This is a genomic window from Bradyrhizobium sp. LB14.3, assembly GCF_040547985.1.
Classification (GTDB): domain Bacteria; phylum Pseudomonadota; class Alphaproteobacteria; order Rhizobiales; family Xanthobacteraceae; genus Bradyrhizobium.
On record NZ_JBEPQT010000002.1, the window covers coordinates 446652 to 504322 of the forward strand.

Annotated in this window: 52 protein-coding genes and 1 pseudogene (2 of these 53 cut by a window edge); 17 read left to right on the forward strand and 36 right to left on the reverse strand. The window is 63.6% G+C overall.

Features of this window, described 5'->3' with window-relative positions:
• The 6 genes and pseudogenes from ABIB00_RS05885 to ABIB00_RS05910 form a co-directional block, all read right to left on the reverse strand.
• Positions 1-326 carry the 5' portion of a MaoC family dehydratase gene (locus tag ABIB00_RS05885; protein WP_354103689.1) on the reverse strand. Its footprint begins 154 nt before the window's first position, so the window shows 326 of its 480 coding nt (coding positions 1-326); it begins with the start codon at positions 324-326; the stop codon falls past the left edge of the window.
• Entirely contained in the window at positions 327-2045 is a 1719-nt protein-coding gene (locus ABIB00_RS05890) for an AMP-binding protein (protein WP_354046797.1), read from the reverse strand.
• Positions 2045-2944 (reverse strand): annotated as a pseudogene (mmsB, locus tag ABIB00_RS05895) (3-hydroxyisobutyrate dehydrogenase); the annotation flags it as partial. The pseudogene mmsB and the gene ABIB00_RS05890, both read right to left, overlap by 1 nt.
• A 21-nt stretch (positions 2945-2965) precedes the next feature.
• On the reverse strand, positions 2966-4033 hold the full coding sequence (locus ABIB00_RS05900; protein ID WP_354103690.1) for an enoyl-CoA hydratase/isomerase family protein: 1068 nt from the start codon (positions 4031-4033) through the stop codon (positions 2966-2968).
• Positions 4030-5175 (reverse strand): isobutyryl-CoA dehydrogenase, encoded by a 1146-nt coding sequence (locus tag ABIB00_RS05905; RefSeq protein ID WP_354103691.1) that lies wholly within the window; start codon positions 5173-5175, stop codon positions 4030-4032. Before ABIB00_RS05905 ends, ABIB00_RS05900 begins: the two co-directional genes overlap by 4 nt.
• Before the next feature lie 119 nt (positions 5176-5294).
• Complete coding sequence (locus ABIB00_RS05910; protein WP_247345963.1) at positions 5295-6791, reverse strand: CoA-acylating methylmalonate-semialdehyde dehydrogenase; 1497 nt, start codon at positions 6789-6791, stop codon at positions 5295-5297.
• 103 nt (positions 6792-6894) lie between these two features.
• Here ABIB00_RS05910 and ABIB00_RS05915 point away from each other — a divergent pair, with 103 nt between their 5' ends.
• Positions 6895-7803, forward strand: coding sequence for a LysR family transcriptional regulator (locus ABIB00_RS05915; protein ID WP_247345960.1), 909 nt, complete (start codon positions 6895-6897; stop codon positions 7801-7803).
• A gap of 156 nt (positions 7804-7959) precedes the next feature.
• Here the strand turns inward: ABIB00_RS05915 and ABIB00_RS05920 are convergent, their stop codons facing one another.
• Together ABIB00_RS05920 and ABIB00_RS05925 are read right to left on the reverse strand one after the other, a co-directional pair.
• Positions 7960-8580 carry a TetR/AcrR family transcriptional regulator gene (locus tag ABIB00_RS05920; RefSeq protein ID WP_247345957.1) on the reverse strand — a complete coding sequence of 207 codons (621 nt, stop codon included), beginning with the start codon at positions 8578-8580 and terminating at the stop codon, positions 7960-7962.
• Positions 8581-8639: 59 nt separating this feature from the next.
• Positions 8640-9179 carry a PaaI family thioesterase gene (locus ABIB00_RS05925; RefSeq protein WP_354103692.1) on the reverse strand — a complete coding sequence of 180 codons (540 nt, stop codon included), beginning with the start codon at positions 9177-9179 and terminating at the stop codon, positions 8640-8642.
• A gap of 155 nt (positions 9180-9334) precedes the next feature.
• On the opposite strand from ABIB00_RS05925, the gene ABIB00_RS05930 reads away from it, so the two are divergent.
• From ABIB00_RS05930 to ABIB00_RS05940, 3 genes are all read left to right on the forward strand, one after another.
• Positions 9335-10105, forward strand: coding sequence for an enoyl-CoA hydratase (locus tag ABIB00_RS05930; RefSeq protein WP_354103693.1), 771 nt, complete (start codon positions 9335-9337; stop codon positions 10103-10105).
• Positions 10106-10245: 140 nt separating this feature from the next.
• Positions 10246-11442: an acetyl-CoA C-acyltransferase gene (locus ABIB00_RS05935; RefSeq protein WP_354103694.1), complete on the forward strand. Its 1197-nt coding sequence runs from the start codon at positions 10246-10248 to the stop codon at positions 11440-11442.
• 110 nt (positions 11443-11552) lie between these two features.
• On the forward strand, positions 11553-12848 hold the full coding sequence (locus tag ABIB00_RS05940) for an MFS transporter (protein WP_247345944.1): 1296 nt from the start codon (positions 11553-11555) through the stop codon (positions 12846-12848).
• Here ABIB00_RS05940 and ABIB00_RS05945 read toward each other — a convergent pair.
• The 7 genes from ABIB00_RS05945 to ABIB00_RS05975 all read right to left on the reverse strand — a co-directional run bounded on the left by ABIB00_RS05945 (position 12845) and on the right by ABIB00_RS05975 (position 22258).
• Positions 12845-13000 carry a hypothetical protein gene (locus ABIB00_RS05945; protein ID WP_354103695.1) on the reverse strand — a complete coding sequence of 52 codons (156 nt, stop codon included), beginning with the start codon at positions 12998-13000 and terminating at the stop codon, positions 12845-12847. The genes ABIB00_RS05940 and ABIB00_RS05945 overlap by 4 nt on opposite strands.
• 720 nt (positions 13001-13720) lie before the next feature.
• Entirely contained in the window at positions 13721-14284 is a 564-nt protein-coding gene (locus ABIB00_RS05950) for a hypothetical protein (protein ID WP_354103696.1), read from the reverse strand.
• A gap of 244 nt (positions 14285-14528) precedes the next feature.
• Positions 14529-16235, reverse strand: a complete 1707-nt coding sequence (locus ABIB00_RS05955; protein ID WP_354103697.1) for a response regulator — start codon at positions 16233-16235, stop codon at positions 14529-14531.
• Positions 16232-17746, reverse strand: coding sequence for an ATPase domain-containing protein (locus tag ABIB00_RS05960; protein WP_354103698.1), 1515 nt, complete (start codon positions 17744-17746; stop codon positions 16232-16234). Before ABIB00_RS05960 ends, ABIB00_RS05955 begins: the two co-directional genes overlap by 4 nt.
• 244 nt (positions 17747-17990) lie before the next feature.
• Positions 17991-19688 carry a GMC family oxidoreductase gene (locus ABIB00_RS05965; protein WP_354103699.1) on the reverse strand — a complete coding sequence of 566 codons (1698 nt, stop codon included), beginning with the start codon at positions 19686-19688 and terminating at the stop codon, positions 17991-17993.
• A 106-nt stretch (positions 19689-19794) separates the two neighbouring features.
• A complete protein-coding gene (locus ABIB00_RS05970; RefSeq protein ID WP_354103700.1) occupies positions 19795-21354 on the reverse strand; it encodes an acyl-CoA carboxylase subunit beta in 1560 nt (519 codons plus the stop codon).
• Positions 21284-22258, reverse strand: a complete 975-nt coding sequence (locus ABIB00_RS05975) for an IclR family transcriptional regulator (protein WP_354103701.1) — start codon at positions 22256-22258, stop codon at positions 21284-21286. The genes ABIB00_RS05970 and ABIB00_RS05975 overlap by 71 nt, the downstream gene beginning before the upstream one ends.
• Before the next feature lie 94 nt (positions 22259-22352).
• Between ABIB00_RS05975 and ABIB00_RS05980 the strand changes: the two genes are divergently transcribed.
• The 4 genes from ABIB00_RS05980 (at position 22353) to glsA (ending at position 27886) form a co-directional block, all read left to right on the forward strand.
• Positions 22353-22574: an acyl-CoA carboxylase biotin carboxyl carrier protein subunit gene (locus ABIB00_RS05980; protein WP_354046776.1), complete on the forward strand. Its 222-nt coding sequence runs from the start codon at positions 22353-22355 to the stop codon at positions 22572-22574.
• Between the two features lie 166 nt (positions 22575-22740).
• Positions 22741-23907, forward strand: a complete 1167-nt coding sequence (locus ABIB00_RS05985; RefSeq protein WP_354103702.1) for a TAXI family TRAP transporter solute-binding subunit — start codon at positions 22741-22743, stop codon at positions 23905-23907.
• A 36-nt stretch (positions 23908-23943) separates the two neighbouring features.
• Positions 23944-26016, forward strand: coding sequence for a TRAP transporter permease (locus tag ABIB00_RS05990; RefSeq protein WP_354103703.1), 2073 nt, complete (start codon positions 23944-23946; stop codon positions 26014-26016).
• Between the two features lie 22 nt (positions 26017-26038).
• Entirely contained in the window at positions 26039-27886 is a 1848-nt protein-coding gene (gene glsA, locus ABIB00_RS05995) for a glutaminase A (protein ID WP_354103704.1), read from the forward strand.
• Between the two features lie 16 nt (positions 27887-27902).
• On the opposite strand, the gene ABIB00_RS06000 is transcribed toward glsA, so the two are convergent.
• The 14 genes from ABIB00_RS06000 to ABIB00_RS06065 all read right to left on the reverse strand — a co-directional run bounded on the left by ABIB00_RS06000 (position 27903) and on the right by ABIB00_RS06065 (position 40702).
• Complete coding sequence (locus tag ABIB00_RS06000) at positions 27903-28205, reverse strand: nucleoside triphosphate pyrophosphohydrolase family protein (protein WP_247345910.1); 303 nt, start codon at positions 28203-28205, stop codon at positions 27903-27905.
• A gap of 26 nt (positions 28206-28231) precedes the next feature.
• Positions 28232-28759 (reverse strand): carboxymuconolactone decarboxylase family protein, encoded by a 528-nt coding sequence (locus tag ABIB00_RS06005; protein ID WP_354103705.1) that lies wholly within the window; start codon positions 28757-28759, stop codon positions 28232-28234.
• A gap of 492 nt (positions 28760-29251) precedes the next feature.
• Positions 29252-29611 (reverse strand): Zn-ribbon domain-containing OB-fold protein, encoded by a 360-nt coding sequence (locus ABIB00_RS06010; protein ID WP_247446810.1) that lies wholly within the window; start codon positions 29609-29611, stop codon positions 29252-29254.
• Entirely contained in the window at positions 29608-30744 is a 1137-nt protein-coding gene (locus tag ABIB00_RS06015) for a thiolase family protein (protein ID WP_354103706.1), read from the reverse strand. The genes ABIB00_RS06010 and ABIB00_RS06015 overlap by 4 nt, the downstream gene beginning before the upstream one ends.
• A complete protein-coding gene (locus tag ABIB00_RS06020) occupies positions 30741-31964 on the reverse strand; it encodes a CaiB/BaiF CoA transferase family protein (protein ID WP_354103707.1) in 1224 nt (407 codons plus the stop codon). The genes ABIB00_RS06015 and ABIB00_RS06020 overlap by 4 nt, the downstream gene beginning before the upstream one ends.
• Positions 31965-32083: 119 nt before the next feature.
• Entirely contained in the window at positions 32084-32290 is a 207-nt protein-coding gene (locus ABIB00_RS06025; RefSeq protein WP_354103708.1) for a hypothetical protein, read from the reverse strand.
• A gap of 128 nt (positions 32291-32418) precedes the next feature.
• Positions 32419-33588 carry an acetyl-CoA acetyltransferase gene (locus ABIB00_RS06030; protein ID WP_354103709.1) on the reverse strand — a complete coding sequence of 390 codons (1170 nt, stop codon included), beginning with the start codon at positions 33586-33588 and terminating at the stop codon, positions 32419-32421.
• 59 nt (positions 33589-33647) lie between these two features.
• Positions 33648-34298 carry a bifunctional 4-hydroxy-2-oxoglutarate aldolase/2-dehydro-3-deoxy-phosphogluconate aldolase gene (gene eda, locus ABIB00_RS06035; RefSeq protein WP_354103710.1) on the reverse strand — a complete coding sequence of 217 codons (651 nt, stop codon included), beginning with the start codon at positions 34296-34298 and terminating at the stop codon, positions 33648-33650.
• Between the two features lie 11 nt (positions 34299-34309).
• Complete coding sequence (locus tag ABIB00_RS06040) at positions 34310-35290, reverse strand: sugar kinase (protein WP_354103711.1); 981 nt, start codon at positions 35288-35290, stop codon at positions 34310-34312.
• Positions 35291-35313: 23 nt separating this feature from the next.
• Positions 35314-36300, reverse strand: coding sequence for a D-erythronate dehydrogenase (gene denD, locus ABIB00_RS06045; RefSeq protein ID WP_354103712.1), 987 nt, complete (start codon positions 36298-36300; stop codon positions 35314-35316).
• A 59-nt stretch (positions 36301-36359) separates the two neighbouring features.
• Positions 36360-37235, reverse strand: a complete 876-nt coding sequence (locus ABIB00_RS06050) for a carbohydrate ABC transporter permease (protein WP_247345880.1) — start codon at positions 37233-37235, stop codon at positions 36360-36362.
• 2 nt (positions 37236-37237) lie between these two features.
• The gene (locus tag ABIB00_RS06055; RefSeq protein WP_247446802.1) at positions 37238-38185 is read right to left on the reverse strand and encodes a carbohydrate ABC transporter permease; all 948 of its coding nucleotides are present in this window, start codon (positions 38183-38185) and stop codon (positions 37238-37240) included.
• 66 nt (positions 38186-38251) lie between these two features.
• Positions 38252-39565, reverse strand: a complete 1314-nt coding sequence (locus tag ABIB00_RS06060; RefSeq protein WP_247446801.1) for an ABC transporter substrate-binding protein — start codon at positions 39563-39565, stop codon at positions 38252-38254.
• 75 nt (positions 39566-39640) lie between these two features.
• A complete protein-coding gene (locus ABIB00_RS06065; protein WP_247345873.1) occupies positions 39641-40702 on the reverse strand; it encodes an ABC transporter ATP-binding protein in 1062 nt (353 codons plus the stop codon).
• A 202-nt stretch (positions 40703-40904) separates the two neighbouring features.
• On the opposite strand from ABIB00_RS06065, the gene gntR reads away from it, so the two are divergent.
• The 7 genes from gntR (at position 40905) to ABIB00_RS06100 (ending at position 47408) form a co-directional block, all read left to right on the forward strand.
• Positions 40905-42005 carry an HTH-type transcriptional regulator GntR gene (gene gntR, locus ABIB00_RS06070; protein ID WP_354103713.1) on the forward strand — a complete coding sequence of 367 codons (1101 nt, stop codon included), beginning with the start codon at positions 40905-40907 and terminating at the stop codon, positions 42003-42005.
• Positions 42006-42127: 122 nt separating this feature from the next.
• Entirely contained in the window at positions 42128-43957 is a 1830-nt protein-coding gene (locus ABIB00_RS06075) for an IlvD/Edd family dehydratase (protein WP_354103714.1), read from the forward strand.
• A gap of 127 nt (positions 43958-44084) precedes the next feature.
• Positions 44085-44816, forward strand: coding sequence for an SDR family oxidoreductase (locus tag ABIB00_RS06080; RefSeq protein ID WP_247446799.1), 732 nt, complete (start codon positions 44085-44087; stop codon positions 44814-44816).
• Between the two features lie 123 nt (positions 44817-44939).
• On the forward strand, positions 44940-45686 hold the full coding sequence (locus tag ABIB00_RS06085; RefSeq protein WP_247345861.1) for an SDR family NAD(P)-dependent oxidoreductase: 747 nt from the start codon (positions 44940-44942) through the stop codon (positions 45684-45686).
• A 7-nt stretch (positions 45687-45693) separates the two neighbouring features.
• The gene (locus tag ABIB00_RS06090; RefSeq protein WP_354103715.1) at positions 45694-46086 is read left to right on the forward strand and encodes a GFA family protein; all 393 of its coding nucleotides are present in this window, start codon (positions 45694-45696) and stop codon (positions 46084-46086) included.
• Positions 46087-46239: 153 nt separating this feature from the next.
• A complete protein-coding gene (locus ABIB00_RS06095) occupies positions 46240-46920 on the forward strand; it encodes a site-2 protease family protein (protein WP_247446798.1) in 681 nt (226 codons plus the stop codon).
• Positions 46921-46985: 65 nt separating this feature from the next.
• Entirely contained in the window at positions 46986-47408 is a 423-nt protein-coding gene (locus ABIB00_RS06100) for a hypothetical protein (protein WP_247447001.1), read from the forward strand.
• On the opposite strand, the gene ABIB00_RS06105 is transcribed toward ABIB00_RS06100, so the two are convergent.
• The 7 genes from ABIB00_RS06105 to ABIB00_RS06135 form a co-directional block, all read right to left on the reverse strand.
• Entirely contained in the window at positions 47396-48211 is an 816-nt protein-coding gene (locus ABIB00_RS06105) for a TonB family protein (protein WP_247446797.1), read from the reverse strand. The genes ABIB00_RS06100 and ABIB00_RS06105 overlap by 13 nt on opposite strands.
• Before the next feature lie 9 nt (positions 48212-48220).
• Entirely contained in the window at positions 48221-48676 is a 456-nt protein-coding gene (gene exbD / locus ABIB00_RS06110) for a TonB system transport protein ExbD (protein WP_247446796.1), read from the reverse strand.
• Between the two features lie 3 nt (positions 48677-48679).
• Positions 48680-49576, reverse strand: coding sequence for a tonB-system energizer ExbB (exbB, locus tag ABIB00_RS06115; RefSeq protein ID WP_354103716.1), 897 nt, complete (start codon positions 49574-49576; stop codon positions 48680-48682).
• The gene (locus ABIB00_RS06120; RefSeq protein ID WP_354103717.1) at positions 49573-50262 is read right to left on the reverse strand and encodes a Fe2+-dependent dioxygenase; all 690 of its coding nucleotides are present in this window, start codon (positions 50260-50262) and stop codon (positions 49573-49575) included. The genes exbB and ABIB00_RS06120 overlap by 4 nt, the downstream gene beginning before the upstream one ends.
• 20 nt (positions 50263-50282) lie before the next feature.
• Entirely contained in the window at positions 50283-52835 is a 2553-nt protein-coding gene (locus tag ABIB00_RS06125; protein WP_354103718.1) for a TonB-dependent receptor, read from the reverse strand.
• Positions 52836-53141: 306 nt separating this feature from the next.
• The gene (locus ABIB00_RS06130) at positions 53142-55550 is read right to left on the reverse strand and encodes a TonB-dependent receptor (RefSeq protein ID WP_354103719.1); all 2409 of its coding nucleotides are present in this window, start codon (positions 55548-55550) and stop codon (positions 53142-53144) included.
• A gap of 231 nt (positions 55551-55781) precedes the next feature.
• Positions 55782-56021: a hypothetical protein gene (locus ABIB00_RS06135; protein WP_247345835.1), complete on the reverse strand. Its 240-nt coding sequence runs from the start codon at positions 56019-56021 to the stop codon at positions 55782-55784.
• 380 nt (positions 56022-56401) lie between these two features.
• Here ABIB00_RS06135 and ABIB00_RS06140 point away from each other — a divergent pair, with 380 nt between their 5' ends.
• Together ABIB00_RS06140 and ABIB00_RS06145 are read left to right on the forward strand one after the other, a co-directional pair.
• Entirely contained in the window at positions 56402-57574 is a 1173-nt protein-coding gene (locus tag ABIB00_RS06140) for an efflux RND transporter periplasmic adaptor subunit (RefSeq protein ID WP_354103720.1), read from the forward strand.
• A protein-coding gene (locus ABIB00_RS06145; protein ID WP_354046729.1) for an efflux RND transporter permease subunit crosses the window boundary here: on the forward strand, positions 57571-57671 show its 5' end (the start). 3046 nt of this gene lie beyond the right edge of the window; only the first 101 of its 3147 coding nucleotides appear in the window; the start codon lies at positions 57571-57573; its stop codon lies off the right edge, out of view. The genes ABIB00_RS06140 and ABIB00_RS06145 overlap by 4 nt, the downstream gene beginning before the upstream one ends.

Below are 57671 nucleotides of genomic sequence, written 5' to 3' on the forward strand. Positions count from 1 at the left end.
GAGCGCACCGGCGAGATGAAGCGCAGCTTGTCGAAACCGTAATTGACGCCCATCCTGGTGCCCGCGATGACAGGCATCACCTCATAGGACATGATCGACAGGAGCGACATCGTGAGGAAGCCGTGCGCGATGGTGGTGCCGAAGGCGGTTTCCTTCTTGGCGCGCTCAGGATCGACATGGATGAACTGGTGATCCTCGATCACGTCGGCATAGGTGTCGATGCGGGGCTGGTCGACCAGGTGCCACGACGACACGCCGATCTCCTTGCCGGCCATGGCCTGATAGGCGTCCAAGGAAATCGGCGGCTTCTTCCAGACTTCGTTCACTTAGGTCTCACTCCGTGTTTTCGGCAGCTCCGGAAAATCCTCCTCGCGGAATTCCCGGCCGCGCAGGGGATCATTGCGGTCGTCGTCGCGCTCGAGACGTCGGAGCTGCACGCGGCGGATCTTGCCTGAGATCGTCTTCGGCAGCTCCGTGACGATTTCGAGGCGGCGGATGCGCTTGAACGGCGCAAGGCGCGTATGCAGATGTTGGAAGATCGAGAGCGCCGTCGCCGGCGATCGCTCCGCGCCCGCGGTCAGCAGCACGAAGGCCTTGGGAACCGCGAGCCGGATCGGATCCGGGCTCGGCACCACGGCGGCTTCCGCCACCAGCTCATGCTCGAGCAACACGCTCTCCAGCTCGAACGGGCTGATGCGATAATCGGAGGATTTGAACACGTCGTCGGAGCGGCCGACGAACGTGAGATAGCCATCCTCGTCTTCGAACACGACGTCACCGCTGCGATAGAGTTCGCCTTCGGCGCCGGACAGCCCGCCGTCGTCGCCCTGATATCCCTGCATCAGGCCGGCAGGGCGCTCACGGCCCAGCAGCAGCGCCACCTCGCCTTCCCTGGCAGGATAGCCGTCGGCGTCGCTGACCTGCACGCGGTAGCCCGGCAAGGGCCGGCCCATCGATCCGACCTTGATCTTTTGCCCCGGCGAGTTGCCGGCGAGCGCGGTCGTTTCAGTCTGGCCATAGCCGTCGCGGATGGTGAGGCCCCAGGCGGCCTGCACCTGGTCGATCACTTCAGGATTGAGCGGCTCGCCTGCGCCGCAGACCTCGCGCAACGCCACCTTGAAAGCTGCGAGGTTCTCCTGGATGAACAGCCGCCACACCGTCGGCGGCGCGCACAGCGTGGTGACGCCGCAGCGGCCGATGGTGGCAAGCAGTCCCTTGGCGTCGAAGCGCGGCTGGTTGACCACGAACACGGTCGCGCCCGCATTCCACGGCGCGAACAAACAGCTCCAGGCGTGCTTGGCCCAGCCGGGCGAGGAGATGTTGAGATGGACGTCGCCGGGCTTCAACCCGATCCAGTACATGGTCGAGAGATGGCCGACGGGATAGCTGCGCTGGCTGTGCCGCACCAGTTTTGGCTTTGCCGTGGTGCCCGAGGTGAAATAGAGCAGCATCGCGTCATCGGCGTTGGTCGGGCCGTCAGGCGTGAATTGCTCCGAAGCTTTTGCCGCTCCGTCATAGGCAAGCCAGCCGTCGGAGGCCGCACCGACCACAATGCGGACGATGTTCTCCGCACCAAGGCTGGTGAATTTTGCGACCTGATCCTCGGCGGCGACCACCGCCTTCGCCTTGCCGCGATCGAGCCGGTCGCGGAGTTCGTCCGCCGTGAGCAGCGTGGTGGCGGGAATCACGACGACGCCGAGCTTCATCGCAGCCAGCATGGTCTCCCACAGCGGAACCACATTGCCGAGCAGCAGCAGGAGATGATCGCCGCGCTTCAGGCCCTGCGCGCGGAGGAAGTTCGCCACCTGGTTGGAGCGGCGCGAGAGTGCCGCGAAGGACAATTTGGTCTGCCGGTCCTGTGCGGCATCGACGATCCAGAGCGCAGGACGATCCTTGCTGTCAATATTCGCCGCCAGCTCGGCGTCGAACCAGTCGAGCGCCCAGTTGAAAGGAACCGGATCGGGCCAGCGGAAGTCCTTGACCGCTGTCTCGTAGTCCGTGCGGTTATGAAGCAGAAACGCGCGCGCTTCCTGAAATGTCGTCATCAAGCTTTCCCGGCCAGACTCCTAACGTGCTTGATAATGCCGGAAAAATCCACCCCGCTCTGGCCGGCTGCGTCGAAGGACTGATAGATCTCCTGCGCATGCTTGCCGAGCGGCGTCGCCGCGCCCGCGGCCTTGGCGGCGTCCTGCGCCAGCGTCAGATCCTTTACCATCAGCGCCGAGGCAAAACCCGGCTTGTAGTCGTTGTTGGCCGGCGAGGTCGGCACCGGTCCCGGCACCGGGCAATAGGTCGTGAGCGACCAGCACTGGCCCGACGAGGTCGAGGCGACGTCGAACAGCGCCTGATGCGAGAGGCCGAGCTTCTCAGCCAACGCAAAGGCTTCGCTCACCGCGATCATGGAAATGCCGAGGATCATGTTGTTGCAGATCTTTGCCGCCTGGCCCGCGCCGGCGCCGCCGCAATGGACAATCTTCTTGCCCATTTTTTCCAGCACCGGCTTGGCTGCCGCAAACGCGCTCTCCTCGCCGCCGCACATGAAGGTGAGCGTCGCACCCTTGGCGCCACCGGTGCCGCCGGAAACCGGCGCATCGACAGCGAGCACGCCGTTCTTGGCGGCCAGCGCATGCGCCTGCCGTGCGCTCTCGACGTCGATGGTGGAACTGTCGATGATCAGCGCGCCCTTGGTCATCGCAGGAACGACCTCTCCCCACACGCCGAGAACGTGCTTGCCGGCGGGCAGCATCGTGACGACGACATCGGCGCCCTTCACAGCGCCCGCCGCGCTGTCGGCTATGCCGGCGCCATCGGCCTTGGCCTGGTTGCGCGAGCCCTCGGCGAGGTCGAAGGCCACCACCTTGTGGCCGGCTTTGACCAGATTGGCCGCCATCGGGCCGCCCATGTTGCCGAGACCAATGAATGCAATCGTGGCCATCTCGATGTCCTCCGCTGAACGTTTCGTTGATTAGTTGAACTTCAATTCGTCGGTGCCAATCTCGGCGAGATACGGCGCAAGCAGGTCCGGCGTGACATCCTCGATGCGCGGCGGCGACCAGGTCGGATTGCGGTCCTTGTCGATCACGGCGGCGCGTACGCCCTCGCGAAAATCATCGCTGCGGAAGACTTCCAGCGCGGCGCGATATTCGCGCACCAGGCACTCTTCCAGGCTCGACGCCGTGCGTGCAAGCCGCAAAAGCTTCAATGTTACCACCATGCCGCGCGGTGACTTTTCATTGAGCGTCTTCAATGTCGCATGGGCGAACTCCGAGCCGTCGCGCTTGAGCGCAGCGACGATGTCCTCCATGCGGTCGAAGCCGAACAATGCGTCGATCGTCGCCTGCCTGGCCGCCACCGGCCCCGCGGCCTCGCCGGCGGCAAAACCGTTGATCAACTTGCTCACATCAGCCGCGGTCACGCCCTGGCGAACCTTGGTCAGCGCTGCCCGCAACTCCGGCCATTTGGCAACCGGCACCACGGCATCGGCGAATTTCGCATGGATGGCGTCGGGGCCGTTCATGGTCTGGCCGGTGAGACCAAAATAGGTGCCGATCTCGCCCGGCGAGCGTGACAGCAGATAGGTGCCGCCGACATCGGGGAAGAAACCGAGCCCGACCTCGGGCATCGCGAGCCTGGTGCGCTCGGTGACGATTCGATGGCTCGCATGGGCCGAGAGCCCGACGCCGCCGCCCATCACGATGCCGTCCATGAAGGCGACATAGGGTTTTGGGAATTTCTTGATCCGGGCGTTGAGGATGTACTCCTCCCGCCACAGACTCTTGCCGAGATCGCCGTCGACCTTCGAGCTCTCCCAGAGCGCGCGGATGTCGCCGCCGGCACACAGGCCGCGCTCGCCGGCACCTTCCAGCACGATCACGGCAACGGCAGGATCGGCCTCAAAACGGTCGAGCGCCTTGTCGATGCCGCGAAACATCTCCAGCGTCACGGCGTTGATCGCCTTCGGACGGTTGAGCCTGATAATGCCGGCCGAGCCTTCGACCCGTGCGACCAGATCGTGCTCTTCCACACCACTCATCGCCCGCCCTCGATCAGTTTGCGCGCCACGATGAGCCGCATGATTTCATTGGTGCCCTCGAGGATCTGGTGCACCCGCAAATCGCGCACGATCTTCTCGATCCCGTATTCGCTGAGGTAACCGTAGCCGCCATGGAGCTGGAGCGCCTGGTTGGCGACCTCGAAGCCGGCGTCGGTCCCAAAACGCTTGGCCATGGCACATAGCATGGTGGCGTCCGGGTCCTTGCGGTCCAGCGCCGCCGCTGCGCGCCACAAGAATGTGCGCGCGGCCTCGAGCTCGATTGCCATGTCGGCGAGGCGGAATTGCAGCGCCTGGAATTCGTCTAGGCGCTTGCCGAAGGCTTTGCGCTCTTTCATGTAGGAACGCGCCTTGTCGAACGCGGTCTGCGCACCACCGAGCGAGCATGCCGTGATGTTGAGACGTCCGCCGTCGAGACCGGCCATCGCAATCTTGAAGCCGACGCCCTCTTCGCTTAAGCGATTGGCGACCGGCACGCGGGCGTTCTCGAAAATCACGGCGCGGGTCGGCTGCGCGTTCCAGCCCATCTTGCGCTCGTTGGCGCCGAACGAGACGCCCGGCGTCTTGCCGTCGATGACTAGGGTCGAGATGCCGCCGGGACCATCGCCACCGGTGCGCACCATCGCGACCAGGAGATCAGTGCCGCCGGCGCCGGAGATGAACTGCTTCTGGCCGTTCAGCACATAATGATCGCCGTCACGCACGGCGCGGGTGCGCAGCGCTGCAGCGTCCGAGCCGGCGCCGGGCTCGGTCAGGCAGTAGCTCGCAATCAGCTCCATGGTGCAGAGCTTTGGCAACCATGTGTGGCGCTGGGTGTCGCTGCCGTAGGCATCGATCATCCAGGACGCCATGTTGTGGATGGAGATGAAAGCCGAGGTGGTCGGACAGCCCGTCGCCAGCGCCTCAAAAATCAGCGCCGCGTCGAACCGCGTCATGGCGGAGCCGCCGACATCCTCGCGGATGTAGATGCCGCCCATCCCGAGCGTGGCGGCCTCACGCATGATTTCGACGGGAAAATGTTTCTCCTCGTCCCAGCGTAGCGCGTGCGGCGCGATCCTCGAAGCCGCAAACGCCAACGCCATGTCGCGAACCGCAATCTGATCCTCGTTCAGAGCGAACTGCATGATGGGCTGCTCACTGTTCTCGTCATTGCGAGGAGCGAAGCGACGAAGCAATCCAGTGTGTCCGAGGAGAAAGTCTGGATTGCTTCGCTACGCTCGCAATGACGGGCTGGGCTACAGCCTTACTTCATCAGCGGAATCGAGAACTCCGCGCCTTCCTTGACGCCGGACGGCCAGCGCGAGGTCACCGTCTTGGTCTTGGTGTAGAAGCGGACCGAGTCCGGGCCGTGCTGGTTGAGATCGCCGAATCCGGACTTCTTCCAGCCGCCGAAGGTGTAGTAGGCGATCGGCACCGGGATCGGCACGTTGATGCCGACCATGCCGACATTGACCTTGGCCGCGAAGTCGCGTGCGGCATCGCCGTCGCGGGTGAAGATCGCAACACCGTTGCCGTAGTCATGCTCGGACGGCAGCGCCAGCGCTTCCTTGTAGTCGTGCGCGCGCACGACCGAGAGCACGGGACCAAAGATCTCTTCCTTGTAGATCCGCATGTCCTTGGTGACGTTGTCGAACAGCGAACCGCCGAGATAGAAGCCGTTCTCGTAGCCCTGCATCTTGAAGCCGCGGCCGTCGACGGCGAGGGTCGCGCCTTCCTTGATGCCGATATCGATATAGCCCTTGACCTTCTCGACCGCCTCGCGCGTCACCAGCGGACCGTAATCGGCCGACGGATCGATCGAGGTGCCGATCTTGAGCGACTCGACGCGCGGGATCAGCTTTTCCATCAGGCGGTCGGCGGCGGACTTGCCGACGGGCACGGCCACCGAGACGGCCATGCAGCGTTCGCCGGCCGAACCGTAGCCGGCGCCGATCAGCGCGTCGACGGCCTGGTCCATGTCGGCATCGGGCATGATGATGGCGTGGTTCTTGGCGCCGCCAAAACACTGGCAGCGCTTGCCGGTCTGCGCGGCACGCTCGTAGATGTATTGCGCGATCGGCGTGGAGCCGACGAAGCCGACAGCCTTGATGTCGGGATCGTCCAGGATGGCGTCGACCGCTTCCTTGTCGCCGTTGACGACGTTGAGGATGCCGGCCGGCAGGCCCGCCTCGATCATGAGCGCGGCCAGCATCATCGGCACGCCGGGATCGCGCTCCGACGGCTTCAGGATGAAGGCGTTGCCGCAGGCGATCGCGGGGGCGAACTTCCACATCGGGATCATCGCCGGGAAATTGAACGGCGTGATGCCGGCGACGACGCCGAGCGCCTGGCGCATGGAGTAGATGTCGATGCCGGGTCCGGCGCCTTCGGTGTATTCGCCCTTCATCAGATGCGGGATGCCGCAGGCGAATTCCGCGACTTCGAGGCCGCGCTGGATGTCGCCCTTGGCGTCGGGCACGGTCTTGCCGTGCTCACGCGCCAGCATCTCGGCAAGCTTGTCGTAGTCGCGCTGCACCAGCTCGACGAATTTCATCATCACGCGGGCACGGCGCTGCGGGTTGGTCGCGGCCCATTCCGGCTGCGCGGCGCGGGCGTTCTCGACGGCAGCGCGGACCTCGGCCTTGGACGCCAGCGCTACCTTGCCCTGGACGTCACCGGTCATCGGCTCGAAAACGTCGGCGGTGCGGCCCGATGTGCCCTTGACCTCCCTGCCGCCGATGAAATGTCCGATTGAACGCATGGAATGATCTCCCTGGAAGTCGAGCACGATCGCTTTGACAAATCCTATCAACCTGCATTTTATAGGATTCAAGTCTGAGATAATGCACCATAGATGTGCGAAAATGCTGGATCAAGGCGCTATCGACTGGGACGACTTCCGTTTTGTGCTGGCCATCGTGCGGGGCGGCTCGGTTTCGGCTGCGGCAAAACAGCTCGGCGTCGACCATGCCACCGTCATCCGCCGCGTCGACCGGCTGGAGAAGCACCTCTCGGCGAAGCTGTTTGACCGGCGCAAGACCGGTTACCTCCTGACAGAGGCCGGGCAGCGCGTCGCCGACAGCGCGGAAGCCATGGAATCGACCATCGTCGCCAACCAGGAGCAGGTCGGCGGCTCCGTGGCCCGGCTGACCGGCACGGTACGGATCGGCGCGCCCGACGGTTTTGGGACTGCGTTCCTGGCGCCGCGGCTCGCGCCCTTCGCCGACCGCTATCCCGACCTCGATCTGCAACTGGTCGCGACCGCGCGGCTGTTCAGCCTCTCCAAGCGCGAGGCCGATATCGCCATCAGCCTGACCATGCCGAAGGAAGGCCGCATCGTCGGCCGCAAACTGCTCGACTATCGCCTCGGGCTCTATGCCGCGCCCGCCTATCTCGACCGCTTCCCGAAAATCACCTCGCGCGAGGTCCTGCCGCAGCACCGCTTCGTTGGCTATATCGAGGAGCTGCTGTTCACGCCCGAGCTCGATTATCTGCCGCAGGTGTCGCCGAAGATCTCCGCACGTTTGCGCAGCGCCAATCTGATCGCGCAGCTCAATGCCACGCTCGCAGGCTTCGGTATCGCTGTCCTGCCGCACTTCATGGCGGCCGACTATCCGCAGCTGATTGCGGTACTGACGGAAGAGGTCTCGATCACCCGCACCTTCTGGATGCTGATGCACGCCGACAGCAAGGACCTCGCGCGGATCAGGGCTGTGGCGGATTACATCAGCGAGATCGTCGAGCGCGAGCGGGCGCTGTTTGCGGGGCGGTGAATTCGGGGTGTTGAGAGCCCAACTGCCAGATCCTCATGGTGAGGAGGCGCGCAGCGCCGTCTCGAACCATAGAGGCCGGTATCTCACCCGCGACCATCCTTCGAGACGACCGCTTCGCGGTCTCCTCAGGATGAGGCCTGGAGCCTCTGGCTGTCGCTAATTCTGCTTCGCCTTCTTCGCCGCCGCAGTCTTCGGCTCACGGCGCGCGCCATCCAGCGCGCTCTCCCTGCCCGTCTTCAGCACCTCGTCCGACAGCTCGCTCGAGCCGGCGATGCGCGCCAGCAGCATGGTGCCGGCCATGGTGGTCAGCGTCGCGATTGCCTGCTTGCGCGCGGCCTTGCGCGGGAGGTTCGGGATGAAGTCGGTCATCATCTCGATCATCTCGTCGAGCTTGCCGGCAAAGGCCTTTCGCGTTTTCGGGCTCTCGCGGGCGATCTCGGCGCCCAGCGCGGGGATCGAGCAACCATGGCCGGGATTGTCGCGATGGAGCGCTGAGAGATAGGCTTCCGCGATCAGCGCCAACCGCTTCTCCGGCGCGACCTCGTCGGTGATCTTGCGCCAATGGTCCATCCCGCGATCCATGGCGTAGCCAAACGCCTCGATCACCAGCGCCTCGCGGGAATCGAAATGCGCGTAGAAGCCGCCATGGGTCAGGCCCGCTTCCTTCATGAGGTCGGCGACGCCAATGCCGTGGGCGCCCTTTTCGCGCAGCCGCACGGAAGCCTTCTTCACGATACGGTCGTGTGTTTCCTGCTTGTGTTCCCGGGAATAGCGCATGCTGGTCTCATTGAATGTCGAAGATCATCTCATAACACAGAAATGGACCAGGCGGCGCATTAATTCATGTTTAAGATATTGCCGATCATCGAAAAGGTTGCAGTTGCATGCACCGCAAGCGCCCCCTTGCCGTCGCGCACAAAACCTTCGGCGTAGCTGCTCTGGCGTCCCAGCTTGATCACTTTACCTTCGGCCGAGATCAGCCCGGAACGAACCGAGAGCGGACGCAGGAAGGTCATTTTCAGGTCGAGAGTGACCGAGCTATGCCCGGCCTCCAACCGGGTCGAGATCGCACAGCCCATGGCAGTATCGATCAGCGCCGCGGCGGTCGCCCCGTGCAGGAGCCCGATGGTATTTTCGAGATCCTCGCGCGGCTCCAGTTCCATCACGATCCGGCCCGGTTCGACCACGGCCATGGTGAAGCCGATCAGTTTTGCAAAAGGCGGCGGCGGCAGGCGGCCGTCGCGGATGCCCATCATCGCATCCATGCCCGATAGCCCCATGGCCGCCTTTGCGATCGGCGCGGGCACTTGCCAGTCCACGACACGCTCGCGCCGTTGCGCGGGTGAAAACAGGTCGGGTTGATCGTTGTCGGGCATGGATACTCCATTGCATGATATATATCATACTATATCGCGGACTTCGCGCCGGCAACTCCGCCTCCCCACCGCTTGACAACCAATGCGTTTCGGCTCGGAAGTGATCCCGAACGGCGTACCTTTGCGCAACGTCCACGAAACTCAGAGATCCCATCATGGAAATGCTCAACCACCACTGCGGCGTGACGCGCGACGCGCGCGGCGTCGTTCATGTCGCGATCTGCAACGCCGGCTCGCTCAACATCCTCGGCTCCCCCGTCACCGACGCGGTCCGCGAAGGTTTGCAGAAGCTCGCGACTGATCGCAGTATCCGCGTCATGGTGCTGCGCGGCCAGAGCGAGAAGAGCATGATCGGCGGCGCCGACATCAAGGAGATGGTGAAGCTCGACCAGGCATCGGCCGAAGCCTTCATCAGCCGCCTGCGCGATCTCTGCGAGGCCGTGCGCGCCTTCCCCGCCCCCGTGATCGCACGCATGCCGGGCTGGTGCCTCGGCGGCGGGCTCGAAGTGGCCGCGGCCTGCGACTTCCGGATTGCCGCGCATGATGCGCATTTCGGCATGCCGGAGGTGCGCGTCGGTATCCCCTCGGTGATCCATGCCGCGCTGCTGCCGCGCCTGATCGGCTGGGCCCGCGCGCGCTGGCTGGTGATGACCGCCGAAAACATCGACGCGCCGACGGCGCTGGCCTGGGGTCTGGTCGACAAGGTCGCGCCGGAGGGCGGACTCGACGCGGCCGTCGAGCAGCTCGTGCAGGCGCTGCTCGAATGCGGCCCCGAGGCGCTGCGTTCGCAGAAGGCACTGCTTCGGCAATGGGAGGAACTGCCGCTGACGGAGTCGGTAAATTTGAGCGTGAAAGTGTTCGGCCAATCGTTCCTGACCGACGAGCCGACGCGGCTGATGCAGGCGTTCGTCAACCGGAAGCGGTAGGTCTGCCCCACAGCCTCCTCCCTTCGAACGAGCAAATCTCATCCGAGCCACGACAATTTCTCATGCTGGACGCGGTTGCATTTTTTGCGCCGCATCATATGATGGTCATAATCTTACCCACCATCGCAGGGAGTCCCGCCATGGCCGAAACCGCCGATCCTGTCGTCATTGTCTCCGCCGTCCGTAGCCCGCTCGGCCGTTTCATGGGCGAGTTGTCGCCGCTGCCCGCACACAAGCTCGGGTCGCATGTGATCGCCGCGGCGTTGGAGCGTGCGAAGCTCGCGCCGGAAAAGGTCGACGAGGTCTTCATGGGCTGCGTGCTGCCGGCCGGCCAGGGCCAGGCCCCGGCGCGCCAGGCTGCGCGTGCAGCCGGCCTGCCCGACGCCACCGGCGCGACAACCGTCAACAAGGTCTGCGGCTCCGGCATGAAGGCGACCATGTTGGCGCACGACATCATTCGCGCCGGTTCGGCCGAGATCGTCGTCTCCGGCGGCATGGAGAGCATGAGCAACGCGCCGTATCTGCTGGCGAAGGCACGCGGCGGCTATCGCGCCGGCCATGACCGCATCATCGACCACATGATGATGGACGGCCTCGAAGACGCCTACGAGACCGGCCGCTCGATGGGCGATTTCGGCGAGGCGACTGCGGAAGCCTATCAGTTTACCCGCAAGGACCAGGACGCCTATGCGATGGAGACACTGAGCCGCGCGCGCAAGGCGGTCGAGGGTGGCGCGTTCAAGGCCGAGATCGCGCCGATCACGCTGAGCGAGAAGGCAGGCCTGCGCATCGTCGCCAATGACGAGCATCCGCTGAAGGTCGATCCCGCAAAGATCCCCGGGCTGAAGCCGGCATTCCGCGCCAACGGCACCATCACGCCGGCGGCCTCCTCCGCCAACGCCGACGGCGCCGCCGCGCTGGTGCTGACGACGCGGTCGCTCGCCGATCGCAACGGCCTGCCCGCATTGGCAGAGATCAAGGGCCATGCCACCCATAGCCAGGAGCCGCAATGGTTCACCACGGCGCCGATCCCGGCGATCCGCAAGCTCCTGGACAAGGTCGGCTGGAGTGCCGGCGATGTCGATCTGTTCGAGATCAACGAAGCCTTCGCCGTGGTGGCGATGGCGGCGCAGCGCGATCTCGGCATTCCCCGGGAGAAGCTCAACATCAACGGCGGCGCCTGTGCGCTCGGCCACCCCATCGGCGCCACCGGCGCACGGCTGATCGTGACGCTGCTGCATGCGCTCGAAGCAAAAAACCTCAAGCGCGGTGTGGCGGCGCTCTGCATCGGCGGCGGCGAAGCCACTGCGATCGCGGTGGAGCGCCTGACGCATTGACGTAAAAGTCCGGAAATGAGGGAACTCCGTCATTTCCGACAGACGCGTCCCGTGCCATTCTGCAAACTCGCGCAGGTGTTTCAAATCCTGCCCACCAAGATTGAGGCCCAATGATCTCGAACTGGCTCGCGGCAACACTGGGCCGCCGCAATATTCATTACGGCTGGGTGATGGTCGGCGTGACCTTCCTCACCGCGCTGATCAGCGCCGGCACGGTCGGTGCGCCCGGCGTGTTCATCATTCCGCTTCAGAAAGAGTTCGGCTGGAGCACGGCGGAGATCTCGTCCGCGCTGTCGATCCGCTTCATCCTGTTCGGGCTGATGGCGCCGTTCGCTGCCGCGCTCCTGAACCGCTACGGCCTGCGCAACGTCACGCTGCTGGCTCAGCTCATCGTCGTCTCCGGGCTGATCCTGTCGCTCGGCATGACAGAGGTCTGGCAGCTCGTCGTACTGTGGGGCGTCGTGATCGGTCTCGGCACCGGCATGACCGCGCTGGTGCTGGGCGCCACCATTGCGACCCGCTGGTTCGCGGCGCGGCGCGGCCTCGTCGTCGGCATTTTGACCGCGAGCGTCGCCACCGGCCAGCTCGTCTTCCTGCCGCTGCTTGCAAGCCTGACCGAACGATACGGCTGGCGGCTTGCACTCGGCTTTGTCTGCATCGCGCTCTGCGTTTCCGCTCTGGGAGTTCTCCTTGTGATGCGGGACCGCCCGAGCGACGTCGGCCTGCGCCCCTTCGGCGACGAAGGCACCGAGCCCCTGCCCGCCCCACCGGTCAGCCATGGCTCGATCACGGCTGTGGCACTCGGCACGCTGCGCGACGCCTCGAAGTCGCGCGCATTCTGGGTCCTGTTTGCGACCTTCTTCGTCTGCGGCGCATCCACCAACGGCCTCGTGCAGGTGCACCTGATCCCGATGTGCCTCGATTTCGGCATTCCGCAGGTGCAGGCTGCCGGTCTGCTGGCTGCGATGGGCATCTTCGACTTCTTCGGCACCATCATGTCGGGCTGGCTGTCGGACCGCTACGACAACCGCTACCTTTTGTTCTGGTACTACGGCCTGCGCGGACTCTCGCTGATCTTCCTCCCCTTCAGCGATTTCTCGTTCTATGGGCTCTCGATCTTCGCGATGTTCTACGGGCTCGACTGGATCGCAACCGTGCCGCCCACGGTGCGCCTCACTGCGCAGAAATTCGGACCCGAGCGCGCCAATCTGGTGTTCGGGTGGATCTTTGCCGGCCACCAGCTCGGCGCGGGCACCGCCGCCTTCGGCGCCGGTTTTTCGCGGACGGTGTATCAGAGCTATCTTCCCGCCTTCTTCATCGCCGGCGCACTCTGCGTGTTCGCCTCCTTGATCGTGCTGACGCTCTCGCGACAACCGAAGCCAAAGCCGCAAGCCGCGATGGCCTAGTACCTGATCGTGGTGGTGACGCCGAAGACCGCAGCCTCGACGTCGAGATTGCGCGCGCCGCCGCAGTGATATGGACCCCGGCTCTGCAGCGCACCGTCAAAGCGACGCTGCGCTGCGTCCGGGGCGCGAGACTGCGCATAAATTTCTTCCATTCAGAACGCATGGCTTCTCAGAACGCACGGCTTCTCAGAACGCATGGCTTCGCATTCTCGCGGCTCATTTCGCCCGAGCTTTGCTCTCTTCTTCGCACCCTCTCGCAAAAAAGGGCGCAGGGAAGGCCGGGCGCCGGCTGGCACCCGCAGTGCCGTGTGCGAACAAGACGCGCACGGGGTGGACCACAGGTGACGCCGAGCAATCGGCCTTCCCTGCGCGAATGGTTTTACGGCTTATGACGCGCTCTCCCCGGGGAGCGATGCACTATTGCCCCCGTCGCCTCGCGGATGGCTGATGTGCTGGCCCGGTTGGGCAGCAGCATCACCACAAGACTTGACGCACAGACCCCGGGCGTCAGGACCACACGATTTTGCCGTCCGCGCACCTCCCCGCCCCTGTCCCCGATGCCTGGCGTGCGCTCGCCATCGAGACCGAACGGGGACGCTGTCAGCGCCGTGTCGTACCGCGTGTGCAGTTGCTCACGGGAACACCCGCCCTGCAGCTTGCCCAGCGCGCCGACGCAGTCGCGGCCACCGCCTCCCGGCCCGCGTCTCGTGACGATCGCGAAACGCCCTTGTAGCGGGCCGGGATGAGCGCAAACTACGCCTTATCCGAACTTCTGTAAATACGAATATTATTCCAGCGCAGGCTTGACAGGGTGTTTTGCCCGACGGCTCCACGGCTCGTTACGTGCCCCCTGCCCTTGGCCGGCTGGTCTCTCAAGTGACCGAACCGCCGCGCGGGTTGACGATCGTATACCCACGCAATGAACGCGCATGCATTCGAGTCGCGTGTCCGCCCGAGTTGGCGTCGTAGGCCAACCAGGTGTCCCCTCCCAGGTGTTGTTCGAGGACGAACACATGTCCGCGTCGGGCTGCGACCATTCCCGGTGCGGGTGATGTCCGCGGAAAGCGCAGCCAGTTCGCCGCATGATTCAACTCCGGCACGATACGGCCGAACACGCGCAGAGCCGCGCCGCAGCCGCAGAAGGAGGAAGGGCAACCTGCCGGACGACTGCCGACAATGCGAGCCTCAGCGATGCTCGCCGTCGCGGCGCCGCCTGCATCGGTCACTGTCAGTTGCGTCGCGCGATAGGCTTGTAGTGAGGACCTGGAAATTAGCGAGGACCTGGGAATCCGCTCACGGCGCGTTTGCGAATACGAAAGGTCGCAGGGCATCGTGACATTGCATTCGGGTGCTTGATGAATGCGATAGGGCCGTGCTTCGGAAGCGACGGAGCTAAAGGCAACAATTAGACACGCAGAAAGAACCGGCTTGAACATTGCAGGGCTCCAAATTGGAAGGCCTCTGCCCCGGCACGAGAAACCAACAACAGTTTGGCTGAAATGGGCTCAAAGAGCGGCTGAAAGTGGCTGCCCTTACAGGCCGCTCCCTGCAATCATCATAAGCCACACGTAGCGACGGGCATGATTCTCGCAGAACGCGAATGCTTATCGTTGCAACTGAGACGCGGCTGCGTGTGCATTCGCTACTGACGCCGGACTGCAAGCCGATCATGAGGCCCAATCACGACGCCCCAGAGCGCTTGCTTTCCGCGTCAATTCGAAAGTCCGACTTGGCTGCGCCGAGCGCTGCGGCGAGTTCGTCGATGTGGTAGGGTTTCGGCAAAATCTGGACGCCGGCCGTTTCGGCGTCGCGAACCGCGGCTTCGGCGTATCCGCTCGTCAGCAGAACCGGGATGTCGCTTCGCCGTCTCTTGATCTCGCGCGCGAGTTCGACACCGTTCATGCCGCCCGGCATCATGATATCCGAAAACACCAGATCGACGGAGCGGCCGTCCGCCAGGGCACCGAGCGCCGCCGCAGCACTCGCCGCGCGCGTGACCTCGTAGCCGAGTTGCGCCAGCATCTCGCTCACCAGCGCGGCGACCTCGTCATCGTCTTCGACGAGGAGGATCCGGCCATGGTTGGCCTTCTTCGGCCGCGCCCTGTTCAGATCGATGAAATGGCGTTCACCAGAAGGGATGTTCCTGGATCGCGGCAGATAGAGCTCGATGCTGGTGCCCTCGCCGACCGTCGATTTGATTCGAACCGTCCCTCGTGACTGCGTCGCAAATCCGTGGACCTGGGCAAGCCCCAGGCCCGAGCCTTTCCCGACATCCTTGGTCGTGAAGAACGGCTCGAAGACCCGCGCCAGGATCTCCGGGCTCATTCCAACACCTCTATCGACCACGGACAGACGAACGTAATCACCCGCGATCTCGTCCTCGGTCAGGCCGGCCAGGTTCTCGCCACGGACAACGATCGTGCCACCGCTCGGCATCGCATCGCGGGCGTTGACCGCCAGATTGAGAATGACCAGTTCGAGCTCTCCCGGATCGACTTCCACCGGCCAAAGACTATCCGGAAAATCGAACTCGACGTGAACGTCGCCTCTCAGGCTCCGATCGAGCAATTCGCGCATGCCGCCGATCTGCGATGCGATGTCGACAGCCACGGGCCGGAGCTTCTGCCGCCGCGAAAAAGTTAGAAGCTGCCTGGTCAAGCCGGCACCGCGCTGCGCCGCCTGGACCATTCCTTCCATGAGACGACGCCGACGATCAGGATCTGTCTGCCGGTCGAGCAAATCGAGGCCGCCGGAGATCACCATCAGCAAATTGTTGAAGTCGTGAGCTACGCCGCCGGTCAATTGTCCGATGGCCTCGATCTTCTGGGCCTGACGAAGGGTCTCCTCGACGCGGGCGCGCTCTTCCATTTCGGCCCGCAGATGCTTGTTGGCCTCCTCGAGCGCACGGGTGCGCTCGACCACGAGCTTCTCGAGCTCCTGGGCCGTCCGCTCGCGCGCCTGCAGCAAGGTTCGAATTTCATATTGCCGCCGGCGGGCCCGCATTGCGGATTGAACCGCGCTCGTCAGCGTGATCGGCTGAACCGGGCGTTCAAGCAGCGAAACGTTGCGGAGTGTCTCGACGATACTGCGGCGCCAGGCAACCACCGCCGGCTGCTCCCGATGGCTGGTGAGAATGACAAAGGGCAGGTCAGACCAGGGCGGCTGCCTCTCGATCCAATGTGCCAGCGGCTGGGTATCCTTCCCGAACAACCCCTCCTCGGCCAGAAGGACCGCGCCCACGCCCGCCGACATCTCGCTGACCAGTTCAGGGAGACCTCGACAATTGATCGCTACGAGATTCGAATTACGTAAAAGCTCGACCGATGCCGGTCCATCGCGGCCGATCGGGGCAAACACGAGAACGCAATGATCGCGGGCAGCGCTCATTCCGCCGGCCCTTCTGGTATCTCCGTGCCCGTATAACGTGGATTTCCGGAGAAGATGCCGCTGAACTCGCTCAGCGGAGGACCCAGCGTGATGCCGGCACGGCCAAGGCGAAACTCGCGGATGGTATTTTCATGATTGCCGCTGCGTTTCTTCACGACCGAGAGGGCACGCCGCACCGTTCCGCCGACCTCGAAATAGCGCAGCATGAGCACGGCATCGCTCAAATAGCTGATATCGAGAGCCGTTTCCATCGGGCCGACCAGCCCATGTTGGGCGAGGATCAGGACGGTCAGCACGCCTTTTTGCGCGAGATAGCTCAGGAGCTCATGCATCTGGAGGATGAGAAATCGCTCATCGGGCATCGCGTTGAGGTAGCCGTTCAGACTGTCGATGACGACAATTCTGGCGTTATCCTTTTCGACGCTCTTGCGCACATTGGCGGCGAATTCCCCGGGGGACAGCTCGGCGGGATCGATCTGTTGAAATCGGATGAGTCCCGATTGCAGGTAGCTTTCGAGGGGCATCCCAAGCGTTCGAGACCGGGCTTCCACGGTGCCGCGACCTTCATCGAAGGCAAAGAACACCGCATGCTCACCGCGTTCTGCCGACGCGATCGCATAGGTCAGCGCGAGAGACGACTTGCCGACACCGGCGGCGCCCAGAAGAAGCGCACTGGTGCCGCGCTCGAGCCCTCCTCCCAGAAGGAGATCGAGCTGCGCGTTGCCGCTGGGCGTGAACTCGCCGACAAACGAGGCGTGATGCTCCGCCGCCACCAGACGGGGGAATATCCGCACACCTCCCGCTTCGATCGTGAAATCGTGGAAGCCGCCGCGAAACCGAATGCCGCGCATCTTGATCACGCGAAGCCGCCGGCGCTCTGCTCCATAATCGATGGCGAGCTGTTCGAGCATGACGACGCCGTGCGCGATCGAATGGAGTTGCAAATCGTCCTGGGAGGACGAGAGGTCGTCGAGGAGAATGACCGTGCAATTGCGGTTGGTGAAAAAGTGCTTCAGGGCCAGAACCTGGCGCCGGTACCGCAGCGGGTTCTGCGCAAGAAGGCGCAGTTCGGACAGGCTGTCCAGCACCACGCGCGCGGGATTGATCCGTTCGACTGCCTTGAATATCAGGCCGGTCGTTTCGCTCAGCTCCATTTCGGCGGGATGGAAGACGGTGAGCTCCCGGTCCGGATCGAGCGTCGTCTCCGGCGGGACAAGTTCGAAGATGTCGACACCTTGCAGCGACCAGCCGTGCCGCTGCGCCACCAGCGTCAGCTCACGCTTGGTTTCCGACAAGGAGATATAGAGCACGCGTTCACCGCAGCGGGCGCCCTCAAGGAGGAATTGAAGCGCCATGGTGGTCTTGCCCGAGCCGGGCCGACCCTCGTAGAGATACATACGATTGGGATCGAGCCCGCCATAGAGGATGTCGTCGAGGCCCTGACTGCCGGTCGAGATCCTCGGCAAATCTCCGGACTCGCTGGTTTGGGCCCCGCTCGAAGAATCGGTCATAGAACCCCCTGAAGGTCTATCGCCAAAAAAGACGCGCCCTGGCCCGGTTCGGGGCCGCGCAGCCTAGCGCCCCGGTTCCAAGCCGAAAGGCGAGATTTGGCAAAGAACGCCCGAGATCGGTTCCCGGTTCCGCATCAGGACGGATGCCCCAGACCGTCCCTGCGGAACAGCTCCGGGTATTCTCCTGCATAATTTCAGCTTCTACCGCCTGATTCGCGGCGGACGGCGCAAAAAGCGAACCGGCTCACTGCATCATCGCAGCCGCGATCTTCTCCGCCGACATCAGGACCGGAAAGTTGGTGTTGGCGCAGGGCACCACCGGGAAGATCGAGGCGTCGACGACGCGCAGTCCCTGCACGCCCTTGACGCGGCCCTCTGGATCGACCACCGCCATCGGATCGTCGGTCCGGCCCATGCGGCACGAGCAGGAGGCGTGCCACACGCCGATGGTCGCCTTCCGCACGAAGGCTTCCAGCGCCTCGTCGTCGTTGATCACGTCGTCGAAGGTAAAACCCTCGACCACGAAATTGTCGATCATGTAGTGGCGCAGCGCCGCCGGCCCGTCCATCAGGGCCGCGGCGATTTTTGTCAGTATCCGGTTCCTGGTGTTGACCACGCCGATCTTGCGCACGCGGTCGGTATAGGAGGCCGGGAACGGCTTGTCCGTCACGGCCCTGACGACGTCGCTCATCTGCACGGCCGCCATCTTGCGGAAACCGCTCATCAGGCGATCGAGATCGCGGCGGTCCGATAACAAGTTGAACTCGACGATCGGCTCGGCTGCCGGGTCGCGCGAGGCGAGCTTGACCTGTCCGGTCTCGGAATAGGTCTTGTTGACGAACGTCAGCAGCGATCCGATCTGCTCGCCGACCGCGTGCCAGGCCGATTTGCTGAGCAGGACGACGAACATGTCGCCTTTCGGTACGCCTTCGAGCCCTGATGAATAACGCAGGCCAAGCTGCATGTGGCGCCTGGTGTGCTCGTTCATGCGCGCGCCGCGGCGGACAAAGGACGACAGCGAGATCGAGGGATGATCCATCAGGCGCTGGCCGACACCTTGCAGCCCCATCAGGACTGGAATGCCCATATCCTTGAGGTGACCGACCGGGCCGATGCCGGCGCGCAACAGATGCGCCGGCGAATGGATGGCGCCGCTGGAGAGAACGATTTCACGGCCGCGGAATTCCTGCTCCCGTCCGTCGACAGTCGCCTTCACACCGACGCACCGCGTGCCTTCGAACAGCAGCTCTCTGACTTGCGTGTTGGTGGAGATCGTCAAGTTGGCGCGCTTGCGCGTATCACGATCGAGATAGCCCATCGCGGCCGAGACGCGTTGCTCGGCCTGGTTGGAGTGCGTCACCGGGAAAAACCCGTCGAGGAACTCGCCGTTCTGGTCGGCCAAGTATTGGTGGCCGGCCTGCTGGAAGGCGTCGGCGAACGCCTGCGAATGTCGCGTCCAGTGCTCCCGCGGGATCCGGCGAACCGGGATCCGACCGTCCTTGCCGTGGTACGGACCGTCGAAATCGAGATCGCGCTCGACCTTCTTGAAGAAGGGCAGCACGTCATTCCAGCTCCAACCCGCGGCGCCGCGCGCTTCCCATTCGTCGTAATCGGTCGGCGCGCCGCGGTTGGCCATCTGGCCGTTGATCGAGGAGCCGCCGCCGAGCACGCGCGCCTGCTCGTATTTGCGTAAGGGCGGACGTCCCTCGTTCGGATTGTTGTGGCTGACGATCTGGGTCGTGACCTTGAGCTCGGTCCAGTGGAAGCGCGGATCGAAATAGGCCGTGCCCGGATAGCTGTCCCTGATCTCGGCCGGCTCGTCGCCGGGCGGCGTGTCCTGTCCGGCTTCGCAGAGCAGTATCTTGTTGGCGCTCTTTGCGGAGAGCCGGTGGGCCAGCACGGACCCCGCCGAGCCGCCGCCCACGATAATGAAGTCGTACACGATTGGCGCTTCCTCTTGTTCTTGTCCGGGGAGCGTAGCGCGTTCTTGTTTTGAGGTCACGCCATCGCTGCCGCGGCAAAGCGCGAGCAGCCCTCGACGGCTCTGCTTACGGCCTGATCGTCATGCTCTCCGGCGGCCCGGGCTTGCGCAGCGGCTCCGCCAGTCGCGCGAACTCGCACAGCAGCGACCTCGTCTTCCGGGGATCGATGATCTCCTCGACCCAGAACTTTTCGGCGGAGCGGAACGGCGAGCGCAGCTTGTTGAGGCGCTCCTGGATCTCCTTCAGCTTCGCCGGGGAATCTTCGGCCGCGTCGATGTCGGCGCGGTAGGCGGCTTCGATGCCGCCTTCGAGCGGGAGCGAGCCCCAATAGGCCGAGGGCCAGGCGTAGCGGATCGAGAAGCGGTCGGCCGGCTGATGCACCACGCCGGCGACGCCGAAGGCGTTGCGCAGGATCACCGTGCACCAGGGCACCGTGGTCTGGTTGACCGCGGCCATGGCGCGGACGCCTTGACGGATCGTGCCGGCCTTCTCGGCATCGAGGCCAATCATGAAGCCGGGGCAGTCCATGAGATAGACGATCGGCAAATGGAAGGTCTCGGCGAAGTCGACCCAGCGCACCACCTTCTGGCAGGCATCCGCGGTCCAGGAGCCGCCGTAGTGAAAGCTGTCGCTGGCGAGCAGCATCACCGCCCTGCCCTCGAGCCGCGCGAGACCGACGATAACAGGCTTGCCGAAATTCCTGGCGACCTCGAAGAACGAGCCCTTGTCCACGACCGATTCGATGATCGGCCGCATCTTGTAGACCTGCTTGCGGTTACGCGGCACCGCGTTCATCAGCGCCTCATCGGTGCGCTCCGGATGGTCGGTGCAAGGCAAGGTCGGCGGCAGCTCGTAGACCGACGACGGCAGATAGGACAGGAATCGCCGCGCGCAGGCAAAGGCCTCCTCCTCGGTGTCGACGGCATGATCGACCGCGCCGGCGCGGGTCTGGATGTCGGCGCCGCCGAGTTCTTCCTTCGAGAGGTCCTGCCCCAACGCCTTCACCACCGGCGGGCCCGCGACGAACATCGCGGATTTTTTGGTCATGATTGAATAGTGGCTGGCGGCAAGACGCGCGGCACCGAGCCCCGCGACCGAGCCGAGGCCGAGCGCGACCACAGGCACGCGCGACAAATTCTCCGTCGTGAAGCGATACCAGCGTGTGCCGCCGATGCCGCCCGGCAGATTAGCTGCGCCCTTGGTCTCGATGGTCTTGACCGAGCCGCCGCCGCCGGAGCCTTCGATGATGCGCACGATGGGCAGACGGAAGTCGTGCGCCATCTCCTCCGCCATCAACGGTTTTGCGGAGATGGACGCATCCGCCGAGCCGCCGCGCACGGTAAAGTCGTCGCCGACTACGACGACGGTGCGGCCATCGACGCGCGCGCGGCCAAACACGCAGTTCGCCGGCGTCAATTTCTGCAACTCGCCGCTGGAATCGTATTCGCCGATGCCGGAGACGGCACCGATCTCGTGAAAGCTGCCCTTGTCGGTCAGTCTGTCGATACGCTCCCGAACAGTCAGTCGGCCCTGGTCATGCTGACGCTTGACCTTGTCAACGCCGCCCATCTCCCGCGCGAAGGCTTCGCGCCGGGCGAGCTCGTCGAGTTCCGGCTTCCAGTTCATTCACGCCCTCCGAATTGATCGGCTTGTTATTGTTGTGCACGGCCATTGCGACCGGTTTGCGCGAGATGCGATTGTTGAAGACGTCGCCTTCCGCGCCGTCCATCAGGCTGCCGAGCGAGCGGCCGAGCGCGACCATCAACGGAGCGACCTCGGCATGCAGACGCTGCTCGTTATACATCGACGACAGAAGACCGATCGTGATCACCACAAAAGTCTGGTACTGCGGCGACCAGATCGGCACCGCGAGCCCGTTGATGTGCGGGCTCCACAGGCCGCAGGCCACGACATAGCCGTGATCGCGTAGCGACTGTCGATTGGCTTCGATGCGGGGCCGCAGGATTTTCGCAGCCTCGGGGGCTTCCCGTTCCATATCCGTGATGAAGGCATCGCCGATCTCCGGCGCCAGCGCAGCGGTGTAGGCTGCGCCCGCAGCGGTCGACGCCATCGAGATACGGCTGCCGGTGCCCTCGTGCAGGCCGAGCGCCGAAGCCGAGCGCGCGAACTGGAGATAGACCAGATGAAAGCGATCGGGCACGACGAAGCCGACAGTACCAGGCAGTTGCTCGGCGACTTCCTGGAGCCGCTGGCGGATCATGCTGCGCAGCTGCGCGCCCTTCATCATCGAGGCGCTCATCGCCACCGCACTCGGCCCGATGCGATATTTTTGATCGCGTGGCAGATAGACCAGCTGTCCCATCCGCGTCAGCGTGTGCGTGAGCCGCGACACCGTCGAGCGCGGCAGGCCGCAGCGATTTGAAATCTCGAGATTGCCGAGCCTGATCTCGTGGCCCTCGAAGCATCGCAGCACGTCGAACGCGCGCGACACCACCTGGATGACATCACTCTCACCGGCATCGCCGGCGAGCGCACCCTGTCTACTCAACCGCTCTGAACGTCGTCCCATGATCCCTACCGCTTGTTCCGCTCTGCGGAATTAAATTCCACTTGCGGATGACGCTACCTCAGGCATTTTGCGACGACAACAAAAAGGCGATGGCATGCCAAATATAAAAATCGTCACTGAGGTCGCGGGACGCATCTGCGCAATGCCCGTGCAAGTTGGAGGAACCGTTGCGGATGGCGACGAAATTGTGGTGGTCGAAGCGATGAAGATGGAGATACCTGTGCCGTCGCCCGCGAGCGGCACGATCACATCGCTTCTGGTGAAGCTCAACGACGTCGTTGCCGAGGGACAGGCGATCGCGATCGTCGCGAACTGACCGCATTATCCGCAGCTTCCGCGACAATCTGTCAGCCTCATTGCTGAGTTCGCGGTACGGCGTTGCCATCGCTTCATCGCGATGACATGATCTGTTTCAAACAAACCCTGTTTCAAACAAAGAAAGAAAATCTTCGCGGCAAACGCGAGGATCATTGGAGGGAAACATGCTTCGTGGGCTGATCATGCTCGCGCCTGCCTTGGTGGCGGGCATTTCTTTTGCGTCTACACGCTATGCAGCCGCCGAAGACATCAAGCTGCCGGCAACATTGACGTTCACCGCCTATGACACCGGCACCGCCGGCTTCAACATCGCGGTCGGCGTCGGCAAGATGATGAAGGACAAATACTCGACCGACGTGCGCGTGCTCCCCGCAGGCAACGACGTCGCGCGTCTCGCGCCGCTGCGCGCCAAGCGCGCGGTCTCGTCCGCGATGGGATCGGGCTCCTACTTCGCGCAGGAAGGCGTGTTCGAGTTTGGAACCAGAGAATGGGGCCCGCAGCCGCTTCAGATCATGCTCTCGTCGGTCGACTGCAACTGCGGTACGCTTGGCGTCGCCGCCGATGCCGGCGTGAAGGATCTGAAGGACCTCAAAGGCAAGCGCGTCGGCTTCGTCGTCGGCTCGCCGGCGCTGAACCAGAATTCGCTCGCGGTGCTCGCCTTCGCCGGATTGACTCAGAAGGACGTCAGGATCGTCGAGTTCGCAAGCTACGGCGCGATGTGGAAGGGCCTGATCAACAACGACACGGATGCGGCCTTCGGCACCACCATCACCGGCCCCGCCAAGGAAGCCGAGACCTCGCCGCGCGGCCTGATCTGGCCGCCGCTGCCCGCCAACGACAAGGAAGGCTGGGCGCGGATGCAGAAGGTCGGCTCGTTCTTCTTCCCGCAGACCGCGACCTGCGGCGCCGGCATCTCGCCGGACAAGCCGATAGAGCTCGGCAACTACCCCTACCCGATCTTCGTCGCCTACGCCTCGCAAGCCCCCGACCAGGTCTATGCGATGACGAAGGCGATGATCGTGAACTACGATTCCTACAAGGACTCCGCACCCGGCGCCGGCGGGCTCGCGGCCGATCGCCAGACCAAGAACTGGGTGGTGCCGGTACACCCCGGCGCGGTGAAGGCGCTGAAGGAAGCCGGGCAATGGAGTGACGCGCAGGACACGCACAACAACAAGCTGATCAAGCGCCAGGAGGTGCTTGGCGCAGCGTGGACCGACTACGGCAAGTCCAATCCGCCCGCGGATGACAAGGCCTTCCTCGACGGCTGGATGAAAGCGCGTGCCGCGGCGCTTGCGAAGGCCGACATGCCGAACGGGTTCGACGAATAATCGTCAACGGTTAATTGCCCACGCGCGGGGTCGATCATGTCTGCTTCAGTCTCCACCGCCCCGCAGGACGAGGCCAAGCGGGTCGTGTTCGACGATCCGCATGGCGCCGCCGGCAACATGCAGGAAGCGGAGGTCACGCGCGTTCGCAGCTTGCGCGGCGCCTGGCGCTGGACGCTGGTGACCGCGACCGCCGCGACCATCCTGCTCTGCATCAACCAGCAATTCTCGCTGCGCTTTTTTGTCGGCTACACCCAGCTCAACACGGAGTACTTCTATCTCCTGATCGCGCTGATGCTGCCCTTCACGTTCCTGATCTTCCCGGGAACCACGCGCGCGCCGCTCGACCGCATTCCCTGGTATGACCTTCTCTGCTTCGTCGTGACCTTTGCCGCCGCGCTGCTGCTGATGTCGAACGTGCGCAAGGCCGCGGAGGCCGGCTGGGAATTCGGCGGCGCGCCGAACAGCGTCATCGCCGCCGGCCTCGTGATGTGGGTGATGCTGATGGAGGCGCTGCGCCGTACCGGCGGCTGGAGCCTGCTCCTGAGCGTGCTCCCCTTCACGGTCTATCCGCTGTTCGCAGAGGCCGGCTGGCTCGGGCCGTTCCGCGGCACGCAATCGACGCTGGAGCAGGCGACCGCCTATCACGTGCTCTCGGGCGAGAGCCTGCTCGGCATTCCCATCCAGGCGTTTGCCGACACCGTGATCGGCTTCCTGGTGTTCGGCACCGCGCTGATGATGACCGGCGCCGGAAAGTTCTTCATCAACCTCGCCTTCGCGCTGTGCGGCACGTTCCGCGGCGGCGCGGCGAAAGTCTGCATCTTTGCCAGCGGCCTGCTCGGCATGATGTCGGGCTCGATCATCTCCAACGTGCTCACTGCCGGCACCATGACCATCCCGGTGATGAAGAAGAGTGGTTTTCGCGCCTCCTATGCCGGCGCGATCGAAGCCTGTGCCTCGACCGGCGCGGTGCTGGCGCCGCCGGTGATGGGCGCGACCGCCTTCGTGATCGCGCAGTTCCTCAATGTCAGCTATGCCGATGTCGCGATCGCGGCCATTATTCCCGCCGCGCTTTATTACATCGGGCTGTTCATGCAGGTCGATTCCTATGCCGCACGACACGGGCTGAAAGGCATCCCGCGCGCAGAGCTGCCGCGGGTCATGGATACGATCCGGGACGGCTGGTACTACGTTTTCGTGATCGCGCTCCTGATCGTGATGCTGCTCTACTTCAAGCGCGAAAGCCATGCGCCGTTCTATGCCACCGCGCTGCTTCTGGTCCTCAACCAGCTGTTCTCGAAGGACACACGTTGGACTGTCGCGACCATCGGCAAATTCCTCGAGGTCAATGGCCGCACCTTCGTCGAGCTCGTCGGCATCCTTGCCGGCTGCGGCCTGCTGATCGGCGCCTTCTCGATGACCGGCGTGGTGTCGAGCCTCGCCAACGACCTGCTGCGCATCGCCGGCGACAATCCGTTCTTGCTGCTCGGCATGTGCGCCCTCACCAGCCTGATCCTCGGGCTCGGCCTGACCACGACGGCCTGCTACATCTTCCTCGCCATCCTGGTCGCGCCCGCGCTGGAGAAGCTCGGGCTGAACAAGATGGCCGTGCACATGTTCATCTTCTACTGGGGCATGCTGTCGTCGATCACCCCGCCGGTCGCGATTGCTTCATTCGCAGCCGCAGGCATTGCCGGCTCGCCTGCGATGAAGACGGGCTGGGAATCGATGTGGGTCGGGAGCATCATCTATTTCATCCCGTTCTTCTTCGTGCTCAATCCGGCGCTGGTGCTGCAGGGGGAAAGCCCCTATCTCGCCGGCCTCGGCCTGATGGCGCTTGCGGCGTTCGGCACGCTGTTCATCTGCGGCGGCATCCAGGGCTACCAGCCCTTCGTCGGCGATCTCCGCGGCGCCGGTGCGCTGGAATGGCCTATTCGCGTGCTGCTGGTGATCGGCGGGTTCGTGGTGGCCACCCCCGGCGGCGGCATCATGCCGCTGTCGCAGATGCAGGTGACGCTGCTCGGCCTCGCCATCCTCGTGCCCACGGCTTTGCTCGCCCTTGTTCTGGTCCGGCGGCAGACCATGGTGCCGTACGGGTTGCGCGTGCCCTGATTGCGTTGCACAAAGAGAGGCGATGAAACCGCTTTCGCCGCTCGCCACCGCCTGGACCCGCTCAAAGCCGCCTTTGCTGCGGTTCCTGGACAATTGCCTCAACGAATTCTCGGCGGAGATCTCGGGCGCGGTCGCCGACTACATTCCCGAGCTGAGCAAGGCCGATCCAGCCCATTTCGGCATCAGCCTCGCGACCCTGGACGGCCATGTCTACGAGGTCGGCGACTCCAGGGTGCCCTTCACCATCCAATCAATGTCAAAGCCGTTCGTGTTCGCGCTGGCGCTGGATCTGCTCGGCGCGAACAGGGTCGAGAGCGCGATCGGCGTCGAGCCCTCTGGCGATCCGTTCAACTCGATCCGGCTCAATTCCGAAAACCATCCGTTCAACCCGATGGTCAATGCCGGCGCGATCGCCTGCACCGGGCTGATCTACGACAGCAAGGGCGCAGACGCCTTCGAGCAGATTCGCCTCGCGCTTAGTCGTTTTGCCGGGCGCGACCTCGCCCTGGACGAGGCCGTCTACGCTTCCGAAAGCCAGACCGGCGACCGCAACCGCGCCATCGGCTATCTCCTCAAGACCAATGCGGTGATCTCGGACAATGTCGCTGCCGTGCTCGACGTCTACTTCCGGCAATGCGCGGTGCTGGTCACCGCGCGCGACATCGCGGTGATGGCGGCAACGCTCGCCAACCGCGGCGTCAATCCGGTCACGGGCGAACAGGTGCTGACGCCTTACGCGATCTCGCGCACGCTGTCGGTGATGACGTCGTCGGGCATGTACGACTATGCCGGCGAATGGATCTACCGGATCGGCATCCCCGCCAAGAGCGGTGTCGGCGGCGGGATTCTGGCCGCCCTTCCCGCCCGCCTCGGGCTCGGCAGCTATTCGCCAAAGCTCGACAAGCACGGCAACAGCGTGCGCGGCATCAAGGTCTGCGAGGCGCTGTCCTCGCATTACGACCTTCACATGCTCAACCGCAGTGACGATGCGCGCAACGCCGTCATCGCCGACTACGACATCGGCAAGAGCCCGTCGCGGCGCGTGCGCCGTCCGCAGGAGCGCGATATTCTCGCGGCGCACGAGCAGGAGGTGCGGATCATCGAGCTGGTCGGCACGCTGTCGCTATCGGCGGTCGACTATGTCTCGCGCCGGCTTGCGGGCCGGCCGCGGCCGCAATTCGTGATCTTCGATCTGCACCGCGTCACCTCCACCACGCGCGCGGGTGCGCGGCTGGTCGCCGAAGCGTTCGAGGAGCTCGCGGCGCTGAATGTGACCGTCGTGCTGTCAGGCGTCAGGCGCGCCTCCAAGGAATGGGACAGCCTGCGGGAATGGACCGCCGAGCTGAAGAACGTCCGCGATTTCTACCTGCTCGACACCGCGATCGAATGGGCCGAAGACCAGATCGTCTATCGCCATGGCGGATCGATCGATTTCCACGAGACCACCGAGCTTGCCGAACAGCCGCTGCTAGCAGGCATGAGCGAGGAAGAGCTGACCGACCTCGCCTCGATTTGCACGATCCGGACCTATGCATCCGGCGCGAAGATCATCACGACAGGCGCTGCAGCCGATTCCCTGTTCTTCCTGCGCAGCGGCGCGGTGCATGTCACCCTGCCCGACGGCGTGCGGCTGGCAACGCTGACGGCCGGCATGGCGTTCGGTGAGATGGCGCTGATTGAGACCACCCGCTCCGCGGACGTGTTCGCGGACATGGCAGCGACGGCGCACGAGGTGCAGCTGAAGGACTTCGAGCGCTTCCGCAAGCAGCATCCTCACGCCAGCGAACGCATCATGCGCAATCTGGCGCAGCTTCTGGCCGAGCGTCTGATTGTCGCCAACGCCAAGGTGGATATCCTGACCTCGACCTGAGCGCGATGGTTGCGGCTCAGCGGCTCGCCGCCTCGCTCAGCCGCCGATTGATCTTGGCCGCACTCGCCTTGAGCAATTCGGATGGCTTCTGGCCGGTCGCCGCACACAGGCAGGCCCAGTAATAGATGACGTCGCCGAGCTCATCGACGAGACCTGCCTGATCGAGCCAGTCGTCGCGCAGCAATTTCTTGATGTGCTCGGCGACCTCGCCGGATTCGCCGGCGAGGCCGAGACCGAGATAGGACAGCCGCTCGTTGGACGGATGCTCATCGACTTTCGCAATGCTCGCGGCCCAGGCCGTGTATTCATCGATCGTCATCGCCAGACCTCGCCGCAGTTTTTGGATCAGCCCACCACTTCCGTCACAGGCTGAAGATCGATCTCGAACGTCTCAAGGAATTTCGAGGTCATGATGTAGAAGCCGACCGAGAGCTGCAATTCAACCAGCGCGGCCGGCGGCAACTTCGATGAGATCGCCTTGAAGGTCACGTCCGTCGGCTTGTTCAGCTTGACGATCTCGTCGGTGAAGGCGAGCGCGGCGCGCTGTGTCTCGTCGAAGCAGTTAGCTGACTGCCAGTTCTCGAGCGCCTCGCTCTGCTCGTCGGTGACGCCGACATTCTTGCCGATGCGCTTGTGCGCGACGATCTCATACGGCGCCTCGCACAGAATTCCAGTGCGGGTAATCGCGAGCTCGCGCACGATGGGGTCAAGTTCGCCCTTGTGGCGGATGGCGCCGCCCAGGCGGCAGTACTGCTCGAAATAGCTCGGCGAATGCGACATCATCCGGAAGATGTTGGCATTGCGGTTCTTGTCGAGGATTTCGCGGGTGCGGTCGGATGCCTTCGACGGGTCGCTATAGTTGATGCGGGCCATGATTTTCCTGATGTTTTTGTCGAAGGCTTCTCGGAGCCTTTGATGCTCATTGTCGTTGCCGGCGAAAGTTCCCTGAAACTCTATTCGCGGAGAGACGCAGGAGCAACAACATCGAGTCAAAATGCCGCCGCATTGCTGATCGACCTTGGCACAATCGATATTCGCTGCGTGGGGACTAGATCGCAGCGGATACTCGAAGTGGGGTGTTCCGAGTAAAATAATTGGCCGTCCTTGCGCTCACCGCGCATCGATGAGTCACGCCCAAGTCTAGGGAGAAAAGGCATGAAGGAAGCCACCAAAGGGGCGGCCTCGGAGGCGCTCGCGCATATGCTGGCCGTGATGGCTATGCTCGTCATCGCCAGCATCTTGTTCTACGGGCGTTAGGTAGAGTTTTTGCGTTTTCGTCATTCCGGGGTGGCTCTCGCACAGGCCAGGCCCAGAACTCCCGTTCCAGGCTCGGTCCCTTGGACCGCCCCCGAATGACGAATCCCACTATTTTCCCTTCGTGAAGAACGGCATCAGCTTTCCGGCAAACGGCTTAAAGCTCGCGACGACCTCGTCGCCGATGGCGAGATCATTCTCACCATGCGCCATCATGCGAAACCCTTCGGCGCAATCGACCAGCAGAATATTGTAGGGCACGTGCGCGCGCGTCTCAGGCGTGGCGGCACGGCAGACCAACGATGTCGCGTACACCCTGCCCTTGCCGCTGGCGCGCGCCTCGCGCGGATCGGACATGCCGCAGGCCGCGCAGAAAGCGCGACGGAAATACTGCACATGGGCGCAGGCGGTGCAGGTCTGATAGGTGACCGCCTCTTCGCCCCTGGTCCAGTCCGCTAGACGCTCGCTCATCGCACCCGCTCCAAAAACATGCTGACGTGGGACGACAGCACGCCGCCGTCGCCATGCAGCAGCGCGATCGAGGCGTCACGCACCTGGCGGATAGCAGCCCGCCCCGTCATCTGCAGATGCGTTTCGACCAGATGCGCCATGGCGCCGCCAACGCCGCAATGGCCGTAGCTGAGCAAGCCACCATGGGTGTTCAGCGGCATCGCGCCATCGCGGCCAAAATGGCCTGATCGTACGCGGGCGGCTGCCTCGCCGCGCGCGGCAAGCCCGAGGTCTTCCAGCAGCATGGCGAGCGTGATGGTAAAGCTGTCGTAGATGGCGGCGTAGCGCACGTCGGAGATCGCAAGGCCCGTGGCCTCCTTGGCGCGGGCGACGGAGATCTCGGCGCCGAGCTCGCTGAGGGCGGGCGCAGCGGTAACATGCTGATGGGTATGCGCCTGGGCACAGCCGCGAATGCGTACGCCGGCCTCTCCCGTCCGCTCGCGGCTGATGACGAAGGCGGCGCCGCCGTCGGAGACCGGGCAGCAGTCGAGCAGTTTCAGCGGCATCGCCACGGGCTTCGAGGCCATGACGTCAGCGACCGTGATAGGATCGTGAAATTGCGCCCCGGGATGGGTGCAGGCGTGTGCGCGCATCAGCACCGCGAATTCGGCGAGGTCTTCTTCCGTCACGCCGTATTCGTGCATATAGCGGGTAGCGACGAGGCCGTAATAGGCGGGAATGGTCGGCCCCAGCGGCACCTCGTAGTCGGGATGGCCGACCTGCGCCAGCGCCTGGATCGAGGCATCGCGGCTCTGCCCGGTGAGGCGGTTCTCGCCGCCGACGACCAGCACATTGCGGGCGACGCCTGCTTCGACGAGATGATGGGCGAGCATGGTCATCGCGAGGCCGGTCGCACCGCCGACCTGGACGGCATGGGCATAAGCCGGACGGATGCCAAAATGCTCGGCGAAGACAGTCGCCAGCATGATGTGCGGCGAGACGGTGGAGTAGCCGCAGAGGATGCCGTCGATCTCGGCGCGCTTGAGCTCCGCATCGTCGAGTGCGGCCTGCGCGGCTTTGCTCATCAGGTCGAGCGAGGATGAGCCTTCGTGCTTGCCGAAAGATGTGAGGCCGACGCCCGTGATGAAGCTCATGGCAGCACCTGTGCATCGTCATTCCGAGGCGACGAACGGGTGACGCCGTCGCGGACCAGCGCGTCGATCTCGTCCGCGGAATAGCCGATCTCGCGCAAAATCTCCGCGCCGTGCTCGTTGAGCCGCGGCGCCAGCCGCACCGGCTCGGCCTCGGTCTCCGACCAATTGGCCGTCACCTTCATGCTGCGGATCGGCCCTTCGGTCGGATGGTTTACGACCGGGAAGAAGTTCGTGGCGTCCAGATGCTCATCGTGCAGCATCGATGCGAGGTCGTGCATCGGCATCACAGGCACATCGGCCCTGGTGAGCAGGTCGATCCATTCCGCAGTGCTGCGCGTCTCGAAGATGCGCGCGAGTTCGGCATAGACGGCGTCGATGTTGGCGGCACGGCCGGCAAAGCTCGCAAATTTCGGATCGGCGCGCAGATCGTCGCGGCCCGTCGCCTTGAAGAAGTTCTCCCACTGCTTGTCGTTGTAGACAATGACGCTGAGATAGCCGTCCGATGTCTTGTAGGGCCGGCGGTCGCGCGAGAGGTGGCGGGCGTAGCCGCCCTTGTCGAGCGGAGGCTCAAAGGTGAGCCCGCCCATGTGGTCGCCCATGACGAAGCCGGCCATGGTCTCGAACATCGGGATGTCGACGCGCTGGCCGCGTCCGGTGCGGTCGCGGTGCACGAGGCTGGCGCAGATCGCGCCGACGGCGGTGAGGCCGACAATGCGATCGACCAGCGCGTTCGGCACATAGCGCGGCACGCCGTCACCGGTCTGCGCCATCAGCGCCGGCAGCGCGGTCGCGCCCTGGATCAGATCGTCATAGGCGGGCTTTGCGGCATACGGCCCGTCCTGGCCGAAGCCGAACACGCCGGCATAGACCAGACGCGGATTGATCTTGGACACAACGTCATAGCCGAGCTGGAGCCGTGCCATCGCCTGCGGACGGACGTTGTAGACGAGCACATCGGCGTCCTTCAGCAGCCGCAGCACGGCCTCGCGGCCGGCGGGCTTCTTCAAATCGAGACAGATCGAGCGCTTGCTGCGGTTGGTGTTGAGGAACACCGGGCCCATGCCGGCGTGACGCATCGGGCCGATCAGGCGGGTGACGTCGCCGTCGAGCGATTCCACCTTGATGATGTCAGCACCGTAGTCGCCGAGCATCTGGGTCGCATAGGGCCCCATCAGCACGGTTGTCATGTCGACGACCTTGATGCCCTTCAGCGGCCCCATGGTTCGCTCCCGATTGCGCGGGGCTCTAGAAAGCGGCCCCGCGATTTCGGTCCAGCTAAAGGCAGCAGCGCCGCGCGCGCAAGGGCGGCCGGCGTATGGCCGCATGCGCTGCGCGTCCGCTATTTCTTCTGGCGGGATTCACGGATCTTGATGAGACGGTCGAGTTCGTCGTTCTGCTGGTTGATGCGGTCGGCGATCCGCGACTCGTTCTGCTCGCCCGAGGCCGCCGCGGCCTGTTCGATGAGCTGCCTTATATTGTCCTCGAGGATCGCGATGCGGTCGTTGAGTGCATCCATCGACAGCGATTCTTCGTAGTCATTGCTCATGATGCATTTCCCGCGAATCAATCAGAGCCGTACGGTGGGCAAAGCGAAGCGTGCCCACCATGATCTAGCGCAAACAAGTTGGCGGGCACGGCGCTTGCGCGCCTTTGCCCGCCCTACAAGGTCGGAGCTTACTTCAGCGGCTCCAGCACGGAGACGTAGTTGGCGACGGCCGCGCCCCCCATGTTGAAGATGCCGCCGAGTTTTGGGTTGTTGAGCTGCATGCCTTCGGGCGCCTGGCCTGCGAGCTGCATCGCGGTCATCACGTGCATGGAGACACCGGTGGCGCCGATCGGATGGCCCTTGGCCTTCAGCCCGCCGGACGGATTGACCGGCAGCTTGCCGTCCTTGAGCGTCCAGCCTTCCTTGATGGCGCGGGCGCCCTGCCCCCTCGGCGTCAAGCCCATCGCTTCGTACTCAATCAGCTCGGCGACGGTGAAGCAGTCATGGGTCTCGACGAAGGAGAGATCGGACAGCGTGATCCCGGCCTGCTCCAGCGCGCGCTGCCATGCGACCGTGCAGCCTTCGAACTGGAGGATGTCGCGCTTGGACATCGGCAAGAAATCCTGGGCGTGCGCGGTGGCGCGGAAGCCGATCGACTTGCTCATGGTCTTGGCGGTCTCGGCGTCGGCCAGCACCAGTGCGGCTGCGCCGTCGGAGACGAGCGAGCAATCAGTGCGCTTCAAGGGGCCGGCGACGTAAGGGTTCTTCTCGCTCTCGGCGCGGCAGAAATCGAAGCCAAAATCCTTGCGCATCTGGGCGTAGGGATTGGCGACGCCGTTCTTGTGGTTCTTGGCCGCGATCAGCGCCAGCGCATCGGACTGGTCGCCGTATTTCTGGAAATAGGAGCTGGCGATCTTGCCGAACACGCCGGCGAAGCCGCCGACGGTGTCACCGTCCTCAGGCAGGTAGGATGCCTTCAACAGGTTCTTGCCGATCTCCGGCCCCGGCGTGCGCGTCATCTGCTCGACGCCGACGACCAGCACGATCTTGGCCGCACCCGCAGCAATCGCACGCACGCCCTGATGCACGGCGGCGGAGCCGGTGGCGCAGGCGTTCTCGACGCGGGTGGTCGGCTTGAATCGCAGCTTCGGGTCGGCCTGGAGCACCAGCGAGGCGGTAAAATCCTGCGGCGAGAAGCCGGCGTTGAAATGGCCGAGCACGATCTCATCGACGTCGGACGCGGAGATACCGGCATCCGCCATCGCCTCATTGGCGACGCGCGTGACGAGGCTTTCGACGGTTTCGGTGTCGAACTTGCCGAACGGCGTATGCGCCCATCCAACGATGCTGGCGGTCATGGTCTTTTCTCCCTACGGTCTCTTACTGACCTAAGTCTTAGCTCAGCGATGGCAAGACTTCACGCGGCTTTCAGGGCCTTGATCGTGCGCTGGCAGATGGCAGTTATGCCGGCCCAGTTCCCGGCCTTGATCTCCGCCGCCGGGCACAGCCAGGAACCGCCGACCGCAACCACGTTGGGCTCGGCAAGCCAGGTCGCCGCATTGGCCTCGCCGACGCCACCGGTGGGGCAGAACCGCACGTTCGGAAACGGACCACCGAGCGCGCGCAGGCCCTTGATGCCGCCGGCCTGCTCGGCCGGGAAGAATTTTGCCACGTCGAGGCCATGGGCCAGCGCCATCATCAGCTCGGACGCCGTGGCGATGCCCGGCGCGAACGGCAAGGAGCTGTCGGCGGCAACCTTAAGGAGATCCGGGGTCAGGCCCGGGCTGATGCCGAACGCGACGCCGAGCCTCTCGACACGAGCGAAGTCTGCCGGATTGAGAATCGTGCCGATGCCGACGATCGCCTCGCGGACTTCGGCCATCATCGCCCTCGCGGCCTCGATAGCAACAGGGGTGCGCATGGTCACCTCCAGCGTGCGGACGCCGCCGGCAACCAGCGCACGCGCCAGCGGCACCGCATCCTGGATCCGCTCGATGGTGAGGACGGGGATGACGGTCGCGGCCTTGAAGAGCGCAACGAGGTGGTTCTGTTGGGCAGTCGTGGTCATGGGTCTCGATCTTACTTGGTCGCTTGACGAGAGGTCGCCGGCCGGTGCCGCTTCTTCGGCGGCATGGCATAACCCGGAATGATGGCGCCGGAATAGCAGATCACGAGGCTGGCAAGGCGATGCCCGGCCTGGGCGGCCTCGACCGGGTCGGAACCGGCGAGCCGCGCCGCGATATAGGCCGCCGCAAAGCTGTCCCCGGCCGCCGTGGTGTCGACCACCGGCTTGGTCATCGGCTCGGCGCGGACCTCGTGGGTGGCTCCGGCAAAGCGCAGCAGGCTGACCGGCTCGGCGAGCCGGAACACCAGCTCGGGGCTCGGGATGCGCGCCATCAGCTGGTCCTGGCTCTCGCCGGGATAGAGGGCGAGCAGATCCTCGGTCGAGGTCAGCACGATGTCGGCGGCCGCGAAGGCCGCTGCAAACACCTCGCGCGCGACATCGCGGTCCGGCCACCCTCGCGCGCGAAAATTGGTGTCGAACACGAAGCGGGTGCCGAGCAGGCGCGCCCGCTTGATCGCCGCGAACAGGCGCTCGCGTCCGGCCGCATCGTAGATCGAGAGCGTGATCGCAGAGAGATAGATGATGTCGTAGCTCATCAGCGAGTTGAGCAACTCGTTCGTCTCCGGCAAGTCCATCAGCTGGCGCGCCGCCGCACTGTCGCGCCAGTGGAAGAACTGGCGCTCGCCCTTCGCATCCAGCTGGATCATGTAGAGGCCGGGCAGCTTGCCCGCCAACCGCGCGACACGCCTTGTGCCGACGCCCTCCGAGGTCCAGGCCGCGATCATCTCATCGCTCAGGGCATCGTCGCCAAGCGCGGTGAGATAATCGACCTTGGTCTCGAGCCGCGCCAGATACACGGCCGTATTGAGGGTGTCTCCGCCGAAGCCGCGCGAGTACAGGCCACCGCCCTGCCCGGCAGACTGTCCCGAAGACTGTCCGCCCTGGGCCTGCCGAAGCTCGACCATGCATTCGCCGATGCAAGCAACGCTCGCCATCACTTTACCCGCTCAGTCAGAGATCAGGCGACGAAATTACCGCCGAGCTCGTCTTCGATGTGAATGCGGATGATGTCGTCGAAGGTCTTTTCCTCGGTGGTGAAGCCGAGCTCGAGCGACCGCTTGGCATTGAAGTTGCGCGGCCAGCCGCCGACGATGCCGACGATGAAGGGGTCGGGCTCCCGCTTGATGCGGGCGGCGACCTTGTCGCCCGCGACACGCTTCAGCGCAGCGATCTGCTCGCCGACCGTCGCCGACAGGCCCGGCATGGTCAAATTGCGGCGCGGACCGACGGTGGCGAGGTCCATGGTGCCGGCATGCAGCAGGAAGCCGACGGCGGACCGCGGCGTGGCGTGCCAGTGACGGACGTCCTCGGAGACCGGCAGCACGACCTCCTTGCCGGCGAGCGGCTCGCGCAGAATGCTGGAGAAGAAGCCCGATGCCGCCTTGTTGGGCAGGCCGGGCCGGATGCAGATGGTCGGCAGGCGAATGCCGATGCCATCGAGGAAGCCGCGGCGCGAATAGTCGGCCAGCAGCAGTTCGCCGATCGCCTTCTGGGTGCCGTAGCTCAACAGCGGCGTGTGGAAGAACTCGTCGCCGATCGCCTCGGGAAACGGCGCGCCGAACACCGCGATCGAAGAGGTGAACACCACGCGCGGCTTGTAGCCGCCGCCAGCAAGCCTGACCGCGTCGAGCAGCATCCGCGTGCCGTCGAGATTGATGCGGTAGCCCTTGTCGAAATCGAGTTCGGCTTCGCCCGACACGATCGCGGCGAGATGGAAGATCACGTCGGGACGGCCGGCGATCAGCTTTTCGGCGGCGCCGGGGACGGCGAAGTCGCTCGATACCGTCTCGACGGCAAAACCGGCCTTTTCCGGCGTCTTCGGCTCGACCACGTCATGCATGGTGAGCTTGGTGATGTCGCTCTTGCCGAGCCGGCCGTCGCGCAGCAGCCGTTCACACAATTTGCGGCCGACCATGCCGGCGGCGCCCAGAACCAGAACGTGCAAGAGCCTACTCCTTCTTATTGGCGCGCTGCCCTCAGCGCGCCCTCATTGCGGCCCCGCGATCATTCCTTCACGGCGCCGGTCATCGCCGACACATAATACTCCACGAAGAAGGAATAAAGGATAACTACGGGGACCGAGCCGGTCAGTGCCGCCGCCATCAGTGCGCCCCAATGGTAGACGTCGCCGTTGACGAGCTCGGTGATCGCACCGACGGGGATCGTCTTGTTCTCGGACGAGGAGATGAAGGTCAGCGCGTAGATGAACTCGTTCCAGGACAACGTGAAGGCGAAGATGCCCGCCGAGATCACCCCCGGCAGGGACAGCGGCAGCGTGATCTTGGTCAGAATCTGGATCCGCGTCGCCCCGTCGATCAGCGCACACTCCTCCAGCTCATAGGGGATGGTGCGGAAATAGCCCATCAGGAGCCAGGTGCAGAACGGGATCAGGAAGGTCGGATAGGTCAGGATCAGCGCCAGATTGCCGTCGAACAGGCCGAGCTGAAACACGATCGCCGCCAGCGGAATGAACAGGATCGAGGGCGGCACGAGATAGCCGAGGAAGATCGCAAGGCCGATATAGCGCGAGCCTTTGTAGCGCAGACGTTCGATCGCATACGCGGCGCACACGCTGGCAAACAGCGAGATGAAGGTCGAGGACACCGAGACGATCACCGTGTTCCACATCCAGAGCGGATAGTCGGTGTCGAAGAACAGCTTCTTGATGTGCTCCAGCGTCGGATGCACGATCCAGAACGGATTGTACCTCTCGTAGTCGTACATCTCCGCGTCCGGCTTGAACGTCGCGATCGCCATCCAGTAGAACGGGAACAGCAGCAAGAAGATGATCAGACCGAGCGGAAGGTAGACGCGGAGAAATTTCCGCGGGAAGCTCTCGAGGTAGTCCATTCCGACGCTTTGGTCGTCCGCTGTGCTCATGGTCAGTCCCTCCCGCCCTGCTGCCAGCGGGAACGCTGAAGCCCGAAAAAGCTGAGCAGGATCGCCGCGACCAGGAACGGAATCATCGCGTTCGAGATCGCCGCGCCCTCGCCGAGATTGCCGCCGGTGATGGCGCGCTGGAACGATAGCGTCGCCATCAGATGGGTGGCGTTGATCGGCCCGCCCCGCGTGATGGTGTAGATCAACTGGAAGTCGGTGAAGGTCATCAGCACCGAGAACGTCATCACCACCGCGATGATCGGCGACAGCATCGGCAGCGTGATGTGGCGGAAGCGCTGCAGATTGGTGGCGCCGTCGAGATTGGCGGCCTCGTAGAGCGAGGGCGAGATGGTTTGCAATCCCGCCAGCAGCGTGATCGCCACGAAAGGCACGCCGCGCCAGATGTTGGCTGCGACGACCGACCAGCGCGCATTCCAGGGATCGCCGAGGAAATCGATGTAGTGCGTGATCAGGCCGGCCTTGAGCAGCACCCAGGAAATGATCGAGAACTGGCTGTCATAGATCCACCAGAACGCGATCGCGGAGAGCACCGTCGGCACCACGAAGGGCAATAGCACGATGGCTCGGACGATCGACTTGAACGGCAGCCGCTCGTTGAGTAGCAGCGCCAGGTAAAGTCCGATCGCGAATTTCACGGCGCTGGCGGCGACCGTGTAGAAGATGGTGTTGAACACCGACAGCCAGAACACCGAGTCCTTGGAGAGCGAGACGAAGTTCTGGAACCCGATGTAGCGCCCGGCTCCGCCGATCTTGGTATCGGTCATGCCGAGCCAGAAGCCCAGCGCCAGCGGGTAAGCCAGAAACAGGATGAGAATCGCGATCGCCGGCACCATGAACATCGCGCCGAGGAAATTCCGGCTCTCGAATGCTCTGGTCCACAAGCTGCTGCGCTTGACATGCGCGGCAACGGGCTCGGCCATAACTGCCATGTCGGACTCCCCTCAACGAAAAGTCGCGGCGTCCGGCGAACCGGACGCCGCGTAGATTGGAACTGATCAGACCTGGTAGTAGCGCTTGGCGCGCTCGGCCGCGCGCGCGGCTGCCTGCTTCGGCGTCACGGAGCCCGACGCCGCCTCGGCGAACATGTCGACGACGACGAAGTCGCCCATCACGGCGGCGGAGGCATAACCGAGATCGCCGGCATAGCCGTTGTCGCGGCAACGCTTCAGGCAGTCCCGATACGGCGTGATCTTCGGATCCGACGTCCACACCGGGTTGTCGTTGTAGGCCGGAAGCGGCGGCGACACGTAGCCGTTGGAGGAGACCTCCCAGGCGTCGTAGTTCGCCTTGTCCATCATGAACTTGATGTATTCCTTGACCGCCTTGGGATACTTCGAGTGCTTGTAACCGTAATAGACGAGCACGTTCTGCTGCTCGGTCGACACGCCGACCGGCCCGATCGGCATCGGCGCGTGGTTCATGTCCTTGGCGATCTCCTGCTGCTTCGGATCGGTCGAGTTCTTTCCGACGGTCCAGATCGAGATGCCGTTCAGCGTCAGGCTGAGTTCGCCGTTGAGGAACGCCTTGTTGTTGTTCGAGTCGTTCCACGACAGCACGCCGGGGATGAAGGTCTCGTAGAGCTGCTTGACGTATTCGAGCGCGGCGATCGTCTCCGGCGAGTCGATCACGACCTCGTTCTTGTCGTTGACGACCTTGCCGCCGAATGCCCACAGCGCCCACTGGCACCACCCGTTGGCGTCGCCCGTGGCGTGGCCGAGCGCGAAGCCGGCCGGCGTGTTGTTCTTCTTCAGGGCCTGGCACAGCTTGAGGAAGCCGGCGGTGTCCTTGGGGAATTCATCGAAGCCGGCCGCCTTCACGTGGCTGATGCGGTAGTTCAGGCAGCCGCCGGTCGCGCCCTGCGGAATGGCGATCCAGCTGTTGCCCTTCTTGCCGTAGCGTTCGGCAACCGGATACCAGCCGCCATACTGCGCGCCGAGATAGTCGGCGACATCGGTCACATCGATCAGCTTTTCCGGGAACTTATGGGGATCATCGAGCGTGCCGATGATCAGGTCGGGACCGGCGCCGACATTGGCCGCGACCGCGGCCTTCGGCCTGATGTCCTCCCAGCTCTCGGCCTCGAGCTTGACCTTGACGCCGGTCTTCTCGGAGAACGCCTTGGTCTGCTCGGCGAACTTGTCGAACTCGGCCTGGATGAATTGCTTCCAGCGCAGCACGCGGATGGAGGCGTTCGGCTCCGGCGTGTTGGTCCAGGTCGCCGCACGCACCGGGACGATGCCCGGGCCAGCCAGCAACGCCGCGCCACCGAGGCCGACTTTAAGCACACTTCGCCTGTCGAAATCGCTCATCGTTCTCTCCCTAAATTTTATATTTTGTATTGGGTGGTCTTGTGTTGGGTCTTCTTGGGCAGTCGTTCGGCGTCGCTACACGCGTTTGCCCGTCGCCTCGTCGAACAGATGAACCACGGAAGGATCGGGCTTCAGCTTGACCTTGTCACCCGGATTGAATTGGTGACGTTCGCGGAAGACGGCGACGACCTGCTCACCACCGAGCTTCGCAAACACCTGCGTTTCGGAGCCGGTCGGCTCGACCACGACGATCTCGGCATCGGCGCCGTCGTCGGCGATGGTGAAATGCTCGGGCCGCACGCCGTAAACGACGGGACGGCCGTCGGACGCCGCCGGCGCATTCTTGAGCGGCAGCTTGACGCCGTTCGGACCCTCGAAGGTCGCAACGCCGTTGACGCGCACATGACCCTTCAGGAAGTTCATGGAGGGCGAGCCGATGAAGCCGGCGACGAACTGGTTGTCGGGCTTGTCGTAGAGCTCGAGCGGCGTGCCCATCTGCTCGACGATGCCGTCATGCATGACGACGATCTTGTCGGCCATGGTCATGGCCTCGATCTGGTCGTGGGTGACGTAGACGGTCGTTGTCTTCAGCCGCTGGTGCAGTTCCTTGATCTCGGTGCGCATCGCGACGCGCAGCTTGGCGTCGAGGTTCGACAAAGGCTCGTCGAACAGAAACACCTGCGGATCGCGCACGATGGCGCGGCCCATGGCGACGCGCTGGCGCTGGCCGCCGGAGAGCTGGCGCGGGTAACGCTCGAGCAGCGGCGACAGCGCGAGAATTTCGGCGGCGCGCTTGACGCGTTTGTTGATCTCGTCGGTGCTCTCGCCCCGCAGCTTCATCGAGAAGCCCATGTTCTCGCCGACCGTCATGTGCGGATAGAGCGCGTAGTTCTGGAACACCATCGCAATGTCCCGCTCCTTGGGCTGGACATTGTTGACGACGCGGTCGCCGATCGAGATCGTGCCGGAGGTGATGTTCTCGAGGCCCGCGAGCATGCGTAGAAGCGTCGACTTGCCGCAGCCGGAGGGACCAACCAGGACGACGAACTGGCCGTCCTCGATCGGAATCGAAACGCCGTGCAGGACTTCAAAATTGCCGAACGATTTCCGCACGTCGCGGATTTGCACAGACGACATCTAGCTCCCTCCTCGAAAGTCCACGACGCATCTTGCGCCGCGACCGTCTTGTTTTTTCAGACTTCACCGAACGAAGCCCAGCCTTAGCGGGGGACATTGTCGGCAGTTTGTGCGGTTTTGGCAATTTGTCTTTGGTTAGTCTGTGCTGGTAGCGCTGTCAACGTTCCTTTGTTTGCGACAGTGAGTGTGTTAAGAGCAGCAAATGGGTCGAAAACGCACCAAGTCAGGCAAAATCCGGCTGGCGGAAGTCGCCGAACTTGCCGGCGTCAGCCCGATCACAGCGTCCCGCTTCTTCCGCAATCCCGAGGCGCTGTCGGTCGCCAAGCGGACACGGGTCGAGAGCGCGGCCAAGGAGCTCGGCTATGTGCCCAACCTGGCGGCACGCGCGTTGGCCTCGCAGCGCACCGAAGTGATCGGCGTCTTGATTCCGTCACTGACCAACAACGTGTTCTCCGACGTGCTGCGCGGCATCTATGACGCCTCCGAAAGCAGCCGTTACTCGATTCAGTTGTCCAATACACGCTACAGTATTCTCCAGGAGGAGAAGCTGCTGCGTCTGTTTCTCGCGCAGAAGCCGGCCGGACTGATCGTCACCGGCATCGACCAGACCGCGGAATCGCGCGCGATGCTCGATGCCGCCGACTGCCCGATCGTGCAGATCATGGAGATCGGACCCAATCCGGTCGACATGATGATCGGCTTTTCGCACTATGACGCAGCCCGCGCGGCGATCGCGCACCTGTTCGCGCAAGGTCACCGCAAGATCGGCTTCGTCGGCGCGCGGATGGATCCACGGGTGCAGCGGCGGCTCGACGGATACGTCTCGGCCATGAAGGACGCTGGACTGTTCGAGCAACGCCTCGTCGTCACGACGGCAACACCGACCTCGGTGACGCTCGGCGCCGCCCTTTTCACCGACCTCCTGACGCAGGAGCCCGGCATGGACGCGGTGTTCTGCGCCAATGACGACCTCGCGCTCGGCGTGCTGTTCGAATGCAGGCGCCGGGAGATTGCGATACCCGAACAGATCGCGATCGTCGGCTTCAACGATCTCGAATTCATGGCGTCCACCGTGCCGACCCTCTCCAGCGTGCGCACCAACCGCTACGAGATGGGCAACACGGCCGCCGCCATGCTGATCGAGGCGATCGACGGGCGGCGCCCGCAGCATCCGGTGCTCGATCTCGGCTTCAAGGTGATGGAGCGGCAAAGCTCCTCGGCGCGGCGTTCGGACAGCAGGCCGGCGGTTTCAGGCGCGGGCGCTGCGAACAAATTGGTAGCGTTACCAAGTGGCCATGACTAGTATCGGATTTGTGAGGAAACGACCCGCCAGCGGGCAGGCAAATCATCACTCGCGCCGTTGGGCATCGCACAAGCCGACACAATAAAACGGACGCCAGTGCGTTTGCATTGCAGGAGAAACCAATGACAAGAAAACCAACCAATGGGCATGCCCCCGCCGAAAACGGCGCTCGGCGCCATCTTCGCTCGCAGGAATGGTTCAACAATCCGCATAACCCGGGCATGACCGCGCTCTATCTGGAGCGCTATTTGAACTACGGTCTGACCCGCGCGGAGCTTCAGTCCGGCAAGCCGATCATCGGCATTGCGCAAACCGGCAACGACCTCTCACCCTGCAACCGCCACCATATCGAGCTTGCTCATCGCGTCCGCGAAGGCATCCGCGAGGCCGGCGGCATTGCGATGGAATTCCCGACCCATCCGATCCAGGAGACCGGCAAGCGCCCGACCGCGGCGCTCGACCGCAACCTCGCTTATCTCGGCCTGGTCGAGATCCTCTACGGCTATCCGCTCGACGGCGTGGTGCTGACCACCGGCTGCGACAAGACCACGCCGGCCTGCATGATGGCGGCCGCGACCGTCAACCTGCCCGCGATCGTGCTGTCGGGCGGCCCGATGCTGAACGGCTGGCACAATGGCGAGCGCACCGGCTCCGGCACCATCGTCTGGAAATCGCGCGAGCGGCTCGCCGCAGGCGAGATCGACTATGAGGAATTCATGGAGATCGTGGCGTCATCGGCGCCCTCGGTCGGCCATTGCAACACCATGGGCACCGCCTCGACCATGAACGGGCTTGCGGAAGCGCTCGGCTTCTCGCTGCCGGGCTGTGCGGCGATCCCCGCGCCTTATCGCGAGCGCGGCCAGATTGCCTATGAGACGGGCAAGCGCGCCGTCGAGATGGTCTGGGAGGATCTAAAGCCCTCGGACATCCTCACCCGCGAGGCGTTCGAGAACTGCATCGTGATCAACTCGGCAATCGGCGGCTCGACCAACGCGCCGATCCACATCAACGCGCTGGCGCGCCATATCGGCGTGGAGCTCTCGATCGACGACTGGCAGAAGGTCGGCCACGACGTGCCGTTGCTGGTCAACATGCAGCCGGCCGGCTTCTATCTCGGCGAGGAATTCCACCGCGCCGGCGGCGTGCCGGCGGTGGTGCGCGAATTGATGAAGCACAAGCGGATCCACGAGAACGCGGTCACCGTGAACGGCCGCGGCATCGGCGAGAACTGCGCCAATGCGGAAAAGCCCGACAACGACGTGATCTGGAATTACGACAAGCCGCTGGTCAAGGACGCCGGGTTCCTGGTGCTGCGCGGCAATCTGTTCGATTCAGCGATCATGAAGACCAGCGTGATCTCCAAGGAGTTTCGCGACCGCTATCTCAGCAACCCCAAGGACCTCAACGCCTTCGAGGGCCGCGCCATCGTGTTCGAGGGTCCCGAGGACTATCACGAGCGGATCGACGATGCCTCGCTGGACATCGACGAGCATTGCGTGCTGTTCGTCCGCGGCACCGGGCCGATCGGCTATCCCGGCGGCGCCGAGGTCGTGAACATGCAGCCGCCGGCGGCGTTGATCAAACGCGGCATCCTCGCCCTGCCCTGCATCGGTGACGGCCGCCAGTCCGGCACATCGGGCTCGCCCTCGATCCTCAACGCCTCGCCGGAAGCTGCCGCCAATGGCGGGCTGGCGATCCTCAGGAACGGCGACAAGGTGCGCATCGACCTCAACAAGGGCAGCGCCAACATTCTCATCTCCGACGACGAGGTGAAGAAGCGCCATGCCGAACTGGCGGCCAATGGCGGCTTCAAGCATCCGCCGAACCAGACGCCGTGGCAGGAGCTTTATCGCAACACCGTCGGCCAGCACTCGACCGGCGCCTGCATGGAGTTGGCGACACGCTACCAGAACGTCGCCGGCACGTTTGGTGTCGCGCGGGATAATCACTAACCACTCGTCATTGCGAGGAGCGAAGCGACCAAGCAATCCAGACTGTCTCCACGGTGAGATTCTGGATTGCTTCGCTTCGCTCGCAATGACGGCATAGCAATCAAATTCACGGTGAGGAGAATTACAAATGGCAGACCGCCTCAAAGGAAAGCGTGCCGTCATCACGGCTGCAGCGGCAGGCATCGGACGCGCATGCGCCATCGCATTCGCGCGTGAAGGCGCGACCGTGATCGCCACCGACATCAACGAGAGCGGCATCACGGGCCTGGCCAAGGAAGGCATTGCCGAGACGGCGAAGCTCGACGTTCGCAACACCGCCGACGTCAATGCCTTCGCCAAGCGCGTCGGCAAGGTCGACATCCTGCTGAATGCGGCGGGCTTCGTGCATCACGGCACCATCCTGGAGTGCTCGGAAGAGGACTTTGATTTCTCGTTCGACCTCAACGTCAAGTCGATGCACCGGACCATCAGGGCATTCCTGCCGGACATGCTCGCGGGCGGCGGTGGCAGCATCGTCAACATCTCCTCCTGCGCGGCGCTGCGGCCGCCGGCCAATCGCTACGTCTACAGCTCCTCGAAGGCCGCGGTGTCGCTGCTGACGCGCGCGGTCGCGCTCGACTTCATCACCAAGGGTATCCGCTGCAACAGCATCTGCCCCGGCACCGTCGAGACGCCCTCGATGCTCGACCGCGCTGCCGCGCAAGGCCCGCAGGGCAAGGAGATGTTCGTCTCCCGCCAGAAGATGGGCCGGCTCGGCACCGCCGACGAGATCGCGTCGATGGCGATCTATCTCGGCAGTGACGAGAGCGCCTTCACCACCGGCGTCGACCTCGTCGTCGACGGCGGCTACATGCTCTGATTAGTCCTCATCCCGAGGAGCCGCGACAGCGGCGTCTCGAGGGATGGACCACGGGCTCAATGGTTCGAGACGCGCGCCAAGTGCGCGCTCCTCACCATGAGGGATAGATGAAGGGATTTCGCGATGAACAAGATCGATCTCAACGGCCGCGTCGCCATCGTCACCGGCGGCGCGCAGGGCTTTGGCCGCGCCATCACCCAGCGTTTTGTCGATTCCGGCGCCGAGGTCGCGATCTGGGATTTTGACGCCGCGCTGGCCGAGAAGACGGCGAAGGAGATCGGCGACAGCGTCCGCATCTTCAAGGTCGACGTCACCGATACCGCAGCCGTCGAGCAGGCCCGCGATGCGACGCTTGCCGCCTTCGGCAAGATCGACATCCTCGTCAACAATGCGGGCATCGCCGGCGTCAACAAACCGGTCTGGGAAACCGATCTCGAGGAATGGCGCAAGGTGCTGCGCATCAACCTCGACGGTCCCTTTATCGTCTGCAAGGCGATCGTGCCCACGATGCTCAAGCAGAAATACGGGCGCATCGTCAACATCGCCTCGATCGCCGGCAAGGAAGGCAATCCGAACGCCTCGCACTATTCGGCCTCCAAGGCCGGCCTGATCGCGCTGACGAAGTCGCTCGGCAAGGAATTGGCGGCGCATGACATCCTCGTCAATGCGGTGACGCCTGCGGCCGCGAAGACCGCGATCTTCGACCAGATGACGCAGCAGCATATCGACTTCATGCTGTCGAAAATCCCCAAAGCGCGCTTCGTGCTGGTGGAAGAGCTCGCCGCGATGGCGGCCTGGCTCGCATCGGAGGACTGCGCGTTCTCGACCGGCGCCGTGTTCGACATCTCCGGCGGGCGGGCAACCTACTGAGGGCATCATGATCAGAGAAGGCGGCTGCCTCTGCGGCGCGGTGCGGTTCAAGGCGGAAGGCGAGCCGCTCAACGTTCGCGTCTGCCATTGCCGCATGTGTCAGAAGGCAATGGGCTCGCCCTACTTCGTCCGCGCGCAGTTCGACCAGCGCGCCCTGACCATCGAGGGTGACACCGCCCGCTATGCGTCGTCCGAGAACATCGATCGCGTGTTCTGCAAACGCTGCGGCACGCGCCTGTTCTCATGGCGGCGCAACGGCACGCTGGCAGGCGTCGCACTCACCACGTTCGATGATCGCAACGCCTTCGCGCCGACCGAGCACATCTGGGTCTCGGAGAAGCTCGCCTGGCTGAAGCTCGACGACGGGCTGACGCAGTATCCGGGCACGATCCCGGCGTGAATTTTGGCGGCAGCATAGCGGCTTCGGGCCACGCGGATCATTTGCAGCGTGGCATTTCGGAACCGGCCACCCTATGTTGAGGTGAAGCGTTGCTGCACCACCGGTTTGGCTGGGTCGGCTGCATGACCGCAGGCAAACCGGGACGGACGAGCCGTGAACATTTCTTTCTATGACATATCGGTGTGGGTGCTGCCGCTGGTGCTCGCCATCACCTTCCACGAGGCCGCGCACGCCTTCGTCGCATACCGTCTCGGTGACACCACGGCCTGGCAGCTCGGCCGCGTCAGCTTCAACCCGCTCAAGCATATCGACCCATTCGGCACCGTAATCCTGCCGGCGATGCTGCTGTTTGCGCATTCGCCGTTCCTGTTCGGCTATGCCAAGCCGGTACCGGTGAATTATCGCAACCTCAACCATCCCCGGCTCGACATGGTCTGGGTGGCGTTGGCCGGGCCCGTCACCAACATCCTGCTGGCGCTCGTCGCAGCTCTTGCCCTGCACGCCCTGCCCTGGGTGCCGGCCAGCTCGGCGCAGTGGATCTTCGACAACCTCAAGAATGCGCTGTTGATCAACGCGGTGCTGGCGGTGTTCAATATGATGCCGATTCCGCCGCTCGATGGCGGGCGTGTCGCGGTCGGGCTGTTGCCCCGGCCTCTCGCCCTGCCGCTGGCCCGGCTTGAGCCGTTCGGGATGCTGATCCTGATCGGTCTCTTGATCCTGCTGCCGCTGGCGGGCTCCCAGTTCGGTCTAAATCTTGATGTTATTTCAGCAATACTGCGAACGTTGACCGGTTATGTGATTCAGACTGTTCTCATTCTGACCGGCAATGCGTAGTTGAACAGCCACACACCCGAACAGAAGCCGAAGGGCTCGAGGCCGACTTGGTCAAAGCTGCCGATATGCTGATCGCGCGACGCGCCGACACCCGCGCCCGCGCCGATTTTGCCACCTGGAAGATGATGGCCAAGCTCAACGGGTCGTCCGCGCTGCCTCCGGAAGCGCAGGAGTTCCTCGTCAGCTACAAGAACATGCTGGCGCAGATGAACGAGGGCGAGGCCACAGAGGCCATCATCGGCGTGATCTACAAGGCCTATTATTCCGAGATGGGCGGCGCAGGAACCCCGCCCGACGTCCGTCCCCGGGCGCCTGAAACGGCGTCGGACAATGTTACCGCCTTCCGCCGCCCAGAACCGAAGCCGAAAAAGGTCAGTTTCTTCGGGACAGCGACCGCAGGCGCAACCCAGAAACGTCCGCTTCCGGTGGCGCTGATCTTCGCCTGCCTGGTCGTTGTCTATGTCGCGATCAGGCTCTACTGGCGCTGAGCCGCCTTCTTCTTTTTCTTGGCGTCCGGCGGCGTGAAGATGATGTCGACGGTGCGCTCGAACCGGTCTTCGGTCAGCCCGGCCGGCGGCTGCGGGACGGGATCGGACTTGCGGACGATCGAGATCGCGGCCGTATCGTAAGCTGCATCCCCGGACGACTCCACGACGTCGACCGAAAGCACGTTGCCCCGTCGGTTGATCGCGAAGGAAACCTTGACCTTCTGATTGTTGGGCTGCTTCCCCTCCGGATTGACCTTGTGGGCCGTGAGGTGCGCGCTGATCTTGCGATTCCAGTCGGCCGTGAGCTTCAGCATGTCCTTGCCGATGCCAAGCACAGGCGCCAGCGCCTTCTCGGCCTCGCGGGCGTCCTCATCGAGTGTCTGCCGCGCCGTCGCAACGGACTGCGGCGAGGCCTCCGCAGCGGGGGTTTCAATCGCCGCGATCTTCGGGTCCTCGTCCTGCGGCTTCTTCGAGATGTTTTCGGTGACGACCCGATCGGGATCGTCGACCTGTTGCGACTGATCCTTCGGAAGCTCGGTTTCCTTGGTCTCGGCTTTTTGCTCGGGAAGCGCCTGCTGCTCCTGCATCGCTTCACTGTCCGGTCCGGGCGGAAGATCGGTGTCAGGCGCCTTCGGCGAGGCCATCTCGACGGCGAACTCCGCGCCGGCTGCCCCCAGGCCATCGTCGCCGTCATCGGTTTGTAAATGGGCCAGCGCGAGCGCGGCACCACCCAGATGCAGCGCGAGCGCTGCCACCGCTGCCAAAATCCAAAGCTTCCGGGGTGGTCTGGGTTCGTCCGACATAGCGGGCCTCTAAGGCTGAGCGGCGCCTGCCGCAGGCGCCCCCGGAGCGCCTTCCAGCGCAACCAGCTTCACCCGCGAATAGCCGCCTGCGCGCAACAGCTCCATGACGCCCATCAACTCGCCATACGGCACCGAGCGATCAGCGCGCAGGAAGACATACTTGTCCTTGCTCATGTCCGACAGGCCGTCGAGGGTGCCGATCAACTCGGCGCGGTGGACCGGGTTCTCTCCGATCGCAAGCGTCAAATCGGGCTTGATGCTGAGATAGGTCGGCTTGTCCGGCTTCTTCTGCGGCGTCGCGCTCGACGTCGGCAAATCGATCGGCAGGTCGACCGTGGAGAGCGGCGCTGCGACCATGAAGATGATCAGCAGCACCAGGATGACGTCGATGAACGGCGTGACGTTGATCTCATGCGTCTCGCCGAAATCATCGTCGTCGTCATTGTCTGCGAGCGAAACGCCCATGGTTCACTCCGCCGCGCGCGAATGCACGCTGCCGTGGCTGCGGTCGAGATCGCGCGAGAGCAGCCGCCCCGCCGCGCCCGAGGCACGGCTGACGAGTTCGAGATAGCTCTTCGTCACGCGCGAGAAGTAGTTGTAGATGATGACGGCGGGAATGGCGGCGACAAGGCCGATCGCGGTCGCGAGCAGCGCCTCGGCGATGCCGGGCGCGACCACGGCGAGATTCGTGGTCTGCGACTTCGAGATGCCGATGAAGCTGTTCATGATGCCCCACACCGTGCCGAACAGGCCGACGAAGGGCGACGTGGAGCCGATGGTCGCGAGCACACCCATGCCGACGCGGATGCGCCGCGCCTCCGCGCGCACGATCTCGGAGAAGCTCGAGGCGGCCCTCTCCTTGATGCCGGTATCGCTGGACAGGCCGGCCGACATCCGCGCCTCGCGTAGCGCCGCCGCCAGGAACGACGGCAGGATGCCCTCCTTGGAGCCGAGTGCCATCTGCGCTTCCGCGAGCGAGCGCGCCTCCGCAATCTTCTTCAGGGCCGAACGAAGCTTGGTCGAGGCAACCGACAGCTCGATCGACTTGGCGATCAGCACCGTCCAGGTCATCAGCGATGCGAAGGCGAGCCCGATCATCACCGCCTTCACGATGATGTCCGCCGACTGGAACATCACCCAGGGCGACAGTTCCTTCATGGCCGGCGCGATGCCGACCGCCGCATCGGGCTTTGCCACCGCCGGCGCGGCGGCTGAGGGAGCCGCGGCGGGCGCGGCCGGCTGAGCTGTCGATTGGACCGGCGTCGCCGGCGGGCTTTGTGTCTGGGCAGAAACAGGGGATGCGAGCCAGGCGGCCGCCAACATCAAGGCTGCGGCAACGCTTGCTTGGAAGGACATGATCTTCATACTTCGGCCCAGTAGCGAATGAGGTTGTGATAGATACCCGTCAATTTGACCGTTTCGGGATCGTCACGCCCGAGCCGTTCCACCAGCGCCTGAATCGCGGTGTCGAGGTCAAAGATCATGCTCCGGGCTTGATCGTCCCGTATCATGCTCTGAAGCCAGAAGAAAGACGCAACCCGCGTTCCCCTCGTCACCGGGGTGACGAGATGGAGGCTGGTCGAGGGATAGAGCACGCAGTCCCCGGCTGGCAACTTGACTTCGTGCGAACCGTAGCTGTCCTCGATCACAAGTTCGCCACCGTCGTACTCCTCCGGCTCGGCCAGGAACAAGGTGACCGACAGGTCTGTACGGATGCGAAGGCCGGTCAGGCGGTCGCCGCGGATGGCATTGTCGACATGCAGCCCAAAATGGTGGCCGCTGCTGGCCGCATAGCGGTTGAATAACGGCGGGAAAATCTGGAGCGGAATTGCCGCCGCGATGAAGCGCGGGTTCGACGTCAGCGCCGAGATGATGCGGTTGCCGAGTTTTCGCGCGACCTCGCTGTCCGGCGGCAATTGCTCGTTGCGCTTGACCATCGCCGACTGCGAGCCGGCGGTGGAGCGCCCGTCTTCCCATTCGCTGGCGTCCATGATGCGGCGGAAATCCGCCACATCATCCTTGCTCAAAACGCCTTCAATGCATGTCAGCATGGCACCTCGTCATGACTTCATCAGTAGCGCGCCGAGATCACCAGATAGGCGGCGCGTCCCGGTGCTTCCAGCACGAACGGTGCCGCGCTCTGGTACAGCGCGTCGTAGTAGCGCTTGTCGAAGATGTTGTTCACGAACAGCTTGACCTGCCAGTTCTTGTTGATCTTGGCCTCCGCGAACATGTCGAAGCGCCAGTAGCTTGGGATCGACGTGCCCTGGTTGGCCGCGAGCAAGGTGCCGCCGTAGATCTTCGAGCGGTAAACCGCCTGCCCGCCAAGCTCCCAGACATCGGTGAGCTGGTATTTCGAGAGCAGGCTGAACGACTCGTGCGCAACATTGGCGAGCGGACGGCCGACGTTGGTGGGATACAGGGTCTTGTTCGCGGACGGCGCCAGCGACTGCGTCACCTCCGACTGCATCAGTACGAGACCGCCGAATACGCTCCACTTGTCGGTGATCTTGCCACCGACACCGAGATCAATGCCGCGGATGCGGTAGGCTGCGCCGGCCGTGATACAGGACACCGAGCCGGTAGTCGCCGGTACAGTTACTGGATAGGGACAAGTCGCCGTTGCCGTTGCCGCGGTAATGTTCTGCGATTCGCGCGCGTTGTCCTTCGTGGTCTGAAACAGCGCCGCCGTCAGCAAAAGGTGACGGTCGAACAACTCCCATTTCGTGCCGAGCTCGATCGCCTTGTTCTTCTCCGGCCCGAAAATCTGGTTCGTACTGCCGTTGAGGACGGGTGTGAGACCACCATAAGCGGTGCTCGTCCCATCGAACTCGGCACCGACGGGATTCGCTGAGGTCGCATACGCCACGTAGACGCTGCCATTCGGAAGCGGCTTGAGCGTGAGACCGAGGTTGAAGTTCGGAATCAGGAACTCGGCAGACTGCTGGCCAAACTGGCTCACGCCACCGACCGTTCCGTATCCCGACGTGTTGATCTGGTAATTATCGTAGCGGAAACCGCCGTTGAGGATCAGGAGGTCGCGATAATTCGCGCTATCCATGACGTAGCCGCTGACGGTGTCGATGCCGATTTTGGTCGGCAGCCCTGCCAGCGCGAGCGCTTTACCGGGCAAAAACGTATCTTGGGGAAAGAAGACGCTGACGCCCGTCGGCGAACCGGATGGGCTTACGGGCACTCCGTTCCCCTCCGAGGTGAGCCCGAGATATTTGTCGATCGACGATCTCTCGCGATCGACTTCAATTCCCGCCAGCGCGGTATGCTTGAACCCGGCCCCGTCCTGGAATTTGTAGGTCGCCTCCGTCTGGTTGGCGATCACGTCGGTGATCTGGAGACGGCTTTGCGGATTCATCGTGAGCGTCGAAGCCGAGAGCGGGGTGGCGTTGATCGGGCTCTCCGGCAGCGTTCCGACGTAGTTCTGCGTCGAGCGCGACGCACGGAACCTGTTACTGACCATCAGGTCCGGGGTGATCTGCACTTCAGCGTTGAGCGAACCGATGTCCTGGCCGGTCCGGTAGAAGTCGCGATTGATCTGGCCATACCAGTTGTTGCGGTTGGCGCCGAAGTCCGGGAACGGACCGCCGGCGGTCGACGCGGTGCTCGGCCGATAATAGGGCACACCGAAGTCCGGAACTCCCGTCAATTCGGTATGAATGTAACCAGCCGTGACCTTGACAGCATCGACAGGCTTCCAGGTCGTCGCGACGAAAGCGCCATTGCGATTGTCTTTGACGAAATCGCGCCCGGCGACATCGGCATCCTGGAACAGACCGCCGGCACGAACGGCCAGTGTCGGGTTGATCACCTGGTTGACGTCGAGGGTGACACGCTTGGTCTGGTCGGTGCCAAACGTGGTGTCCATGTTGTAGAAGCTCTTCTCCGTCGTCGCCTGCTTGGTGACGATGTTGATCGCACCACCGGCGACACCGCGACCGGCAAAGGTCGAGCCGGGACCGCGCAGGATCTCGACCTGCTCGGTGAAGAAGTTCTCACGAACGCTCACGCCGGGATCGCGAACACCGTCGATGAAGATGTCGTTGCGGGCGTCGAAGCCGCGGATAAAGAAGCGGTCACCGAAGGCGTTGCCGCCCTCGCCTGTTCCAAGCGTCACGCCAGCCGTACTCAGGATCGCCCGTTTCAGCGACGTGGCGTTCATGTCCTCGAGCACATCCTTTGTAAGCACAGTGATCGATTTTGGCGTGTTGAGGATCGGCTCGGGAAATTTGCCTGACGCCTGCACCCGGGTCGCCATGTAAGGCGCGGCGGGATTTGCGTACGGATCACGGTCGGCCGCAAGACCGCCTGGATTGACGACTGGCGCCGTTGCTGCCTGCTGCCGCTGCGCAGCACGCCGAAGCGCATTGCGCGCGCGGACCTGGTCGGCCGCCGGTTTCGAAGCCACGGGGCGCGGACGCTGGACCGGCGCATCGACCGTCACCGGCGGCAGGTTCGACTGCTGCGCCTGAGCCCCGCTCGAAACTGACGCGACGGCGATCAGACTGGCCACTGCAGAAACGGTCTTGCCCGTCGCAGCATCCAAATTGTTGCCGAATGATTTCCGAACAGCGACCGGACGCAACGATCGCGGTGTTTTCGTCATGCTCATCACACGCCCCGCAGTGTTTTTGCTTCCATTGGCCGCGTTGCGACAACGCGACGCACCGGTGCTATCGGGCGTATTGATGGGGGTCAACGCGATCACGGCAACACAGCGGAGGAATCCGCCCATTTCAAAGCAATTCTAAACTTGCCAGCGCGTCACTTTGTAAGCGTTCTAATCTCGAGTTTGTAAGCGTTCTAAACTGATGCCGATTTTGTCCCTCGGACACCGGTGGCACGCACTCTCACCATCGGATGCGGGAGGTGGAGGGATGCCCGCCATGGCGGACATCCCAGCCTTGGATAGACGAAATCAGAACTTCGCCGTCGTCACGAGATAGAATGCCCGGCCCGGCGCGACCGCCACGAACGGCACGGCGCTGCGGTAGAGCGTATCGTAGTAGAGCTTGTTGGTGAGATTCTGCGCGTAGAACTTCATGGTCCAGTTCTTGTCGATCTTCTTCTCGACGAACGCGTCGAAGCGCCAGTAGCTCGGGAGCTCGTTGCCGGTATTGGCCGCGAACGTCCCGCCATAGACTTTCGAGCGGTACACCGCCTGCCCGCCCAGCTCCCAGCCGCCGTCGAACTTGTACTTGGTCAGCATGCTGAACGACTGGTGCGCGACGTTGGCGAGCTGCAGGCCGAGGTTGGAGGCGGTGTTGCTCTGCGTGACCTTCGACTGCATCAGCACGATACCGCCGAAGATGCTCCAGCGATCGGTGATCTTGCCCTCGGCCTCGATGTCGATGCCCTGGATGCGGTAGGCAGCGTTCGACGTGAGCAGGCCCGCGGCGTTTGTCTCGCGCGCATTGTCCTTCGTGGTCTGGAACAGCGCAGCGCTGACCAGCAGGTGACGATCCGCCAGCTCCCATTTGGTGCCGAGTTCGGCGGCCTTGTTGCGCTCGGGCCCGAGCAGGATAGCCGTGTTGGCCGGAACCCCACCGTAGTCGGTGCCGGTCGCGTCAAGCTCCGAGCCGAACGGATTGGCCGAAGTCGCATAGGCCGCATAGACGCTGCCGATCGACGTCGGCTTGTAGACCAGGCCGACGTTGTAATTGACGAGGTCGGCGTTCATTTTCAGGTAATTCGGCGAGTTGGTCGACGAGCTCATGTTGTAGCCGTCGTAACGGATGCCGCCATTGACGATGATCGTGTCCTGCCAGTTGGCGGTATCCATGACGTACACGCTGCTGGTGTTGACACCATAGCGCGTCGGATTTCCGGTCAACGACGGCGATCCGAACGGGATGTTGGTGTACTGGGGGGAATAGAGATTGACCCCTGTAACGGCGCCGGTGCTGGTGAAGGCGCTGCCGGCCAATTCCGACGCGAGGCCGGCGTAACGGTCGATCGAGATGTTCTCGTTCGCATATTCCACGCCGAACACGGCAGTGTGCCTCACTCCGCCGGTGTCGAGCTTGAACGTGGCCTCGTTCTGGTTGGCCCACACGTCCACGTTCTGCAGCCGGCTCTGCGCGCTGGCCGTCGTGGTCCAGAGCAAGGGATTGGGGCTGGTCGTATTCGGGTTCTGCGGCAGCGTGCCGATGTAGTTCAGCAGCGAGTGCTCGCCGCGCACTTTGCTGCTCAGCGTGATGGCCTCGTTGACCTTGTACTCGATCGTGCCGGTGCCGAAATCCTGCCGCGCGGTCTGGAAGTCGCGGTTGAGGAAGCCGTACCAGTTTCCACGCGGAATGCCGGCGGACGTCACCGGCACGTTACCCTTCTTGTAATAAGGCACGCCGAAATCCGGCAGGCCGCTGAGATCGGTATGGACGTAGTTCGTGGTGATCTTGATGTCGCTGGTCGGGGTGTACTTGGTCGAGATGAAACTGCCCCAGCGATTGTCGGTGACGTAGTCGCGGCCGGCGACGTTGGCATCCTGGAACATGCCGCCGGTGCGCACCGAGAAGGTCGGATCGATCACCTGGTTGACATCGATCGTGACGCGCTTGGTCCTGTCGGTGCCGAACTCGGTATCCATGCGCTTGAAGTTGGTGTCGCCGGCCTGCTTGGTGACGATGTTGATGGCGCCGCCGGCGGTGCCGCGGCCGGCATAGGACGAGGCTGGCCCGCGCAGAATCTCGATTTGCTCGGTGAAGAAGTTCTCGCGGATCGAGACCGCGGGATCGCGGATGCCGTCGATGAAGACGTCGTTTCGCGCGTCGAAGCCGCGGATGAAGAAGCGGTCGCCGAAGGCGTTGCCGCCCTCACCCGATCCCAGCGTCACGCCGGCGGTCGAACGGCCGATCTCCTTCAGTGTCGTGGCATTCTTGTCCTCGAGCACTTCCTTGCTGAGCACCGTGATGGTCTTCGGCGTGTTCAGCATCGGCTCGGGAAATTTGCCGGAGGCCTGGACGTGGTCGACCTTGTAGGGCGCCGCCGGATCGGAATAGGGATTGCGATCGACTTCGCCGGCCCGGACCGTGGGCGCGGTCTGCTGCGCCGCCTGCTGCCGCTGCGCGGCGCGCCGAAGCGCATTGCGCGCGCGGACCTGATCCGGCGTCGGCTTCGAAACCGCGGGACGCGGACGCGCGACGGGAGCGTCGACCGTCACCGGCGGCAGGTTCGACTGCTGCGCCTCTGCGCCGCTCGACACCGACGCCACCGCGATCAATCCTGCAACGGCAGAAACCGCCTTGCCAGAATGCCCATCGAACTTGTTCTCAACCGAATGCCCCCCTGCGATCGAACGCAACGATCGCGGCACAACTGCCAGCTCCATCCCAACGCACCCCATCTTGAATTCATCGATCCGCAACATGCGCGATGAACGATGGGCCGGTGCTATCGATCGAGAAAATGCAGGTCAATGCAGTGTGATCCGTTCGATCACTTGAAATGGTCCAGTTCAAATCGATTCTAAAATCGAGCTTTGTAATCGATCTAAATCCGCGCGACATAGTGATGCAGTTGATCTGCACGCATCTTGCTCCACACGGTCGCGTGTTGCAGCTCAATCGCTGCTCGGCGGCTTCATCAGCGAGAACAATTCGTCGATGGTCTTCTGCGCCACGGCGCGCACGCGATCACTATCGTCCATGCCGGCGATGTTGACGCCGTTGACGACGGCTTTGATCTCGTCGCGGAAGTCCGTGAGGAAGCGCAGGGGATCACGCTGCTCGTTGGCAACGCGTGCGATCAGTCCCGTGATCAGAATCTGACACGCGATCAGCTTGCCGTTCAGCTCGTCCATCCTGCGCTCCCTCTGGTGGCGGGGCCGATATGAACGATGCCGATTTTCCTGACAACCGAAACGGCCTCTGCACGGTTTAGAACCGTTCTTGTAAAGCGTCCGCCCCGGCGGCTCTGCGCGGCGCCATTCAGCGCGGCGCACACCGCTTTCGAGCATTGCACAAGGTTTGCACGCTGATCGTTCACGCCGGGAAAATGCAGTGCTGCACACCGTAGCGCCACGGAGCTGCCTAGACAGTGCAAAGCTTTCCAATTGTTTAGGATTCTCAACCGATAGTGCTGTTTACTCTGGAACTTGGCGTGTATTATACAGGCGCCTTGGAACCCAATGATTGCCCTCATAATTCGTAGCTTAGGGCACGAGAGCCGACACGAGACGATATGAAAAAGTCCCGGCCGATCCTCTGGATTCTGATCATCGCGGCCGTGGCCTCCGCGGGTTACTATGGTTGGCACAAATTCGGCTCGTCCGACGCCGCAAAAACCCAGACCGCACAGAAGGGTCCGCAGCGCCCGCCCGCCATCCTTGTGAGTGTTTCGCCGGTCCAGAAGGTCGACTTCCCGGTCTACCTGACCGGTCTGGGCACGGTTGCGGGCTTCAACACCGTACAAGTCCGGACGCGGGTGGATGGCCAGATCGACAAGATCGCCTTCACCGAAGGCCAGATCGTCAAGCAGGACGAGCTTCTCGTCTCGATCGATCCCCGTCCCTATCAAGCCACGCTCGATCAGGCCAAGGCCAAGAAGGCGCAGGACGAGGCGAATCTGGCCAACGCCAATCTCGAGCTCCAGCGCGCCATGAAGCTCGGCGAATTCGCCACCGCACAGCGGGTCGACACCCAGCGCTCAACGGTCGCCCAGCTCACTGCGCAGATCGCCGCCGACGATGCCGCAATCTCCAACGCCCAGACCCAGCTCGACTACACCCAGGTCAAGGCACCGATCACCGGCGTCGCGGGCCTGCGCCAGGTCGACGTGGGCAACATTGTCAACGCCTCGACGCAGACCGGCATCGTCACAATATCGCAGGTCGAGCCGATCTCGGTGATCTTCACGGCGCCGGAGGATCAGCTTCCCTATATCAGCGAGGGCCAGAAGGCCGACGCGCTCAAGGTGATCGCTTTCACCACCGACGGCAAGAAGACGCTGGCCGAGGGCAAGCTCGCGGTCATCAACAACCAGGTCGACACGAGCAGCGGGACGATCCGGCTCAAGGCGGTGTTCGACAACAAGGACCACGCGCTGTGGCCCGGGCAGTCGGTGTCGACGCGCCTTCTGGTGCGCACCTTGAAAGATGCGACCGTCGTTCCCGATGACGCGGTCCAGCACTCCACCAACGGCCTCTATGCCTATACCGTCAATCAGGACAACAAGGCCGAGATGCACAAGATCAAGGTCAGCTACGGCATCGACGGGCGTTCGGTCATCGACGAAGGGCTGACGCCCGGGCAACAAGTGATCACCGGCGGCCAATTCAAGGTCCAGCCGGGAAGCCTCGTCTCCACGGCCGTGGCGAGTACGGATCCGGCCCAGAACAAGGTTCGACAGGAATGAACGCGGGAGGGATTTCGGCACCTTTCATCCGTTATCCCATCGGCACCTCGCTGCTGATGGCCGGCATTCTCTTCGTCGGTCTCGTCGCCTATCCCCT

Bases quoted from the DNA above. Each gene is read 5' to 3' on its own strand.
- ABIB00_RS05955 (WP_354103697.1), bottom strand. From the start codon at position 16,235: ATGAGCGCTGCCCGCGATCATTGCGTTCTCGTGTTTGCCCCGATCGGC.
- ABIB00_RS06090 (WP_354103715.1), top strand. From the start codon at position 45,694: ATGATCAGAGAAGGCGGCTGCCTCTGCGGCGCGGTGCGGTTCAAGGCG.
- ABIB00_RS06025 (WP_354103708.1), bottom strand. From the start codon at position 32,290: ATGAGCAATGACTACGAAGAATCGCTGTCGATGGATGCACTCAACGAC.
- ABIB00_RS05970 (WP_354103700.1), bottom strand. From the start codon at position 21,354: ATGAACTGGAAGCCGGAACTCGACGAGCTCGCCCGGCGCGAAGCCTTC.
- ABIB00_RS05925 (WP_354103692.1), bottom strand. From the start codon at position 9,179: ATGCCCGACAACGATCAACCCGACCTGTTTTCACCCGCGCAACGGCGC.
- ABIB00_RS06085 (WP_247345861.1), top strand. From the start codon at position 44,940: ATGAACAAGATCGATCTCAACGGCCGCGTCGCCATCGTCACCGGCGGC.
- ABIB00_RS06100 (WP_247447001.1), top strand. From the start codon at position 46,986: ATGCTGATCGCGCGACGCGCCGACACCCGCGCCCGCGCCGATTTTGCC.
- ABIB00_RS06120 (WP_354103717.1), bottom strand. From the start codon at position 50,262: ATGCTGACATGCATTGAAGGCGTTTTGAGCAAGGATGATGTGGCGGAT.
- ABIB00_RS06030 (WP_354103709.1), bottom strand. From the start codon at position 33,588: ATGACCGCCAGCATCGTTGGATGGGCGCATACGCCGTTCGGCAAGTTC.
- ABIB00_RS06060 (WP_247446801.1), bottom strand. From the start codon at position 39,565: ATGAGCGATTTCGACAGGCGAAGTGTGCTTAAAGTCGGCCTCGGTGGC.
- ABIB00_RS05980 (WP_354046776.1), top strand. From the start codon at position 22,353: ATGCCAAATATAAAAATCGTCACTGAGGTCGCGGGACGCATCTGCGCA.
- ABIB00_RS06125 (WP_354103718.1), bottom strand. From the start codon at position 52,835: ATGAGCATGACGAAAACACCGCGATCGTTGCGTCCGGTCGCTGTTCGG.
- ABIB00_RS05990 (WP_354103703.1), top strand. From the start codon at position 23,944: ATGTCTGCTTCAGTCTCCACCGCCCCGCAGGACGAGGCCAAGCGGGTC.
- glsA (WP_354103704.1), top strand. From the start codon at position 26,039: ATGAAACCGCTTTCGCCGCTCGCCACCGCCTGGACCCGCTCAAAGCCG.
- eda (WP_354103710.1), bottom strand. From the start codon at position 34,298: ATGACCACGACTGCCCAACAGAACCACCTCGTTGCGCTCTTCAAGGCC.
- ABIB00_RS05945 (WP_354103695.1), bottom strand. From the start codon at position 13,000: ATGGAAGAAATTTATGCGCAGTCTCGCGCCCCGGACGCAGCGCAGCGT.
- exbD (WP_247446796.1), bottom strand. From the start codon at position 48,676: ATGGGCGTTTCGCTCGCAGACAATGACGACGACGATGATTTCGGCGAG.
- ABIB00_RS05935 (WP_354103694.1), top strand. From the start codon at position 10,246: ATGGCCGAAACCGCCGATCCTGTCGTCATTGTCTCCGCCGTCCGTAGC.
- ABIB00_RS06020 (WP_354103707.1), bottom strand. From the start codon at position 31,964: ATGGGGCCGCTGAAGGGCATCAAGGTCGTCGACATGACAACCGTGCTG.
- ABIB00_RS05985 (WP_354103702.1), top strand. From the start codon at position 22,741: ATGCTTCGTGGGCTGATCATGCTCGCGCCTGCCTTGGTGGCGGGCATT.
- ABIB00_RS06055 (WP_247446802.1), bottom strand. From the start codon at position 38,185: ATGGCAGTTATGGCCGAGCCCGTTGCCGCGCATGTCAAGCGCAGCAGC.
- ABIB00_RS05950 (WP_354103696.1), bottom strand. From the start codon at position 14,284: ATGTTCAAGCCGGTTCTTTCTGCGTGTCTAATTGTTGCCTTTAGCTCC.
- ABIB00_RS06075 (WP_354103714.1), top strand. From the start codon at position 42,128: ATGACAAGAAAACCAACCAATGGGCATGCCCCCGCCGAAAACGGCGCT.
- ABIB00_RS05910 (WP_247345963.1), bottom strand. From the start codon at position 6,791: ATGCGTTCAATCGGACATTTCATCGGCGGCAGGGAGGTCAAGGGCACA.
- ABIB00_RS06130 (WP_354103719.1), bottom strand. From the start codon at position 55,550: ATGGAGCTGGCAGTTGTGCCGCGATCGTTGCGTTCGATCGCAGGGGGG.
- ABIB00_RS06080 (WP_247446799.1), top strand. From the start codon at position 44,085: ATGGCAGACCGCCTCAAAGGAAAGCGTGCCGTCATCACGGCTGCAGCG.
- ABIB00_RS06005 (WP_354103705.1), bottom strand. From the start codon at position 28,759: ATGGCCCGCATCAACTATAGCGACCCGTCGAAGGCATCCGACCGCACC.
- ABIB00_RS06000 (WP_247345910.1), bottom strand. From the start codon at position 28,205: ATGACGATCGATGAATACACGGCCTGGGCCGCGAGCATTGCGAAAGTC.
- ABIB00_RS06065 (WP_247345873.1), bottom strand. From the start codon at position 40,702: ATGTCGTCTGTGCAAATCCGCGACGTGCGGAAATCGTTCGGCAATTTT.
- gntR (WP_354103713.1), top strand. From the start codon at position 40,905: ATGGGTCGAAAACGCACCAAGTCAGGCAAAATCCGGCTGGCGGAAGTC.
- ABIB00_RS06105 (WP_247446797.1), bottom strand. From the start codon at position 48,211: ATGTCGGACGAACCCAGACCACCCCGGAAGCTTTGGATTTTGGCAGCG.
- ABIB00_RS06050 (WP_247345880.1), bottom strand. From the start codon at position 37,235: ATGAGCACAGCGGACGACCAAAGCGTCGGAATGGACTACCTCGAGAGC.
- ABIB00_RS05915 (WP_247345960.1), top strand. From the start codon at position 6,895: ATGCTGGATCAAGGCGCTATCGACTGGGACGACTTCCGTTTTGTGCTG.
- exbB (WP_354103716.1), bottom strand. From the start codon at position 49,576: ATGAAGATCATGTCCTTCCAAGCAAGCGTTGCCGCAGCCTTGATGTTG.
- ABIB00_RS05920 (WP_247345957.1), bottom strand. From the start codon at position 8,580: ATGCGCTATTCCCGGGAACACAAGCAGGAAACACACGACCGTATCGTG.
- ABIB00_RS05975 (WP_354103701.1), bottom strand. From the start codon at position 22,258: ATGGGACGACGTTCAGAGCGGTTGAGTAGACAGGGTGCGCTCGCCGGC.
- ABIB00_RS05960 (WP_354103698.1), bottom strand. From the start codon at position 17,746: ATGACCGATTCTTCGAGCGGGGCCCAAACCAGCGAGTCCGGAGATTTG.
- ABIB00_RS05900 (WP_354103690.1), bottom strand. From the start codon at position 4,033: ATGAGTGGTGTGGAAGAGCACGATCTGGTCGCACGGGTCGAAGGCTCG.
- ABIB00_RS05940 (WP_247345944.1), top strand. From the start codon at position 11,553: ATGATCTCGAACTGGCTCGCGGCAACACTGGGCCGCCGCAATATTCAT.
- ABIB00_RS06040 (WP_354103711.1), bottom strand. From the start codon at position 35,290: ATGGCGAGCGTTGCTTGCATCGGCGAATGCATGGTCGAGCTTCGGCAG.
- ABIB00_RS06015 (WP_354103706.1), bottom strand. From the start codon at position 30,744: ATGAGCTTCATCACGGGCGTCGGCCTCACATCTTTCGGCAAGCACGAA.
- ABIB00_RS06010 (WP_247446810.1), bottom strand. From the start codon at position 29,611: ATGAGCGAGCGTCTAGCGGACTGGACCAGGGGCGAAGAGGCGGTCACC.
- ABIB00_RS05905 (WP_354103691.1), bottom strand. From the start codon at position 5,175: ATGCAGTTCGCTCTGAACGAGGATCAGATTGCGGTTCGCGACATGGCG.
- ABIB00_RS05890 (WP_354046797.1), bottom strand. From the start codon at position 2,045: ATGACGACATTTCAGGAAGCGCGCGCGTTTCTGCTTCATAACCGCACG.
- ABIB00_RS06140 (WP_354103720.1), top strand. From the start codon at position 56,402: ATGAAAAAGTCCCGGCCGATCCTCTGGATTCTGATCATCGCGGCCGTG.
- ABIB00_RS05930 (WP_354103693.1), top strand. From the start codon at position 9,335: ATGGAAATGCTCAACCACCACTGCGGCGTGACGCGCGACGCGCGCGGC.
- ABIB00_RS06135 (WP_247345835.1), bottom strand. From the start codon at position 56,021: ATGGACGAGCTGAACGGCAAGCTGATCGCGTGTCAGATTCTGATCACG.